General features: G+C 41.9%; 46 protein-coding genes, 1 tRNA gene and 1 pseudogene (1 of these 48 running past the window's edge). 19 read left to right on the top strand and 29 right to left on the bottom strand.

Annotated elements, in window-relative coordinates; translation table 11 throughout:
* The 5 genes from pnp to FTV37_RS10105 form a co-directional block, all read right to left on the bottom strand.
* Positions 1-554, bottom strand: partial view of a polyribonucleotide nucleotidyltransferase gene (gene pnp / locus FTV37_RS10125; protein ID WP_171262611.1) — the beginning only. Its footprint begins 1,534 nt before the window's first position; the window shows 554 of its 2,088 coding nt (coding positions 1-554); the start codon lies at positions 552-554; its stop codon lies off the left edge, out of view.
* Between the two features lie 273 nt (positions 555-827).
* Positions 828-1,097, bottom strand: coding sequence for a 30S ribosomal protein S15 (gene rpsO / locus FTV37_RS10120; RefSeq protein WP_005007057.1), 270 nt, complete (start codon positions 1,095-1,097; stop codon positions 828-830).
* Between the two features lie 868 nt (positions 1,098-1,965).
* Positions 1,966-3,753, bottom strand: a complete 1,788-nt coding sequence (gene recD / locus FTV37_RS10115) for an exodeoxyribonuclease V subunit alpha (protein WP_373683573.1) — start codon at positions 3,751-3,753, stop codon at positions 1,966-1,968.
* A gap of 134 nt (positions 3,754-3,887) precedes the next feature.
* The gene (locus tag FTV37_RS10110) at positions 3,888-7,658 is read right to left on the bottom strand and encodes a UvrD-helicase domain-containing protein (RefSeq protein WP_180063766.1); all 3,771 of its coding nucleotides are present in this window, start codon (positions 7,656-7,658) and stop codon (positions 3,888-3,890) included.
* A complete protein-coding gene (locus tag FTV37_RS10105; protein WP_180063765.1) occupies positions 7,655-11,440 on the bottom strand; it encodes an exodeoxyribonuclease V subunit gamma in 3,786 nt (1,261 codons plus the stop codon). Before FTV37_RS10105 ends, FTV37_RS10110 begins: the two co-directional genes overlap by 4 nt.
* A gap of 179 nt (positions 11,441-11,619) precedes the next feature.
* On the opposite strand from FTV37_RS10105, the gene FTV37_RS10100 reads away from it, so the two are divergent.
* Positions 11,620-12,141: a hypothetical protein gene (locus tag FTV37_RS10100; RefSeq protein ID WP_180024754.1), complete on the top strand. Its 522-nt coding sequence runs from the start codon at positions 11,620-11,622 to the stop codon at positions 12,139-12,141.
* A 138-nt stretch (positions 12,142-12,279) separates the two neighbouring features.
* On the opposite strand, the gene FTV37_RS10095 is transcribed toward FTV37_RS10100, so the two are convergent.
* Entirely contained in the window at positions 12,280-13,698 is a 1,419-nt protein-coding gene (locus tag FTV37_RS10095) for a phosphate--AMP phosphotransferase (protein WP_180007071.1), read from the bottom strand.
* Positions 13,699-13,903: 205 nt separating this feature from the next.
* On the opposite strand from FTV37_RS10095, the gene FTV37_RS10090 reads away from it, so the two are divergent.
* The 7 genes from FTV37_RS10090 to FTV37_RS10060 all read left to right on the top strand — a co-directional run bounded on the left by FTV37_RS10090 (position 13,904) and on the right by FTV37_RS10060 (position 20,187).
* Entirely contained in the window at positions 13,904-14,617 is a 714-nt protein-coding gene (locus FTV37_RS10090; protein ID WP_180026789.1) for a hypothetical protein, read from the top strand.
* Between the two features lie 225 nt (positions 14,618-14,842).
* Positions 14,843-15,787 carry a bifunctional demethylmenaquinone methyltransferase/2-methoxy-6-polyprenyl-1,4-benzoquinol methylase UbiE gene (gene ubiE / locus FTV37_RS10085; protein ID WP_078189802.1) on the top strand — a complete coding sequence of 315 codons (945 nt, stop codon included), beginning with the start codon at positions 14,843-14,845 and terminating at the stop codon, positions 15,785-15,787.
* Between the two features lie 16 nt (positions 15,788-15,803).
* Entirely contained in the window at positions 15,804-16,472 is a 669-nt protein-coding gene (locus FTV37_RS10080) for an SCP2 domain-containing protein (protein ID WP_180002881.1), read from the top strand.
* Positions 16,473-16,490: 18 nt separating this feature from the next.
* Positions 16,491-18,110 carry an AarF/ABC1/UbiB kinase family protein gene (locus FTV37_RS10075; protein WP_180007065.1) on the top strand — a complete coding sequence of 540 codons (1,620 nt, stop codon included), beginning with the start codon at positions 16,491-16,493 and terminating at the stop codon, positions 18,108-18,110.
* Positions 18,111-18,206: 96 nt separating this feature from the next.
* Positions 18,207-18,614: a hypothetical protein gene (locus tag FTV37_RS10070; RefSeq protein WP_180026788.1), complete on the top strand. Its 408-nt coding sequence runs from the start codon at positions 18,207-18,209 to the stop codon at positions 18,612-18,614.
* Positions 18,615-18,720: 106 nt separating this feature from the next.
* Complete coding sequence (locus FTV37_RS10065; RefSeq protein WP_180063764.1) at positions 18,721-19,800, top strand: patatin-like phospholipase family protein; 1,080 nt, start codon at positions 18,721-18,723, stop codon at positions 19,798-19,800.
* Between the two features lie 72 nt (positions 19,801-19,872).
* Complete coding sequence (locus tag FTV37_RS10060) at positions 19,873-20,187, top strand: hypothetical protein (RefSeq protein ID WP_078189807.1); 315 nt, start codon at positions 19,873-19,875, stop codon at positions 20,185-20,187.
* A gap of 70 nt (positions 20,188-20,257) precedes the next feature.
* On the opposite strand, the pseudogene FTV37_RS10055 reads toward FTV37_RS10060, so the two are convergent.
* The 4 genes and pseudogenes from FTV37_RS10055 to FTV37_RS10040 all read right to left on the bottom strand — a co-directional run bounded on the left by FTV37_RS10055 (position 20,258) and on the right by FTV37_RS10040 (position 26,415).
* Positions 20,258-22,437: pseudogene (locus FTV37_RS10055) on the bottom strand (SulP family inorganic anion transporter).
* Positions 22,438-22,671: 234 nt separating this feature from the next.
* Complete coding sequence (locus FTV37_RS10050; protein ID WP_180063762.1) at positions 22,672-23,118, bottom strand: hypothetical protein; 447 nt, start codon at positions 23,116-23,118, stop codon at positions 22,672-22,674.
* Entirely contained in the window at positions 23,057-23,983 is a 927-nt protein-coding gene (locus FTV37_RS10045; protein WP_257224286.1) for a hypothetical protein, read from the bottom strand. Before FTV37_RS10045 ends, FTV37_RS10050 begins: the two co-directional genes overlap by 62 nt.
* A 71-nt stretch (positions 23,984-24,054) precedes the next feature.
* Positions 24,055-26,415: a Tex family protein gene (locus FTV37_RS10040; protein WP_180063758.1), complete on the bottom strand. Its 2,361-nt coding sequence runs from the start codon at positions 26,413-26,415 to the stop codon at positions 24,055-24,057.
* Positions 26,416-26,750: 335 nt separating this feature from the next.
* Between FTV37_RS10040 and ompR the strand changes: the two genes are divergently transcribed.
* From ompR to FTV37_RS10015, 5 genes are all read left to right on the top strand, one after another.
* Complete coding sequence (gene ompR, locus FTV37_RS10035; RefSeq protein WP_078189809.1) at positions 26,751-27,515, top strand: two-component system response regulator OmpR; 765 nt, start codon at positions 26,751-26,753, stop codon at positions 27,513-27,515.
* Between the two features lie 246 nt (positions 27,516-27,761).
* Positions 27,762-29,222, top strand: a complete 1,461-nt coding sequence (locus FTV37_RS10030) for an ATP-binding protein (protein WP_111885830.1) — start codon at positions 27,762-27,764, stop codon at positions 29,220-29,222.
* A 206-nt stretch (positions 29,223-29,428) separates the two neighbouring features.
* Positions 29,429-30,946 (top strand): acetyl-CoA hydrolase/transferase family protein, encoded by a 1,518-nt coding sequence (locus tag FTV37_RS10025; RefSeq protein WP_168378000.1) that lies wholly within the window; start codon positions 29,429-29,431, stop codon positions 30,944-30,946.
* 126 nt (positions 30,947-31,072) lie between these two features.
* On the top strand, positions 31,073-31,492 hold the full coding sequence (locus FTV37_RS10020; RefSeq protein ID WP_168377983.1) for a GNAT family acetyltransferase: 420 nt from the start codon (positions 31,073-31,075) through the stop codon (positions 31,490-31,492).
* Between the two features lie 148 nt (positions 31,493-31,640).
* Entirely contained in the window at positions 31,641-32,327 is a 687-nt protein-coding gene (locus FTV37_RS10015) for a DsbA family protein (RefSeq protein ID WP_111885832.1), read from the top strand.
* Positions 32,328-32,404: 77 nt separating this feature from the next.
* On the opposite strand, the gene FTV37_RS10010 is transcribed toward FTV37_RS10015, so the two are convergent.
* Positions 32,405-32,605: a dodecin family protein gene (locus FTV37_RS10010; RefSeq protein ID WP_067761311.1), complete on the bottom strand. Its 201-nt coding sequence runs from the start codon at positions 32,603-32,605 to the stop codon at positions 32,405-32,407.
* 237 nt (positions 32,606-32,842) lie between these two features.
* Between FTV37_RS10010 and FTV37_RS10005 the strand changes: the two genes are divergently transcribed.
* From FTV37_RS10005 to FTV37_RS09985, 5 genes are all read left to right on the top strand, one after another.
* The gene (locus FTV37_RS10005; protein ID WP_218946142.1) at positions 32,843-33,091 is read left to right on the top strand and encodes a glycine zipper domain-containing protein; all 249 of its coding nucleotides are present in this window, start codon (positions 32,843-32,845) and stop codon (positions 33,089-33,091) included.
* 234 nt (positions 33,092-33,325) lie between these two features.
* A complete protein-coding gene (locus FTV37_RS10000) occupies positions 33,326-33,514 on the top strand; it encodes a hypothetical protein (RefSeq protein WP_111885834.1) in 189 nt (62 codons plus the stop codon).
* 351 nt (positions 33,515-33,865) lie between these two features.
* Positions 33,866-34,045 (top strand): hypothetical protein, encoded by a 180-nt coding sequence (locus FTV37_RS09995; RefSeq protein ID WP_078189814.1) that lies wholly within the window; start codon positions 33,866-33,868, stop codon positions 34,043-34,045.
* Positions 34,046-34,056: 11 nt separating this feature from the next.
* Positions 34,057-35,505 carry a hypothetical protein gene (locus FTV37_RS09990; protein WP_180063757.1) on the top strand — a complete coding sequence of 483 codons (1,449 nt, stop codon included), beginning with the start codon at positions 34,057-34,059 and terminating at the stop codon, positions 35,503-35,505.
* A gap of 149 nt (positions 35,506-35,654) precedes the next feature.
* Positions 35,655-36,764 (top strand): hypothetical protein, encoded by a 1,110-nt coding sequence (locus tag FTV37_RS09985; RefSeq protein ID WP_373683572.1) that lies wholly within the window; start codon positions 35,655-35,657, stop codon positions 36,762-36,764.
* 68 nt (positions 36,765-36,832) lie between these two features.
* Here the strand turns inward: FTV37_RS09985 and FTV37_RS09980 are convergent, their stop codons facing one another.
* From FTV37_RS09980 to FTV37_RS09955, 6 genes are all read right to left on the bottom strand, one after another.
* Positions 36,833-37,039: a hypothetical protein gene (locus FTV37_RS09980; protein WP_180063753.1), complete on the bottom strand. Its 207-nt coding sequence runs from the start codon at positions 37,037-37,039 to the stop codon at positions 36,833-36,835.
* A 154-nt stretch (positions 37,040-37,193) separates the two neighbouring features.
* Entirely contained in the window at positions 37,194-39,113 is a 1,920-nt protein-coding gene (gene htpG, locus FTV37_RS09975) for a molecular chaperone HtpG (RefSeq protein WP_180063751.1), read from the bottom strand.
* Between the two features lie 117 nt (positions 39,114-39,230).
* A complete protein-coding gene (locus FTV37_RS09970; protein WP_078189819.1) occupies positions 39,231-39,578 on the bottom strand; it encodes a lysozyme inhibitor LprI family protein in 348 nt (115 codons plus the stop codon).
* Positions 39,579-39,734: 156 nt separating this feature from the next.
* Complete coding sequence (locus FTV37_RS09965; RefSeq protein ID WP_111885838.1) at positions 39,735-40,346, bottom strand: OmpW family protein; 612 nt, start codon at positions 40,344-40,346, stop codon at positions 39,735-39,737.
* A 307-nt stretch (positions 40,347-40,653) separates the two neighbouring features.
* Entirely contained in the window at positions 40,654-42,021 is a 1,368-nt protein-coding gene (locus FTV37_RS09960) for a Na+/H+ antiporter family protein (protein ID WP_180007047.1), read from the bottom strand.
* Between the two features lie 96 nt (positions 42,022-42,117).
* Entirely contained in the window at positions 42,118-42,993 is an 876-nt protein-coding gene (locus FTV37_RS09955) for an alpha/beta fold hydrolase (protein WP_180063749.1), read from the bottom strand.
* A gap of 128 nt (positions 42,994-43,121) precedes the next feature.
* On the opposite strand from FTV37_RS09955, the gene FTV37_RS09950 reads away from it, so the two are divergent.
* On the top strand, positions 43,122-43,604 hold the full coding sequence (locus FTV37_RS09950; protein WP_180007043.1) for a DUF4442 domain-containing protein: 483 nt from the start codon (positions 43,122-43,124) through the stop codon (positions 43,602-43,604).
* A gap of 50 nt (positions 43,605-43,654) precedes the next feature.
* Here the strand turns inward: FTV37_RS09950 and FTV37_RS09945 are convergent, their stop codons facing one another.
* The 12 genes from FTV37_RS09945 to FTV37_RS09890 all read right to left on the bottom strand — a co-directional run.
* Positions 43,655-44,011, bottom strand: a complete 357-nt coding sequence (locus tag FTV37_RS09945; RefSeq protein WP_078192840.1) for a DNA transfer protein p32 — start codon at positions 44,009-44,011, stop codon at positions 43,655-43,657.
* A 130-nt stretch (positions 44,012-44,141) separates the two neighbouring features.
* The gene (locus tag FTV37_RS09940) at positions 44,142-44,684 is read right to left on the bottom strand and encodes a hypothetical protein (protein WP_180007039.1); all 543 of its coding nucleotides are present in this window, start codon (positions 44,682-44,684) and stop codon (positions 44,142-44,144) included.
* Between the two features lie 159 nt (positions 44,685-44,843).
* A complete protein-coding gene (gene rpoC / locus FTV37_RS09935) occupies positions 44,844-49,043 on the bottom strand; it encodes a DNA-directed RNA polymerase subunit beta' (RefSeq protein ID WP_180007037.1) in 4,200 nt (1,399 codons plus the stop codon).
* Positions 49,044-49,183: 140 nt separating this feature from the next.
* Positions 49,184-53,272 (bottom strand): DNA-directed RNA polymerase subunit beta, encoded by a 4,089-nt coding sequence (rpoB, locus tag FTV37_RS09930; RefSeq protein WP_180063747.1) that lies wholly within the window; start codon positions 53,270-53,272, stop codon positions 49,184-49,186.
* 303 nt (positions 53,273-53,575) lie between these two features.
* Positions 53,576-53,947: a 50S ribosomal protein L7/L12 gene (gene rplL / locus FTV37_RS09925; protein WP_078189828.1), complete on the bottom strand. Its 372-nt coding sequence runs from the start codon at positions 53,945-53,947 to the stop codon at positions 53,576-53,578.
* 48 nt (positions 53,948-53,995) lie between these two features.
* Positions 53,996-54,502: a 50S ribosomal protein L10 gene (gene rplJ / locus FTV37_RS09920; RefSeq protein WP_111885844.1), complete on the bottom strand. Its 507-nt coding sequence runs from the start codon at positions 54,500-54,502 to the stop codon at positions 53,996-53,998.
* 301 nt (positions 54,503-54,803) lie between these two features.
* Entirely contained in the window at positions 54,804-55,499 is a 696-nt protein-coding gene (gene rplA, locus FTV37_RS09915; RefSeq protein WP_078189830.1) for a 50S ribosomal protein L1, read from the bottom strand.
* Positions 55,500-55,502: 3 nt separating this feature from the next.
* Positions 55,503-55,931: a 50S ribosomal protein L11 gene (gene rplK, locus FTV37_RS09910; protein ID WP_004868049.1), complete on the bottom strand. Its 429-nt coding sequence runs from the start codon at positions 55,929-55,931 to the stop codon at positions 55,503-55,505.
* Between the two features lie 115 nt (positions 55,932-56,046).
* Positions 56,047-56,580 (bottom strand): transcription termination/antitermination protein NusG, encoded by a 534-nt coding sequence (gene nusG / locus FTV37_RS09905; protein WP_078189831.1) that lies wholly within the window; start codon positions 56,578-56,580, stop codon positions 56,047-56,049.
* Positions 56,581-56,587: 7 nt separating this feature from the next.
* Positions 56,588-57,028 carry a preprotein translocase subunit SecE gene (gene secE, locus FTV37_RS09900; protein WP_078189832.1) on the bottom strand — a complete coding sequence of 147 codons (441 nt, stop codon included), beginning with the start codon at positions 57,026-57,028 and terminating at the stop codon, positions 56,588-56,590.
* Positions 57,029-57,104: 76 nt separating this feature from the next.
* Positions 57,105-57,180, bottom strand: a tRNA-Trp gene (locus FTV37_RS09895).
* 55 nt (positions 57,181-57,235) lie between these two features.
* A partial coding sequence (locus tag FTV37_RS09890; RefSeq protein ID WP_257224283.1) for an EF-Tu/IF-2/RF-3 family GTPase occupies positions 57,236-57,671 on the bottom strand: 436 nt, incomplete at its 5' end.

Below are 57,671 nucleotides of genomic sequence, written 5' to 3'. Positions count from 1 at the left end.
ACTGCAGATTCTGTACCTGCAACCACAAGGTCAAGGTCAGATTCTTTAAGCTGTTCGTGGTTCGGGTTAAGGATGTATTCACCGTTGATTAAACCAACGCGCGCACCACCGATTGGACCACGGAAAGGCGTACCCGCAATTGCAAGTGCAGCAGATGTACCTAACATTGCAGCAATGTCAGCATCCATCGTTTTGTCAGAAGAAATCACAGTCGCAGTCACTTGGATTTCGTTGTAGTAACCTTCTGGGAACAACGGACGGATTGGACGGTCGATTAAGCGTGAAATAAGAGTTTCAGCTTCAGACGCGCGGCCTTCACGTTTACCGTAACCGCCCGGGATACGACCTGCAGCATATTGTTTTTCTTGGTAGTTAACAGTCAATGGGAAGAAGTCTTGACCTGCTTTAGCTGTTGGTTGAGCAACAACGGCAACAAGAACTTGTACACCACCCATAGTGATGATTACAGTGTTCGCTTGACGCGCAACACGACCTGTTTCTAGGACAACTTGATGCTGACCGTATTGGAATTCTTTACGAATAATATTAAACATCGACATGTTTTATTTTTTCCTGATTTTATTCTAGTGGAGACCCCTAAGGTTTGGCATTCACTCAACGCCCCAAACGCTGCAACATAAATGACAAAGCTTAGAAGCCGACCTCACTAGATATTAAAAACATTAATTAAAAATACTAATTTGAGACACAAAGAAGGAGCGAATCAACGCCCCTTCCCCATTATCCAACCAAGGTTGGATAGACTTTAGTTTTCAGTAATACAGCACTAAGCATGCAATAGTCCGAAAATAAAAGTTTAAATCGAATTAACGACGTAAACCTAAAGCAGCAATCAATGCGCTGTAACGAGTAGCGTCTTTACCTTTAAGGTAGTCAAGAAGCTTACGACGTTGGTTAACCATACGGATAAGACCGCGACGGCTATGGTGGTCGTGTTTGTGCTCTTTGAAGTGACCTTGTAAATCATTGATTTGAGCAGTTAAAAGAGCTACTTGAACTTCTGGTGAACCAGTGTCGTTTTCAGCGCGAGCGAATTTTGCAACGATCTCTGCACGATCTGCGTTTGTTAAAGCCATTCGATTTCTCCGAGATGCTTATAAAGTTAACTTTTGATACGAATCAACTGATAAATCAGCTGACTGCCGTGCATCACTACAGCAAGTGCATTATATTAAGGGAAAATCGTCCCAATTGCAAAAAGAGATGGCCGACTTCGTCAGGTTTTCATGACGATAATAGCGCCTTTTTTTTCACATCGATTCCATTATAAATTTTTTATATGTTTCGATACTTTATGCGACACAAAACCGCATATTTCTAACATGTTGAATGCGATGTCATTGAATGAATTTTAAACTGATTTTTTGATATATTTTGCCACTCGATGTTTAGCATGCAAAACTCAAAGTGGAATGATTAAAAAAAAGCCCGAGCTAGGCTCGGGCTTTTTTGCGCTGTAGTTTCTTCTTTTTTAGTTATTGTTTTATTATTTATTGTTTTATGTGGCGCTTTTCCGCGTCCTTATGTCAAACATTCCATGTTTTAACTTGCACTTCCTTATGTGGTAGATTTTGCCACAACGGCTATTAGATAAAAGTCGTATTTTTCGTATCTATATGTAAGCTTTTTCGTACATCAGTTAAGCTCTATTTCTTTTCTGTTACAGCGTATAGGCATTTCTTATTTTCCAGACATAAAAAAGCCCTGTAGTCTCTCCCAAAACTACAAGGCTTAGCGGCTGTAAGTTTCCTATTTCCTTACTTCACTGTAAGTTCGCTGTCTTTTGACGTTATTCTTATACTTTTGCGATTTTACTCAACCATCCGTGTTGAGTTCTTTTTCTGTGAAGTCATCTTCTCAAAAAGCTCTAAAAAGCTCTATGCGCAAATCTCCTGAATCGATGTAAGCCATTTCTTACAAAATACGGTACATTTTGCCTAGGCTTTACAAAGGTAGGTGATTGTTAATTTTTTCTAACAGACCACTAACTCGCGCTGTTCTTTTTATAAGCGCTTTTGCCAATGCATCTTTTGCAACAAGCAAACTCACCACTTTTTTGGCACGAGTGATGGCGGTATAAATCAGCTCTTTACTCATCATTTCGGTAGCATGATTTTCCAAAACTACCGCCGTATGGGTAAATTCAGAACCTTGAGACTTATGTATGGTCAAGACATAGGCGGTTTCTATACTTTTAGGTAACCGTGTTGCCACCACCCATTTATCCAAACTTGGAAAATAAACCTCAAACTGCGACTTTTCCGTCATCGGTCGTTTTAAGCAAATCCCGATATCACCATTTGATAGTCCAAGTTGATAATCGTTATAGGTCATCATGACTGGACGACCGACATACCAATCCCCTTGTTTCAACACACCCAAGGTATTTAAGACCCGAAGTTCAATCTGCTGGTTGAGTTCGTGTAAGCCTAATTTTCCATGTCGAATGGCCGATAGAATCCGATAATCATCAAAATAGCGAATCAATTGGGCTGACCAATTTGCATATTCAGCGGGTTGCTCTGGCCATTGTTTTAACCATGCCACATAGGGCTGAAAACCATACATCAGTTGATCATAATATTTTGCCCAATGTGCCGCACTGTTCGTAGCGTCGGGGAGATATTGCAACTGAATCACATCGCTCATATTCGGTGTCAGTTGAATCGGCTGAAGTTCGGATGCAGATACCACCTGATGTTCGAATTTCGCCAGAACTTCAGTGGTTGTTTGCTGTTGTTCTTGTTGTTGAATAAAACGAGCAAACTCACCAATGGCTGCACCTTGCACAAAACGACGGCTGGTCTGTAAATGGGTGCGGTTGGCTTGTAAGGCATCGACATCCTGAAGATTAGCCAAAACAGCACCAACATCGACCGAAGCCAACTGTTCTGCATCCCCCAATAGAATCAGCTTGCTGTGTTGAGGGATTGCCGCGAATAGCATCTGCGCCAAACTTAAATCCAACATGGAGGCTTCATCGACCACAATGACGTCATAGGGTAAGCGTTGGCGCTCATTAAACCGCGGGATAGCGCGCGTCCCTAAACCCAATAGACGATGCAAAGTTACGGGTTTCAAATGTTTGTGAATAATCGAATAATGCTGCAATGCAGGATCTTTAAACGCTGCTTGTAAGGCTTCTTCCATTCGCTGCGCCGCTTTTCCTGTCGGCGCTGCCATCGCAATTCTTAAATTTGGATTTTGCTCATTCAACACGGCAATAATCCGTGCCAAGGTATAGGTTTTACCTGTCCCAGGCCCACCGGTAATGATATTAAAATTGTGCTGACACACCATGTGCAGTGCTTGGATCTGATGGGGATCGGTCAGTAAATCCTTTTCAATATTAAGCATCTGCGTTTGATTGAGATTTTGCTCTGTTTGCTGTTTTAAACGTGCAACTTGCTTGGCTAAAGCATTTTCTAGTGCCCAATAGCGATAAAGATAAAGTCGCTGTGAATCAAAAATAAAAGGCGCAACAGGTGTTTTTTCAGCTTGCTCATGCTGAACCATCTGAGCCAAACATTGAATCTGCGCATCTTCGGCCAAAATACAACTATCGCCTTTTTCCACGGCTTGCATCAATTGTTGAATTAACTGATTTGCAGCAGGATGACTGGCCTGATTGGGTAAATAATGTTGGATTAAATAGTCAATCCAATCCGGCAAAACCTCATCTAAATCAGCTTTTTCTTGGGTATTTTGGGGAACTAAAACCTGCGTTTCCACAGTATTTTCTTGTCCCGCATGCAAAGGCTGTGCTGACAAGGCTTTTTGATCATTTTCCACACAGTTATCCTCAAACTTATCCACAATGCAACTTATTGTTTCAGCGTGAATATTTTTATCTTTTTCGTGCTTATTCACGTTTTAGCCACAACCTTTTCGCTCAATATTGCATCGAGGTTTTGAATGAATGTATCCGCCGGCTTCCAGTGATATACTCCACGATCGGACTGTCCATCCATACCGCGAAGATATAAATAACTCGCCCCACCCAAATGCTGCGTCATGTCATAGTCTTTCATCACGGCTTTCAAATAACGATGTAGGGCCACCAAATATAAAGCCGCCTGCAACCAGTAACTAGAATGACTCATACTTTCTCGAATATAGGCATGATTATAATGTGCGGTCTGATCGCCTAAGAAATTACTTTTATAATCGGCAATGTGATAACGCTGACCATCATAATATACCAAGTCAATCGACCCCGTCAGATAGCGTGCCGTAAACACATCATTCAAATCTTGTATCTGTAAATCTGGCTCATTTAGGCTTTCAAATAGCATGCGTATTTTACGTATCGCCAATGCACGATCTGCCATACTCAAATGAAAATCCATTTCCGAACGATATTCGCCATCGTTTAACTGATGCAAGCTAAAACCATCATGCAATGGTGTATGAATAATTTGACTGTACCATTCCCGCATTTCTTCAATCAGTTCAGCTTCATCTTGCTCAGGGTTTGCCGTTTGCCCGAACTGTTTCATTAAGTTTTGCAACATTTGCGGCGAATCAAACTCAACATCACTATGAAAACGTGATGCGATGGCTTTGGCCAACTTCTCTTCTGGGGTGCTAAATCGAACTTTTTCCATCAATTTATGCAAGAAACTTCCGGGCTTGGTTCCCTTTGGAAAATGCCGTTTAATCCAGCTTATTTTCTCTGCCGTTTCTGCTTCAACGATTTCAAGCTGTTCAACTTCATCGGCAGCACTGTCTTCCTGTTCGTTCATTGCCGCTGCCAGTTGGTCACGTTGTATATGTGTCTTATGTGCCGTACGCGTGAGCGCGGTAAAACTGGTGGTTTCCCGTGGATAAAAATGGCTGTTGGGAATTTCTTCCGCGTCTAATACAACAGTTTCAACCTGAGTCTGAGTCAAAATTGGTGGTGCTGCACGCAAAACATCAGCATCCACACTTTCTGCATGTTGGAACAGATCAGGTTCGCTTCCACGCCAAAAAGTCAGTCCTGAACGCGCTTCTGCCATTTGTTTCTTTTCTACTTCATGATGACGTAGCACGGCATAGACACGATAACTGGCACGGGTCAACGCCACGTACCACAAGCGATGATGCTCTGCTTCATTGCGCGCATCATTTTGTTGAATATCATCTTCGGGTAAGTCCGAAGACTTCACGGCAATCACACGTTCTAACCCAAGGCTTTTTTGCTGATTGTCTTTAAGGGAAAAATTCAAATTGCCTTTTTCACTTAAGCCTGCATTTGCTCCCAATAAAAATACACAACCAAACTCTAAGCCTTTGGATGCATGAATCGTCATCAGTTGCACCCCCAATTGCCCAGTCAATTTTCGCTCTTGGGTACTTTCATTATTGATGCCTAAATTGATTTGGCGAATAAACCATTGATAAAGCTTATATGCACCTGTGTAATGTTCACTTTGCTGACTTAATAATTCTGCGATATGGCGTAAATTCACCACTGTGCGTTCATTATCTCGACTTTGCCCAGCCACCAAACGCGTCCACACCTGAAAGACCGTCATGCAGCTATTCCACGCGCTGCGGAATCCTTGCTCATTCCAAATTTGTCGAATCTGTTCGAGTTTTTCGATGATGTCGCTGAGTCCATCCGCTTGCTGTTCGAGTGCGACCAGTTGTTTCAGATCAAAACCCAATAAACGGCTCAGCAGCGCACGTTTCACCTTGGCTTCTTGATAGGGATTCAAAATCGCGGTCAGCAAAGCGGCTACATCTTGTGCGACGGAACTTTTATAGACACTGTCCCGAGATGCTTTATAACAAGGAACGCCGAGCTGCAATAAACATTGTTGCACTTGCTCTAAGTCGAAATGGTTTTGCCCCAAGACCGCAATATCGTTTGCTGTCAGTGCTCGCTGGGTATTGTTGTCTTGAAAATATAAATGTCCTTGCTGCGCTTGGTTGAGTAATGACTGAATCTGCCAAGCCACTTGCTCAGCTTCATTCAGCGTTTCATCCAAAGCCAACCAACGCAGCGGTTGTGGATTGACTTGCTCATGATCAATCAGCGGCGGATGCTCACGCTCACCTGCTTGAATTGGGGTGTATTCAACTTGCTCACCAAAGTCCATTTGCCGATGAAACAAGGCATCCACCACTTCAACCAAGTTTTTGACTGAACGATGGTTTTTGTTCAAGGTATAACAACGCCCACCCTTGGCTTGAATATCATGACGCGCTTTACGATAGGTCAGCATGTCACCGCCACGGAACCCATAAATCGCCTGTTTCGGGTCGCCGACCATAATCATACAGCTCTGATGTAAGCGCTCCTTGACCCGCCAAATGCTAGACAGCATGTCATCTTGATCTTGGTTGGTATCTTGAAATTCATCGACTAAAATCAGCGGATATCGTGCTAAAACATGAGCAGCAAAACTGTCTTTCCCTGCGGCTGAGCTTTGCTGTAAGGCTTCCGATAAGGTCCGAATTTGTTGTGAAAAGGTGGTTTCCCCAGCGTGGGACAACACTTGAGGCAAACGCTTTTTGACTTCCTGCGCCAAATAAAAATTCAGGTATTGTTCTGCTTGATTGATATGTTCATAAGCGCTGAGCACCGCTCGGAGTTGTTGAACAAAAGCATGTTGATAAAACGCTTTTGAGACATCAGGCTGCTCTTCAACGACTTTGTCTTTAAAGACACGTGGCTTAAATTCAGTTTTATTCGGATCATAAAACAATGAGCGAATGGCTTTCATTGTCTGTTGTAACACATCGGACTGAGTCAAAACCCCTTGGCTACCCGCTGCTTCAAAGTGCTGTAAAAACTCGGGAATGCGTGTATTAAAGGTAACAAAGAATGCACCTTTATTAAAACGTCGAGCGTCCACCAAGTTTTTATAATGACTTCCTGCATCAAAACACGCTGCAAGCTCTACACGAGCGGCAGGCAGCATTTGCGCAAGCTGATGACACATCGCTTCAAAATGCGCCAAAGCATTTTCGGGTAATTCAGGGACGCGCAAATCCACCGATGGGAAATTTAGACTTTCCTTTACTACACTAAGATAGTATTCAGGACCTTTCAACTGATGATTCAACATCAAATATTCAATCAAATGCGCAGGCTGCTGCTGAATCCAATCTCTTAATAAATCATGAATGATCCGTTCAATATGCAGGTCTTCATCATCACTGATTTGCACCTGTTCAATACGACCACTTTCAAAGGCAAATTCACGTAATAACTTTTGACTAAAGCTGTCTAAAGTTCCGACAAAGAGTTCTTCATATTGTTGTAAGACCACGTTCAGACGATTGTACGCATATTCTAAGTGATGCCCATGATCTTTCAGCACTTGCTGATACAAAGGGTCGCTCAAACTTTGCTGAAGTTCGGCCAACTCATCTTGAGATGCCGCGAGCAGGCCATAAATAAAGTCACGGGTTTCTTCAATCCGCAGTCGTACCCGCGCTTTGAGTTCCGCTGTGGCTTTACGGGTGAAAGTGGTGGCAATGACCTGATTTGGCATATAGCGATCGAGAAAAATCCGCACCATTAGACTGGAAAGCGTATAGGTTTTCCCTGTACCCGCCGAGGCTTCAATCCAGTGCAGTCCGGTAAAGCTCATGTCTGCAATTGGGTTGGTGGACATTTTCATCGTTTGCTGTGGCATATTCATTTTTTCACCTCAGGCTTGATGACATTAAGTTTTTTTAGGCCGTCATCCGCCTCGGTATCCATCACATGATATAAACGTTCTGCATAATAACGACAGGACAATGCCAGAAGTTCATCTGCCGCTTGTTGCTGTAAAATAAAGCTCCAATCACGATGGTGGCTATTGGCTTCATTCGACTCCAACTCCACTCCACCAAAACTATGATTTTTCAGCCATTCCTCTTGAAGCTTTGCAAAATTATCAGGCATGAGTTGGCCTGTTTCATTTTCCACCCAAGTGCATTTTTCTTGGCGAATTAAGGCAGCAGGCAGCACCACAGGACGTTTTTGTGCATGTTTCCACATCGCCACCCATTCACTGAGCTGCAGCTTGGCTTGTGCAGAGCTTAATCCACAACAGACTATGCTTTTATCATTACAAATCACTTCACGACGATACGTCGCGCCCTCATCGCCTAAGTCTAAATAGCTCAACCACAATAGATATTCGAGCCAGGTTTGCGTCTGACGCTTAGGCTTTGCCCCAGACGCCATACAGCTTAACCAATGCATACTCTGAGAGTCTTCAGGCACGGTGATACTCAGTATCAAATGCGGTTCAAGCTGTAAGTTTTGTAAGGTGGTCGCGGTTACACGGCGTCCATCCAAACGCTCTAATAACTGTGCCTGCTCTTGCAAACTGAGCTTCCAAGTCGCTATTTGACTATGTCCCACAGGCAGTACATCTTGGAACAAGGCCATATCCGGTTCAGTTGGAGTCGTAGAGTTCTGATCCTCAGCTTGATGGACACGAGAGGCAGGTTGCACATAATGCTTTTGCAATAAGTCACGGACATGATATTGCTGTAAACGGTCGAGCAATAAAGGCTCTTGCTGTGGTAATTGGTCACCGGTATAGACACTGGCCACGCCAAGCGTTTTCAAATATGCACGAGCTGGAAACACCACATCTTTAATCCATTCCTGACCATCTAATACCCGTACTTCTTGTTCATCATGCACAGGATAATCACGGTTAATCCACGATTGGCGTTGACCAGACTGATCTAAAATATGTTCCGCCACAGCAAACCATTGATCTTTATATCGTAAGTTTTTCGACTGCTGAAAACCCATCGGGTCAAAAGGCTGCAAAGGATAAATATGGTATAGCGGCTCGAGCTGCTGTGGAATGCGTAAGCCATCCAAATCCAGCATGGCATCATGGGGTTGGTTCAATTGCTGCGGCTGAATCATCCGTGCGAGGAACTGGCTAAATTCATATATCACAGAGGATGGCTCCCGACTTTCACCATCATTGACATCAAAGCCATTATAGAAAATCCACAAGGACTGTCGGGCAAATAACAAGGCATCTAGAAATGCACCTTTATCATCTTCCAAACGAGAGCGATCACCCAAAACCGGTTTAAACACATCCATCAAATCAAAAGGCACTTGCTGATCACGACGCGGAAATTTGCCGCTATCCATGTTCATTAACACCACCAATGAAAATGGGACTTGGCGGATTTTCCCCATGTCCGCAAAGGTCACGGATCCTGTCGGTTCGATCTGATCGGCAGAGCTATCGATGCCTTGTTGTATTTCTTTGAGCAGCAAAGATAATGGCAAATTAAAGCTATTGGGGAGCGACTCAACTTTATCACTTTGAGCATTGTGCAGACGTTGCGTCATCGCACGCATTACACTGCGAATGGTTTCAAATGCACGACCACTGGCTTCCACAAAAGGCTTTAAATCTGCATCTAATTGTTGCAACCACACTTTGACAGTCTGTGTGCTGAGATTCGGATTGAGCCAATCTCGACGCGCACTGATATCTCGGTAGATCTGAATTAAAGTTTGCACCAACTCAAAATCACTACTCAACACCCCTGCAAAACTTAACGTGTCCTCAAATACGGCATGTTGTGGAATCGCAATCCCTAAAGCCAAACGGTCTAATGCAAATTTAAAGGTATAACGATAATCTCGGTCTTGCTCGGACAAATAAGCCAACATGTGCTGTTCGTCTAAACCACGACGGAAACCGGCTTGAATCAGCAGTTCCATCATACGTTCCATTTGCACATGGTCGAGCTGATACAGTTCTTGCACCGCATTCAAATTCAGCCAATCATGAAAATCTTCTGCGGTAAAACGACCTTGACTAATTTCAATGCGTCCAACAAAGGCTTGCCATGCATTTTGAATATCTTGACTGACCACCCCTGCAATTTTGACTGGGATATAAGGTAAATCCACAGCACTGCGACCCATGCCTCGAGTCGTCGAAAAGACCGTCCGAATATGCGGTTCCAGTTCTTTTAAGTTTGGCACCAAGACCAAGATATCACTCGGATGGCGTGGCTCTTGTTCCGTGCCATCGGCCAACCAATGCACCAACTGTTCACGTAAAACCTCTAACTGACGCAGGCTAGAATGACAGACATGAAATTGAATCGATTCATCTGCCCCCGCGAGTGCATATTGATGCTGCTCGGGTTCTTCTAAGGTCATGATGTCATATTGAATTTGAGCGAGCAGTGTTGTCGGCTCGGTGTCTGGAAAAATATCTTCCCAGCCTTCGCCACCAGACATATTCACCAATAATGCAAAGTTATCCCGCGCACGTTTACCTAAACGCGTCAGTAATGAATGCTGAGATTCACGAAATTCCGCATTGGTCGTACTCAGATAGGCCTGAATTTGTGCCGTGCTGACATTGGGATTTCGCTCAATATAACGCTGTTGTAATTTCAAGTTATAACGATCTTTCCATACGGGATCGACCATGTCTGCCCAATACTCACGCGATGGGTTGAAATACAACAGATGCACTTCGGTATACGCTGCCAAGCGATATAAAAATTTCAGTTGTGCAGGGGGTAATTCTAAGGTCGTAAAGACGAAAATCTGTTCAGGCAAACCGTTATAGGTTTGGTGACGCTCATCATCATCGCGCTCATCATCCTCAGCATCCAAATCAAATTGCTGCTGCCGATTTTGCTCAGCATGCGCCAAGGCAAACCAAAATTTATTGTCTATTTCCTGACGGTCATTAAAGTCTTTTTGGAATACTTGATGCCACAGCCAACGCTGCCAATGCTCCAGTTGTCGAGCCTGAGTCGGTAGATATTCATCAGCTTGTTCAGGTTTCAGACCTGTAAGTTGCATAATATTTAACGGCTGGTTATAACTCCACGCTTTTAGCCAGTCAGTATCGCAATGTGGACAAACCCAGTGCTCAACACCTTCATCTGGGGTATGAATACAACTGCCACGAAAGGCCATGTAGTTGGTAAAAAGCCGAGTGACTTGAGCAGCGATCCAATACAACATTTCTTGCCGCTTTTGCTCACGTTTTTTTCGATCTGAAAGCTGTGCTGTACTGTCAAAAATACGCTGGACTAAGGGCTGCACATCTGTCGGCATCTGTGCAGCATCAAACTGATCAGCCGCAATAAAACCGGCTAGAGCATTATAAATACGCCACTGCATAATCAATGGCGGCATGTTGATACCTTTAATTCGCTCACGGTCTTGTTTGTTCGGCAAGGCCCAATCGTAGGCTTTCCACTGCAACCCTAAAATTTTACGATGATGCTTAATATTGGCACTAATACTGATTTTTTCAGCAACTTGTTTTTCTAACCATGCTGCAATGGCTTGATCGGGCACCACGATATGCCGTTCTTGCAAGACAGATAATGCATTAGTCGACTGATTTGATTTCAATTTTTTGATTAGACAATCCACCAAAACTTCGATTCTTTGACTCTGAATTACATGTATTGCCATGGATTACCTATACAGCCTGCGTGACCAACTACTACAAAACAACAATGATTATTTACTATACATCTTGGGCTGTCTATGCGACTTTGACAAGAGAATAGATTGCAAAAAATGCTTTTAAACAAGTATCTTAATGATACTTTATGAGAAAAAAACCAATCCAGTATCAAGGGTATCTGCTTATGAAAATTGATAACATTCCTGATTCCATCGACCCTAACTTAAATCTGGACATTATTCGCGCTGAATGCTTAGAACTTGTGAAAAAACGTGCTTATTTTTCAGCAGGTGCAGCCATTATTCCTGTGCCATTTTTGGATGTGGTGATTGACGTCGGAATTTTGTCACAGCTCATTCCAGAAATTAATGCGCGTTTTGGTTTAGCGCCAGATCAAATTAGTGTGTATGACCCGAAAACCAAACAGATTCATTGGACAGAACTGCGTAAACGTGGTGTCGAATTTTCTGGCTTAGTAGTTGCACGAACCGCAATGAAAAAATCGCTGAATAACATTGCAGCAAAATATATTACCAAACAAGTGACCAAATTTATTCCGCTAGGTGGACAATTGGTGGCAGCCAGTTTGGGTTATATCGTGATGAAAAAAGTTGCTGAAACCCATGTGGAAGAAAGCTACCAATTGGCAAAGCGTATTCAACAAAAATTTCCGAACCAACCTGTCCCAACGCCAAACAATGGTTAATGGAGCGATATCTAGCGCATCAACAAGATTTAAAAATCACAGTGATCTAAACCATAGACCTGAAGATTAAGTAAATCTGAAAATGAGCTAGTTTTGAAAATGAAAAAAGCCACGAATATCGTGGCTTTTTTCATGCATTTAATCTGCTTTCAATTGCGCCAAGATCGTCTCTAGCACTTGTAAGCGCGCACTGTGCTTGTCATTGGTGGCGATCACATGCCACGGCGCATATTCTGTATCCGTGCGTTGCAACATATCTGCGGCAGCTTTGAGATAATCATCCCAACGGTCACGATTCCGCCAGTCATCTGGAGTAATTTTAAAACGCTTATGCGCGGTTTCTTCTCGGGCTTTAAACCGTGCAGCTTGCTCATCCTTTCCAATGGCTAACCAGAACTTGATGACAACCGTTTGACTGTCATATAAGTCCTTTTCAAAACGGTTGATTTCATCATAGGCTCTCTGCCATTCAACCGTATTGGCAAAGCCTTCAATTCTCTCAACCAAAACGCGACCATACCAACTGCGGTCAAAAATCGTGATCTTTTCTTCAGGGAGAATTTTATTCCAAAAGCGCCATAAATATGGACGGCGTAGCTCATATTTTTCGGGTGCTGCAATGGTATGAATTTCATATTCGCGTGGGTCCAACTTTTTGACGATGCGTTTAATTGCCCCGCCCTTTCCTGCGGCATCCATTCCTTCAAAGACGATCACCACATTGCGTGAATCAAAACGTAAAGCTTCAGCCACCTTGCGGCTTAATTTTTTTAATTCTTTTTTATAATCAGCCTCATCAGCCACGACAGTGCTGGGTTCCAATAACGCCTGTGGTGTTTTGGCTTGTTTCCAGCGCCCCACCGCTTTGGTTTCATGTGCTGGACAATGTTTTAAAGTGCGTAAAATATGCTGTGCAAATTGTTGATCACGGACTTGCTCATCTTCACAGTCGATGATGACCCAGTCATGACTAAAACGCTGACGTAAACGTTGTAGGTTGTCATATTGTTTTTTATTGCGCCAATCTAAACCATGCAATTTATGCCAACGCGCTTCACTCGGGTCCATTTCATCCAAGCGCTTTTGTAAGGATTTCCAAGATAAATCGAACCAGACCTTAATCACATCGACATGATTATTTTTTAGGTCTTGTTCATAGGCTCGCATGTTCTCGACATATTCATCAAATAAGGTTTCATCCAAAGGCTTCGACACATGCATGGCGGTACTGAGCAAATCACTGTACCAGTTTCCAAACATCACCATGATTTGCCCTTCGGCAGGAATAAACCGTGCATAAGACTGCCAAAACGTTTGTTTTTGATTAAACATGATCGGGGCATCCGCTTTCACCCTTAAGTAGCGTGGATCGACCCATTCGCGGAGCTGTTTGACAGCCTCTCCCTTACCCGCAAGCTCGATTCCACTCACTAAAATCAACATGCTTTTGGCATTGGGCTGACGGCTGGTATTTTTCAGTTGATACTGCGCTTCAATCAGCTCAACCGAGAGTTGTTCTTCATCCATCAATTGAAATTCTGTTTCTTTTAAGCTCATGGCGGACCCTTGGTTTTATTCTGTTTTGAGTATAACCATGCCGTTCATCACACAACAATGCTTTCATGTATGTGCTGAAATGCAAAATATGACCGTTTCTGCAACAAACTGACTCAGATTGACCTGTAATTTCGTCACTTTGTCATAGCCCTAAGCTCCAACACCCACTAAGATTCAAACATCTAAAAAATAATTGAGACACTCAATGTCCAAACTTGCGGTATTAGATGATTTACTTGAACTGTATTACCAGTTGAATTACCACAAAAAGCCAGAAATTTTACAGCGTTTACAAGATGTCCAACAGTGGCAAAAACAGCGCATGCAACGTACGCATGCTGTGCAATTTGCTGAAAAACACAATGTACTGATGTCTGAATATTTTATTAACCGTTTATATGGCGGTCCTGATTTTGATGCATTAGCTGCACAAATTGCACGTCTCACCCGCTATGCGCATAAAGCAGAAAAACTAATTCCAGACAATGCCATTAAGACCGGCACTTCGGGCGTACAACTTGCGATATTGGCCGTACAGCTTGACGAACAAGTGGCCATTCAATTACTGGAAGATTATCCAAATAATCCAACCCTGACCGATGAAATGATGCGCCAGACCTATCTCAAGCTCGATCAGGGCAAAGACCGCATGTTGCAACTGCAACTGTTAGACGATTTAGGTCGTAATTTAGATAAATATATGCGCTCGTTTATGGTCTATACCGCCTTTAAAATGTGTAAGGGCGCAGCAAACAAATACAACTTCGAAGTGATGTACGACTTTATGCAAGATGGCTTCTTGGCGATGAAACCGCTCAAGTCAGCAGAAAAATTTGTCCGCGAATTTACCGCTGTAGAACGCCAAATCGTTGACCGTGTACATGCCGGTGACCCGAACCCGTTTCAGCCTGCGGCTTAACAAAACTCACATCCCACAAAGCCCATGTTTGATATAAAACAAACTGGGCTTGCAAGACTGAATTCAGATTTTTTATAGGGGATTTGCAAAGCAATTACAGCAGACCCTTATTTTTTCTGTATATTATTCACAACAAATGCAAATGACTGCTGTATAACAACAGAGAATCTGTCATCATGCTTGCAAAGCAACATTAACCCTATTTATAAGTTAGGAGTGACTCTAATGTCTAACGAGAATCAAACGCCTGCCCCTACACCTGAGTCGGCACAAAATACAGACAAAGTGAGTCCATTCTTAACTGAGCCTTTACCACAAGGGACAGCGCAAGGTCAGCAACAATCTTTAGAACAACGTCTGACCGACACACCTGTGACAGGTTCAGTACCCAAATATAATCTGCCACGTGGCGCGAATACTGGTAACGTTGGGGCAACCACGCACTTTGGTTATCAAACCGTGAGCAGCGAAGATAAAGCACAAAAAGTAGCGGAAGTTTTCCACTCAGTGGCTGCAAAATACGACATCATGAATGACTTAATGTCATTTGGTATTCACCGTCTATGGAAACGTTTTGCCATTAACATGTCTGGTGTACGTCGCGGTCAGCACGTCCTAGATATTGCAGGCGGTACTGGTGACCTTGCCAAAGTATTTAGCCGTGAAGTTGGCCCGACAGGTCATGTGGTGCTTTCAGACATTAATGAATCGATGCTCAATGTCGGTCGTGACCGCCTCATTGATGCTGGTTGTACCAATGTCGATTTCGTTTTGGCCAATGCTGAAACTTTAGAACCTTTTGCAGACAACAGTTTTGACCTATTGACCATTTCATTTGGTCTACGCAACGTGACTGACAAAGATGCTGCACTAGCTGCCATGTACCGCGTACTTAAGCCAGGTGGTCGTTTACTGATTTTAGAATTCTCTAAACCGGTATTTGAACCTTTCTCAAAACTGTATGACTTGTACTCATTCACTGCATTACCGATCATGGGTAAAATCGTAGCGAATGACTCTGAAAGCTATAAATACCTTGCAGAATCAATTCGTATGCACCCAGACCAACGTACTCTTAAAGGTATGATGGAAAATGCGGGCTTCCAAAACTGTGATTACCACAACTTAACGGGTGGTATCGTGGCTGTACACCGTGGTTTCAAACTTTAATACTGCAGGCTGAACTATGTGGTCGATTCTCGCACTTGGTGCAGTTGAACGCTTAATTCATCATGTCATTGATTTGGATGCGATTACCCGCATCCAACTGAATGAATTGCAAGGCAAAATGCTTCGTGTGGTGATCGACTCACCACAGTTGTCGGTGGATGTGTTTTTTGACGATCAGAAAGTTCGCTTAGAACCGACGCCAACAGGACATACTGAAACCGCATCCATCTTTGAGCAACGCCCTTTCGAGCAGCAGTCAAACATAACTGAAGCAACGGCGACCTTACATGTCAAAACGGTCGTCGAGCTCCTCAAACTGCTGTTGGCTGAAGATGTCGGCAATATTCCATTGCAAGGTGATTATCACTTATTGCAGGATATCCAGCGCATTATGCAGCAAGCTGAGCCTGATTTAGCTTCGCATCTAAGCCCTTGGATTGGTCCAAGCCTTGCGCATGAAATTGGTAAGTTACAACTTGCACCCAAACATCTCAAACGTACTTTACAAAGCCATTTGTTCTTTGCTGAAGACGCGTTAAAAGAAGATTCAGGCTTGCTTGCCCCACGCTGGCAAATGGATGACCTGAATCAAGACACCCGAATTTTGAATCAAAATCTGGACCGTGCAGAAGCAAAAATTCAGCAGCTGCACAGCCAAATTGACTCATTACAAGACAACACTTAAGACTAGGTAATTGCATATATGATTCCGCACGTTTCACGTTTACTCGACCTTTGGCGCATTGCTGCGCACTATAGACTCGACACGTTGTTTCCTGCGGAAGAATTACCGGAAAAAGCCCGTCATATTATTTCCCTCATTCGTATACATCCTGCAGCACGTTTAAGCAAAGAACGTAAAAATCCACTGAAGCTAAAACAAGCTTTAGAAGATATGGGACCTTTGGCCATTAAACTCGGTCAATTACTGTCTACCCGTCGTGACTTGATTCCACCTGAAGTTTTACAGCAATTGGTGCTTTTACAAGACCGTGTAAAACCTTTTTCAAATGACGTTGCCAAAATGCGCATTCAGGAATCACTCAAAGCCGATGTTAATACCTTATTTGCACGCTTTGACGAGCAACCTTTAGCCGCAGCATCTATCGCACAAGTGCATACTGCTGCACTGCATGATGGTCGCGAAGTCGTAGTGAAAGTGGCTCGCCCGAATATTCGCAATCAAATTCTGCATGATTTTGAAATATTAGAGTGGCTTGGTCAGTTCCTTGAAAAACGCCTAGAAGCCGCTCGTGCCCTGCATCTATCTGAAATTATTCAAGACTACCGTCAAATTATTCTCAATGAATTGGATTTGACTTTAGAAGCGGATAACACGCGTCGTATGCGTCATTACTTCACCGGTTCAAGCATGATGTACGTGCCTGAAGTCTATATGGACAGCCGTGATGTCATGGTCGAAGAGCGTATTACGGGTGTACCAATTTCAGATATTGCGACCTTTGATCGCTTGGGCATGGATCGTAAAGATTTAGCCGAAAAAGGGCTCACCATTTTCTTTACCCAAGTGTTCCGCGACAACTTCTTCCATGCAGACATGCATCCGGGGAATGTCTTCGTCGAAACCATTAATCCAAGCAATCCACGCTTTATTGCCTTGGACTGCGCGATTATGGGTGAGCTTTCAAAGCACGACCAAATGACCGTAGCACGCATGCTGCTTGCGGTTATGAACAGCGACTTTATGCAACTGATTCAAATCGTGCATCAAGCGGGTTGGATTCCACCGGGTACAGATCAAGATGCCTTAGCACGTGAAATGCGTCGTACCGTTGGCCCAATGGTCTCTAAACCAATGCATGAATTGGACTTCGCCGGCATCCTGATTCAAGTGATGGATATTGCGCGTCGTTTCCATTTAGAGATTCCGCCACAACTGATGTTGCTGCTCAAGACCTTGGTCCATGTTGAAGGTTTAGGAACTGATCTCTATCCTGAATTGGATATTTGGAGTTTGGCAAAACCAATCCTCACCGATTGGATTAAAGCGCAAATGAATCCGCAGAAAAACTTAAAAGAACTCGGGCAAAAAATTCCAGACTTACTTTTAGGTGCGCAAGATTTACCAACGCTGATGATCGACAGCCTGAATGGTTTAAAAAATCAGTCGGCTTGGCATGCCAAACAACTGAATGAACTGCAAAGCATGCGCCTGCAAATGGAACATCAGCAAAAACGTAGTTGGGTTTTTGGCAGTATTATGGCCATCTTCCTCTCCATCGCGATAATTGCGCCATGGTATGTTTCCATCGTATTAATTGCACTTTCAAGCTTACTTGCCATTTGGCGTGTGTTTAAATGATCTTGATGTATCCATAGCTCCTTTAAGCCTTTTGACAATAAAAGGCTTAAAGCCATAAAAACAAAAAATTCAAAAATTTAAATAAGGCTGAACGCCATGTCATACAGTTATTTAGGGGTACTGTATGGTCGAAACCCTCTCCGAGCATGTGCAACGGCCTTGCTGTATAGTTTTTCGACCCTGCTCGATGTGTTGGTTCAATTAAATATGCACATGCCTTTTCTAAACTGGCAACCGACAGCCAACACCACCCTGTATCGGATGCAGCATAGCGCTACATTTTGGTGGATCATTCTCTTTAATGCACTTCCCTGTTTATTCCTACTTTGTTTGCCACAGCAAAAGCTGATGGCGGGGTTAAATTATTGGTTATTAGCTGGGGCCGTGATTTTTATCATTAACCTATTTGCTTGGGCGGTCTTTCCAATGGCGACATGGGCAATCGTCTGCCTCAGTTTGTTTCAATTGCATCGGCATAACGAACAACTATTACAGCATTCCTGAGAGACGCCTTGATATGACTGAGAAGTCATTTGTCGTAAGTTTCAGCCATTGGGTCTGTGCAAAAACACACTAGAATAATTCTACGACTGTATTTTAAGCGACTGCCATGACTCAAATTTTGCAAAAAAGACCGCCTGCGCTCAATATCCGTGCTGGCCATTTAGCCCGCCAACTGATTGAACAAGAGGGTTTAAACGCTGCTCAAGTGGATATCCTGCCCGGTGCTGCGGGTGGTCCGAAAGGCATTGGTATTCAAGGTTTAGATCAGGCGATTTTTGCTGACTTTTTGCCACGCGCGCAACAAAAGCGTACTTTAATTGGTTCATCGATTGGCAGTTGGCGCTTTGCCAGTATTGCTGCTGGGGGAGCCATTGAAGGGACGAAACGCCTCTCTGAGCTGTATACCAATCTGAGCTTTCATAAAAAGATGAGCCGTCAAGAAGTCAGCGATGTGTGTCGTGGCATGCTGATCGATTTGATTCAAGGTCAAGAAGCGGCACTGGTTAATCACCCGGATTATCACCTCACTGTGCTTTCAGTCAAAGCTCAGCATATTTTCCAAAGTGATAAAGCCCTGCCGCTGTTAGCCTCTGTCGCAGGGATCGTGGGCACGACAGCGCTCGCACGTAAACACAGTCGTTATTTCATGCAGCGTGTAATTAGTCAGCCTGTGTCAGGTCATCAATTTACCGTGGCGGATGATGGCTTTACCACGCATTACCATGCATTGACTCAAGACAGTGTCATGCCGTGGCTTATGGCTTCTGCATCTATTCCCGGTGTCATGGCCGCGATACGTGATATCCCTGATGCGCCACAAGGCAGTTACCGCGATGGCGGCCTGATTGACTATCATATTGACCTACCCTTCCAAAGTCAGGGCATCGTGCTGTATCCACATTTCACGGATAGCATCACCCCAGGTTGGTTTGATAAATTATTTAAACGCCAAGCCAATCCTGAAAATCAGGCGCGTACCCTGTTACTGTCGCCTTCACAAGAATACCTTGCAAGCTTGCCGCTTGGCCGACTGCCTGACCGTAAAGACTTTACCCTCAAAGGCTTAGACAACCAACAACGGATTAAAATGTGGAATCAATGTGTGGCTGAAAGTCAGCGTATGGGCGATGAGTTTTTGGAGTTGATTGAAAAGCAACATTTCCCAGCAGTCATGCAAGCACTCTAAGCGTTACAGTAATCTTTTGCGAGGGACGCTATAATCCTGTTTCAGAATTTTGAGCTTATTTAGTATAGATTTATGCGGATATTTTTAACTGTTTTGCAGTATGCCTGCATCGCTTTTGCACTTTTCCTCGTTTATCAAGTGTCAACCGCCTTGATCAGCGGCCAATACGATTTAATGGAAGTGGTGGCAGATGTCGGTACCATTTTAATTTGTATCGATTTGGCGGTGTTTTTATTTACCAGTAATGCAAAACAAGGCATTAGCATCGAAGACTATGCGAAACAATTGGAACAAAAGCCGTCAAAATTGGTATATGTCACCCGTAAATTGGGACATTTCGGTATTTTGCTGATCATTACCAGTTGGATTGTACCGATGATTCGCTAATGTATTTTAGTTCAATAAAAAGGATCATCATGTGTTCATGATGATCCTTTTTTATGTCATCGGATTTTATTTATCCGAAGAAATTAACCCGTCCAGTTTTTACATCATACACTGCACCAACAATCGCCACTTTACCTTCTTGCACCAACTGCTGTAGCACTTCACTATTTTGCAAAATATAGCGGATGTTGTAATGCACATTCATTTGCGTCACTTGCTCTAAAAATGCCGGACTCAGCGTTTGTGGTTGCATCAATTCTGCAACACGCGATACAGACTCATTGAGTGGCCCCAGCACATATTGAATATGTGGCATACGCGTCAGGCTCTGAATCGATTGACCAGCTAAATGCAACTGACAAGCACTGCTAACCGCACTACAGTCCGTATGACCAAGCACTACGATCACTTTGGCACCTTTGGCTTCGCAGGCAAATTCTAAAGAACCCAATACTTTTGCCCTGCGACATTCCCCGCTATGCGTAAACTAAATAAATCGCCAATTCCAACATCAAAGATCATTTCAGTCGGCGCACGAGAATCCATACAACCTAACACTGCCGCAATCGGATGCTGTCCTTCTTCTGCGGTCACCCGCAGTTGACGATAGATATCTCGTTGCAAACGCTCATTTTGTACAAACCGCTCATTGCCGGCTTTAAGCAAAGCGAGCACGGCCTCCGGAGTCAAACGTTGCTGTAAAGCTGCGGTACTGATATCTATATCTAATGCCGCCTCCTGCGCATCGGCATAGTGTGCCTTGAAACCAATCAACTGCACTTGCACTTTACGCTGTGCTGCCTTTTCCTGTTGGTACTCTTGAATAAGCTGGAAAATATCAGCATCCATATCACTCACATGTGTGGCATCAATCACCACTTGTTCGCCGCGATGGATATGTTCCAATGCAGATATTAATGCCGAACGGTTGAGAAAACTGACTTGTGAAGGCAATTCAATCCGTGTAATCACCCCATGTAAATGATGCTCTTTATACACCTTCAGTCCCTTATTAAAATTGGCATATAAAATAAAGGCCGCACTACTGGCTAAACCAATCAAGATTCCGAGCAATAAGTCTGTGAATAAAATCGCCAGTAAGGTAATGATAAAAGGAATAAATTGTTTCCAACCTTTTAAATACAACTGTTTAAACAATTTGGGATGTGTCAGTTTAAACCCTGTGAGGATTAAAATTGCGGCTAATGCTGAAAGCGGAATCATGTTCATCAAAGGCACTAAACACAGCACGGCAAACAAGAGTAATACGCCATGAAAGATCGCAGAACATTTACTTTTAGCTCCAGCACTGGCATTGACCGAACTACGAACAATTACTGACGTCAGCGGCATCCCGCCTATAGCGCCCGAAACAACATTACCGATACCTTGCGCCCATAGCTCTCGGTTGGGGGGTGACGAACGCTTATGCGGATCTAATTTATCTGCTGCTTCCAAATTCAATAAAGTTTCTAATGACGCCACAACCGCCAAAGTGATAGCCCCTGTGTAAATCAGAGGATTATTTAAAGCGGTCCAATCTGGAAAAATCATCACATTTTGTGGCTGATCCCAAAGATTTGGAAGTTGGATGAGGTTCGATGGATGAACTGCCAAAGGCGAACCACTAAGCACCAACACGGCATTGCACAGTGCAGCAAGAACGACAGCAACCAAGGCTGAAGGCAGAACCCACTTTTTGCATGGGCTCTGTTCCCAAAGCAACATCAGTACAAGGCTACCGATACCGATCAGAACGGCACCAATATCCCATTGCAAATCGAGCGGCTGTGACTGCCACAGCACAGACCATGAAAATTGGTTCAAGCCAAACAAATAAGGTATTTGACTCCCAATCAAGATCAGACCGATAGCTGCCAACAAACCCAATATGACATTGTTCGGAATAAAGTTGGCAAAGAAACCGAGCCGAAATATGCCAAATCCAATCTGTAAAATACCGGCAAAAACAATACACAATAAAAAGGCGGCATAGTTGCCGCCCAGTAATTCAAGCTGTACCAAAATGACTGCTGTTAAACCTGCTGCTGGCCCTGCAACACTGATATGTGAGCCACTCAATGCTCCGACTAAAATACCACCGACAATGCCGGAAATAATGCCAGAGAGAATCGGTGCGCCAGAAGCCAATGCAATGCCTAGACATAGTGGTAAAGCCACGAGAAATACCACTGTTCCAGATAAAAAGTCGTGAATATGAAATCGATGTCGTTCAATTTTAGATGTCATCATTTTACCGTTTATAATAAATATCAAATAATTAGATGTAAGTATGTAAAGCCTAAAGTTTGTGACCACTTTATGGCGTGACTTATATTGTCTGACAATCGAACGATTCTAAAGTGTGTTTTGATACGTGATTTGTGTGATTTTTACACTTTATTGCGAAGTTTAAGATTCAGCTCATTTATCTTTGATAGGCCTTAAAAGAAATAAAAAAACCTCCCATTTGGGAGGTTTTTTTTAAGGTTTCCTTAAAATTTTCATGCCAGTCCACAAGCTAGATAGGGCTTGTACTAAACTAGCTATAAAGAAAAATATTACAATTCTTATCAACCATTTTGTGACTTCAATTTCACTAATAGTTGCTATCAACAAAACCGAAGTAATACATACTAAAATCAAGTATAAAATAGCTAAAAACCAACTACTCAAATAGTATGGCCCAAAATCTTGAAGATAGTCTTTTACAGCAATCTTTTCTAATCCATAAACAATAGTAGAAATTGTTGCTACAATTCCAAACATTGCTATAGAATATGCAAGCAAAGCAATGCCTAAATCCTTCTTATTAATATAAAAAGAAAAAATAAAATAGTTTTTTAGGACACAGTAATATAATGCTTGGCTAGCCACTCCAATGATTAAGGGAATTGAATTCAATAAGAGGATGATTGACCAATTTTTCATAATTTAACCCCTTATAATCCCTTATTCTTTCTTGAATAACAGAATTGGTTCCTAAAGTAGCTTTCATATGCTCAGCAATAGATGTATCTGATTCAGCCTCACAACCTTCTGATAACATGCCATCTTTTGAATAATAAAAATTTGTTAATTGGTCCTCTAAATGAGCCTTAGCACGTAAAGTTACTTTTTCTAGTTCATTATCGGGTACTTGATTTATTGATTTAAGAACTGTTTTGTTAATTGCTTTACCTCTTTTAGGTTTTATAATTACTTCTAAACCAGCAATATCCTCAAAATCAATCGCTTTACCCTCCCCATTAAAAGCATTTAATACATTTTGAACAAAAGGCCCATATGCTACTTGAAATGAAGTTCTACCAATAAAATCAAGATTCGCAACCTGCGCTTTGGTTATTTGTGTTTTAACTGGAATTAATTTAAAAGACAAATCCCTGATCTTCATTCCCTTAAGTAACTGTTCAACATAAAAAGCATATGCTGTGGAGGTCGGTGATAAAACTCTAGATGCAAACGCAAATATTGAAAATTTATCATTCATATAAATATATGAAGCAAATCCCATACTTTCATTAGCTGCCAATTTGCTTGTTAAATCCGCAGCAGATAAACCACTTCTATTATCTTCAACTGCCTTTACAATTTCCTGATTCTTCGTTTGAACAAATAAATAGAAATTCTTATTCAATTTAATTAAGTATAGTTTTTCATCATTGTAAGTAATTCCAGTAACATAACTCTTTGCTTTTTTATTCGTACTATTTTCAATGATCTGAGAAATATTAAAGTCAAAAGATTGTAAGTTATTTACATCTTGAAAATTATACATGTAATAGTTTATTCGCATTTATCCCCAAAAAAATAAAAGAGCCTTAAGGCTCTTTTAATTTAGATTAAATTTTAAGCAAATTCAACAATTTACTTCGAACCTTTAATCCCTGCTTGTAATAACAACGCACCTAAACCACCAATTTTATTTTCTTGTGGTTTCGCTGCTTGAGATTTTTTATGACCTTGTGGGCGGTCGCCTTGCGGACGGGCATGCTGTGGACGTTTCGCATGTGGCTTACGCTCACCACGTTGTTCTTGCTGGGCATTGTCACGACGTGGTTGACGTTGTGGTTTCGCTGCAGCAGCACCTTCTGCACGCATAGACAAGTTGACACGGTTACGTTCAACATCGACATTCAAGACACGAACTTGAACAATTTGACCTGGTTTCACGACTTTGTGCGGATCTGCAACAAATTCATTTGCAAGTTCAGAAATATGCACTAAACCGTCTTGGTGTACACCCACATCCACGAATGCACCGAAGTTGGTTACATTCGTAACCACACCTTCAAGCTGTAAACCTTCAGTCAACTGCGCCACTTCTGTGATGTCTTCACGGAATTTAGCCGTGCGGAACTCTGGACGTGGGTCACGGCCTGGTTTTTCAAGTTCAGATAAAACGTCTTGAATTGTCGGTAAACCAAATTGGTCATTTACAAATGCTGCTGCATCGATCTGACGGATAATTTCAGTATTACCAATAATATCTTTTACAGTCGTCGCTTTTGCTTCCACAATTTTTGCCACCAAGTCATATGACTCTGGGTGAACTGCAGATGCATCCAATGGTTCAGAACCATCTTGAATACGTAAGAAACCTGCTGCTTGTTCAAAGGTACGTTCGCCTAAACGAGGTACTTTCTTCAAACTTTGACGGTTATCAAAACGACCATTTTCTTTGCGGAATTCAACGATTTGCTGTGCAATCGATTTATTTAGACCCGCGATATAACCCAAAATAGCAGATGATGCTGTGTTGACATCAACACCTACTGAGTTCACACAGTCTTCCACAACCGCTTCTAGCGTTTTTGCCAAACCGGTTTGGTTCACATCATGTTGGTATTGACCCACACCAATCGATTTAGGATCAATCTTCACAAGTTCAGCCAATGGATCTTGTAAACGACGTGCAATCGATACAGCACCGCGGATCGATACATCTAAATCTGGCAATTCATTTGACGCCAATTCAGATGCTGAGTAAACCGACGCGCCTGCTTCAGATACCGACACACGAATCAAGTTCAAGTCTGTATTTGCTGCCATCATTTCAGCTACAACAGCTTCAGTTTCACGGCTTGCAGTACCGTTACCAATGGCAATCAGTTCAACATTAAACTCACGGCATAGACGTGCAAGTTCAGCCACTGATCCAGCTTTGTCTTCTTTCGGAGCAAATGGGTAAATCGTGCTATGTGCAAGGACATCACCTGATGCATTCACAACAGCCAATTTCACACCCGTACGGATGCCTGGGTCTACACCCAATGTGCAACGTGCGCCTGCAGGAGCAGAAAGTAATAAATGACGTAGGTTTTCAGCAAAGACATCCATCGCTTCAGCTTCAGCAGCCAAACGTTTTTCAGTCAATAATGAATGTTCAATCGCAGGACGAACTTTACCGAGCCAGAACAATTTTGCAGTTTGTTTTAAGAAATCTGCACGCGCTTGTGGTTGTGCTGTTTCTAAATTGTATTCAGTATCAATACGAGCCAATGGTGCATCATCTTCACCATCGACTTTTAAGCCCAAGACATTTTCTTGACGGCCACGGAGCATCGCCAATAAACGGTGTGAAGGGACTTTATTTAAGCTTTCAGAGAAATCAAAGTAATCACGGAATTTTTTACCGACTTCTTTTTTCTCATCGCTTGCAACTAAACTTTTCAACACTGCAGTTTTCGCAAATGTCGCTTTTAGCTCAGTGGTTAATGCAATATTTTGTGCCCATTCATCAATTAAAATGTGTTGAATCGCATCAAGTTGACTTTCAACATCTGCATAATCTTCATGGCTAAAGCCTGCCAAAGCTTCCGTAGGATCGATCGCTTCATTAAAGATTTTTTCAGCGATTGGGCCTAAACCCGCTTCTTTGGCTTTAAATGATTTACTGGTACGTTTTGGACGGTACGGTGCGTAAATCTCTTCTAAAGCATTTTTCGTTTCTGCTGCATTCACGCGAGCAAGTAAGTCATCAGATAACTTGTTTTGTTCTTTTAGAGATTCGATTACCTTTTCACGGCGCTCAAATAAATCACGCAGGTAAGTCAGACGTGTATCGAGCTGACGTAATTGAGTATCGTCCAGACCTTGCGTCACTTCTTTACGGTAACGTGCGATAAATGGAACACTGGCACCTTCATCAATGAGCTTGATGGCAGCTTCAATTTGATTTGGACGTACGGCAATTTCTTTTGCCAACTGCTGAACTAAGTCAGTCATCGTATTAGATCCCTGCAAGGATAAGTTCTAAAAGCCATGATTATAAAGACCAAGACCATAAAATCCACAATTGTTTTTATAAATTTATTCGTGGTTTTTAATGCCAGTTCATCTCAAATACACATTTTTTTACGAAACTGACTATGAAACAGCAAATTAGCGAGACTTAGATAAGCAAACTGATTCGAACAACATGTATACATTTGGTATCTATGTCTTGATTTTAACTGCAATATTTGTTGCTTTAGAGCATAGTAAATTTATATAAATGAATCGTATACTCAAGTGAAATCGACTTTTTGTTTACGATGACAATAAAGAATAAGGAGCACGTCATGAGTTTAGTTGTACCTGCTGAAAAAACAGATGCCGTACAAGCCGAAACCGACCGAGTCGAACGCATTCTGGTTGTCGATGATGATGTGCGTCTACGCACCCTCTTACAACGCTTCCTAGAAGATAAAGGTTTTGTGGTCAAAACCGCACATGATGCGACTCAGATGGATCGTCTGTTGCAGCGGGAACTCTTTTCCCTGATTGTGCTCGACTTTATGTTACCTGTTGAAGATGGCTTGAGTATTTGTCGCCGTCTGCGCCAATCTAGCATCGATACCCCAATCATTATGCTGACCGCTCGTGGTAGTGATTCAGACCGTATTGCTGGACTTGAAGCCGGTGCAGATGACTATTTACCAAAACCATTCAACCCGAATGAGCTTTTGGCACGTATTCGTGCCGTATTACGTCGTCAAGTGCGTGAAGTTCCGGGCGCACCAAGCCAACAAATGGAAGTGGTGTCTTTTGGTCCGTGGTCACTCGACCTGTCTACTCGTACATTAACCCGTGAAGGTCAAGTCGTCACATTAACAACGGGTGAATTTGCCGTACTTAAAGCATTAGTTCAACATCCTCGTGAACCACTGACACGCGACAAGTTAATGAATCTTGCTCGTGGTCGTGAATGGGGTGCTATGGAGCGTTCAATTGACGTTCAGGTTTCTCGCCTGCGTCGTTTGGTTGAAGAAAACCCAGCACGTGCGCGCTATATTCAAACCGTTTGGGGCGTAGGTTATGTCTTTGTTCCAGATGGTGCTGAATAAGCCATAAAATAAGACCTGAGAATCGAGTCACCGTACCTCATGTCCGGAAATGCCATTCGCTGCTGTCCGAGCCACTTGAAATTGAATGAATAAAAGTAATGTGCGCGAGTTCAGCGAATGGCAAAAATTTTGGTTACTTTTTTAAAAAGTAACATAACGAACTCCTCCCAAAGAACGTTCCAGCAGTAAGATTCCATCGCAAAGAATAAAAACTGCCTTTCAAAAAATTTGCTTAAAGGATTCTGCGTGAAACTCGAACCCATCGACCCACAGGAATTTACCGACTACGTTACCTACTCCGAAAAAAAACGGACACCTTGGGAACGCTTCCTCGATAAAATCAAACCCCGCTCTGCAGCCATGCGTACCACCGTATTGGTCTTATTTGTGGTGTTTTTTAGCCTGTTTATGTCCTTATGGTTCTTTTGGCGCACACTCTATTTACCCGAAATTCAACAACATGCTCGTTACCTCGCGGTCGAGCTTGAAATCATTAACAATCCTGATTTACGGATTTTTCATAACAATGCCGAAGTGGATGTCGACGACTGGATGCGCAACCGTGTCGGGATCGAATATGTGACCGATCCGAAAGAATTCCCCAATGTCAAAGACAAAGTCATTGCAGAGTTCTTTACCAATCAAATTGAAAAGAAACTGGCCAAAGAAATGCGCATTGATAATGCGACCGTGTATTTCCAATTTAAACCTGACCCACGCATCTGGATTCAAACTCCAGAAATGAATGGCAACTGGGTTCGCGAGCCTTTAAAAACCTATGCCAACTATAGCGCAGAGCTGATTTTAGGCTGGTTATTGGGTATTCCGCTGATTGCTGGCATCATTATCTTAACCTTGGTTCGTCAGCTCAACCGTCCACTAAAACGTTTACAAGATGCGGCAAACAACTATAGTAAACACGGCACTGCACCTTATTTAGAAACCAACCATGGGCCACAAGAAATCCGTGAAGTAAACCAAGCCTTTAACCACATGGTCTACACGCTGGAACAAACTGAACGTGATCGCCGCATCATGTTGGCCGGTATTTCCCACGATTTGCGTACTCCGCTGACCCGTATTCGACTCAGCGCAGAAATGATGCCTGATGATGACTTCCTAAAAGAAGGTCTGATTTACGATGTTGAAGATATGGATGCAATTCTGAATCAGTTCATTTCGTATATGCGAGATGGCTCTGATGAGGTTCCGCAAGATACTGATTTAAATGCGCTATTGCAGGAATTAGTGATTCAATTTAAACCTTTAGATATTCGCTTTGAACCTCAAGACTTACCGATTATTCAAGCACGTAGCCTGTCCTTAAAACGATTAATAGGCAACTTAATCAATAACTCAAAACGCTATGGTGCCGAGCCGATTGAACTGTCTACCGAATATGAAGGTGACCATATTCAAATTCGCGTTGCCGATAATGGCGAAGGGATTCCTGAAGACCAAATTGAAGACCTGATGCAACCTTTTGTACGTGGTAATGATGCACGTACCATTCAAGGCAGTGGACTCGGTTTAGCCATTGTAAAACGTATTGTGGATATTCACGAAGGTCAACTTTCAATTCACAATCGAGCAGAAGGTGGACTCGAAGCGATCATTTCTTTACCACTGCAAAAACTCGAAAATGATGAAATATTAAACAACAGCCCATTGGAAAAAATTAAGCAAAGTTTAACTGAACGCTTTTAACAAGCGTTCAAAAAAGCAACGAACAGTTTTGTTTAAGCTTTAACCATTGATATTTTTAACTTTATTATTCAGTAGTTTAAAAAACATAATAAAATCTTATACCCACATTTTTTCAAAAAATTAGACCTTAGCCTAACAGGTATGCAAAATGGCTTTTTTGATCGGTACAATCCGTATCAGTTTTGAGAATTTCACGAGAGTATATGATGTCTTTAGATCGCATCCGTTTAGCTGCCCTTCACGACAAAGTTATCAGCGCAGAAAAAGCTGCTGAATTCATTCAGGATGGTATGACGGTAGGTATGAGTGGTTTCACACGCGCAGGTGAAGCGAAAGCTGTACCTTTAGCGTTGGTTCAACAGGCTCATGCTAATCCTCTTAAAATTACCCTAATTACTGGCGCGAGCTTGGGTAACGATTTGGACAAAAAATTGACTGAAGCAGGTGTTCTTGCTCGTCGTTTACCGTTCCAAGTAGACAATACATTACGTAAAGCCATCAACAAAGGCGAAGTGATGTTCATCGATCAGCATTTGTCTGAAACAGTTGAACAAATGCGTAACCTTCAGCTTAAAAAGCCTGATGTGGCAATTATTGAAGCTGTTGCGATCACTGAAGATGGTGGCATCATCCCTACAACTTCTGTAGGTAACTCTGCAAGCTTTGCAATTTTTGCTGAAAAAGTGATTGTTGAAATCAACACCAACTTAAGCCCAGCATTCGAAGGCTTACACGATATTTATATCCCAACATATCGTCCAACACGTCAAGCGATTCCATTGACTCATGTTGACGAACGTATTGGTACACATGCAATCAACATCGATCCTTCAAAAATCGTAGGTATCGTATTTAACAACGAATTGCATGACTCTCCATCTACAGTGACTGCACCTGATGATGAAACTCAAGGTATTGCAAACCACCTGATCGCTTTCTTTGAAAAAGAAGTAGAAGAAGGTCGTTTACCGAAAAACCTAGGTCCATTACAAGCAGGTATCGGTTCGATTGCAAACGCAGTATTGACTGGTCTTAAAGATTCTAACTTTGAAGACTTGATCATGTACTCTGAAGTACTTCAAGACTGTACATTTGAATTGATCGACGCAGGCAAAATGAAATTTGCTTCAGGTTCTTCTATTACACTTTCTGCTAAATATGGCGAAAAAGTATTTAATAACCTTGAACAATACAAAGACAAACTTGTATTACGTCCACAAGAAATTTCGAACCATCCAGAACTGGTACGTCGTTTAGGTATTATCGGTATCAACACTGCACTTGAGTTTGATATCTACGGTAACGTGAACTCAACTCACGTTTGCGGTACAAAAATGATGAACGGTATTGGTGGTTCAGGTGACTTCGCACGTAATGCACACTTGGCGATCTTCGTGACTAAATCAATTGCAAAAGGCGGCGACATTTCTTCTGTTGTTCCATTTGCTTCTCACATTGACCATGCTGAACACGACGTTGACATCTTAGTTACTGAACAAGGTCTTGCTGACTTACGTGGTCTTGCTCCACGTGAACGTGCTCGTGCAGTAATCGACAACTGTGCTCACCCTATGTACCGTGATGCGCTAAATGATTACTTCGACCGTGCATGTGCGAAAGGTGGTCAAACACCTCACCTTCTACGTGAAGCATTGTCTTGGCACATCAACTTCGAAGAGAACGGCCACATGTTAGCTGCTCAACCTGAAGTGAAAACTGCTTAATTGACAGTGAAATGAAAAACGCTCTTCGGAGCGTTTTTTTATGGCTTTTATTTTTCAATATGACTTATCAAGTCTGCAAAACTCGACTAATCTAAATTGGTCAAAATACATGCTAAAACAAAAATTATGTTTATTATCCGCCCCTATCTTGAATCTGATTTAGATGAAGTGATTGCACTTTGGGAACTGTGTGATCTGACCCGTCCATGGAATAACCCTGAAATTGATATATTTCGAAAATTGGCTCAACGTGACCAACTATTTTTATTGGCTGTCAAAGATGATCAATTAATCGCAACTGTCATGGGTGGCTATGATGGACACCGAGGCTGGGTCAATTATCTTGCCGTACATCCACATTTTCAGCGAAATGGCGTCGCTACCGCCCTCATTCAGCAATTAGAAAAACGCTTAATTGCTTTAGGTTGCCCCAAACTTCAATTACTGATTCGCCAAGACAACATTGACGTACAAAATTTTTATGAACAATTGGGCTATGAAGAGGTTGAGGTAATTTGTTTGGGTAAACGTTTAATCACAGATTAGATGTCCCGACAGATCATCGTTCAAGCGTTGTAATCGCATCAAAAAATTCCACATTACGCCATCTCGACAAAAATGGTTTGCATTGCTTGGCTTTAAATTTTAGGATTTGCCCCCATCATTTTCCCAGAACATAGAAAAGAGATTTCCCATGCGTGTAGATATCTGGTCAGACGTGGTTTGCCCATTTTGTTATATTGCGAAAAAACGCCTTGAAGCTGCTGCCGAAGAATCGGGTGTAGAGCTTGAAGTGTTTTGGCATAGCTATCAACTTGATGCAGATGCGCCCGCTCGCCTAGAAATTTCTAATACTGAACGTCTAGCTCAAAAATATGGCCGCAGTATTGAAGAAGTAGAGGAAATGCAGCGCAATATTGCCGAAATGGCAAAAGCTGAAGGTATTGAATTTAACTGGCAAAAAGCCAATTCAGGCAATACTTTCAACGCGCACCGCTTGATTCATCTTGCACAAAGCAAAGGTCTCGGCAGTGAAGCCAAAGAAGCTTTCTTCTATAGCTATATGACGCAAGGCTTGGCCATTGGTGAACGTGAAACCTTAGAAGACGTTGCATCTCGTATTGGTCTAAACCCTGTTGAAGTCGATGATTTATTAGACTCAGATGAATTTGCCGATTTCGTCAAATACGATGAAGAAGTAGCACGCGATCAACTTAAAGTTACGGGTGTACCGTTCTTTGTGTTTGAGCAACGCATTGCTTTAGCAGGCGCTCAACCGAAAGATGTATTTAAAAAAGTGATGGACAAAGCTGCGGAACTTCCTGAGCTTGCTCCTACACCTGTGTGTAATGATGAAAGCTGTGAAACGCCTGAAAAATAATTCAGCGTGTTCAAACAAAAATCCCCGAACTTCGGGGATTTTTTTTGATCAGTTTTTAACATCAATAAAATTAAAACTTATTCAACCAAGAAGCTGATTTTTAAGTTCACTCGATATTCCGCAATTTTATTGTCTTTCACCACGACTTTCTGTTCATTAATCCATGCACCCTGAACGTTTTTCACGGTTTCAGTGACTTTATTAATTCCCGTTTGAATTGCATCTTCAAAACTTTTTGTGCTACTTGCATTTACTTCAACGACTTTAGCAACAGACATTGTATTTATCCTCATTGTTATGATTTTGAAACTTCATCATATGATTAAGTCGCTTATTTTGGTTATTTTTTAAACATCAAAACAGCAAAATATTACATGTCTTACACAGGAGTGAATTCCACTTCGAGGGATTACAAACTGACCATCATTTATTACATGCTTTCTGTTTAAGCAGTGGTCGCTTCCGATTAGGCTAAAAGCTTCATTCTTCTAACGATCATGCTCGGGAGTAATGTCATGACTATTGAACCTCAAGCAACTTCTGCTGAAACCGAACTATCTACCAATACAACCCCTCAAACAACCACCAACGAGTCCCAAACAGGGAAGAATAGCTTTCTCTCACGTTTTTCTCCGACCGTCAAAGGTGCTGCGATCGGAGCTGTTGCAGGCAGTATATTGCCTGTTTTTGGTACGATTAGTGGTGCCATTATTGGTGGTATCGCAGGCAAAGTCTATGAAAAGAAATGTGCCAAACATTCATAGATTTTTCATCTATATCTGAGTGATACGCCGCTGTCACTCAGCCACTAAAAACTCTAGAGCAATAACTCTAATAGACTGTTTTATATAAATATTAAATCCTACCATTTATCTTGTGTTGCCGAATCGATCATTTTTAATTGATTATTTTTTGATATTATTTTCACATAAATTCAAGTGATTAATTTTCTCCCTGACTCAATTTTTGAGTTACTAATGATTGATAGGAATACACAAATGAACGCAATCAAATATGCTATGGCTGTTGCTGTGATGGCGCTTTCTGCAACTGTTTCTGCACAAATCGTTTACGTACCAGATTTTCCAGTAAAAAAAGCTGTAACTGCTGAAACTGCCAATGCAGAGAGCCAAGCTCCAGCTGCTGATACAACTGAAGTTATCACAAACACAGAAAAAAAAGCTTAATTTTTAGCTGATTTTTCCATAAAAAAACCGATGGCTCCCACCATCGGTTTTTTATTTTATGTGCCTTTACTTTGGGCTTTATTCTTTACTTAACATTAAAAATGAACATCTAAAAGCGCTCAATCGCTGATGATGACTTCAAAAAAATTGATCCAACTATGCCGCGATAAAATTTGCAAAGCGTATCTTTAAGCTGATGATTTGGTATTATTTTTAAACAAAATGCGCATTAATTGTCATATTCAACACTTAATTTGTAGAAGCTGACATTTATTTCCATGTTTTTTTTAATGAAATCTCTATAATCAAATGAACTAATCGACTTCTTTATTTTTAAATTTACATTGTCCTATGCAAGAACTTCAGGCACTGATACAAGGAAAAATTTCACCGCAGGTCATCGATATTGAACGCCTGATTGAATTGGCCAATACATATCGAAACCCGAATTCGGCTGAATATAAATTAGTAGAACTTGCAACCAATATTGTATTGGCTAAATATTTAGAAAAAGCACAAAAAGTCCTTTAGGAAGCGGACAAATGAATTTACAAGAGAAAGTACAATTAATAAAAGAAATCCATGTACTGACCCATCAACTTGAACATCGTGCTTTAAGTTTTTATGAAACGGCGCTTTCTAAACGTCGGATTCATGAAATTTTTGCCTTATGCGATGAACCAATTTTTCAAAAGCAAATATTAAGTTATCGCGCATTAACTAAGCCACAAATGGCTGCAACTGAATTTTCCAAACAAACGCCATATTCATGGTTATTTCGTGGCTATTTTAACCATGATGCTGCACTTGAAAATGCTTTATATCAATATCCAGAGATGGGTTGGGCCTTGCTGCATGACCATGAATTAGGTTGGCAAGTGTGGATGATTCCAGCCAAACAGCGCACGGCTTTACTCAGTGAATGGGGCAATTTTAGCGAATGCTATGATTGGTTAATTGAACAACAACAGCTATATAAATGTTTAATCAGTGATACCGATCTACGTCTACATGCCTTACGCCTAAAGGATGAAATCATCACAGCGCCAAGCTGTGTTGCAGCAAGTGTGGACGACCTACTGCCAATTGAAGCGATAAATAAAGACGGATCTGTTGATCTAGATCATTGCGATAAGCAAATCAATAAAGCGGATACGTTGCTTGATAACTCAAATACAAATAAACCGGAGCTTTCTGCACCTGATACCGTTCCTCTTGTTCTAATTGAGCAGCCAACACATGCGCCATCGGAGGAACATCTCAACTCGACAATGGCAGGCGTTGAATTTCCTGAACAGGTTCAAATCGCTCAATATACCGCTCGCGTTCAAACGCTGCAAAACATCGATGCGCAATTGGCCTTGTATGAATTGCAGTTTATAGATCAGCCTGAACTCACAACGCAACTTGATGTTCTATTACATACAACAGATGGTACAGATTGGAAAAACCAGCCACTGTATTTAGCAGAGCAAATCAATACCGAAGGTCGCTTCATCAAATATCTCTTGTTGTTTGGTGCGCAAACGCAGATGGAAGCCATTCGACTCTCTCAGCTGTTTTGCCAACAACATCAACATGAACTTGCCGCGATTAAAGTCATATCATGGGACAGTCTAGAGCAACTCTGTGCTGCACCTGATCAGCTCTATCAACAGTCTCAGCATGCTGAAATGATTTGGTCGCAAAACGACTATTATCCATTTATCCCGGTACAGTTAGTTCATACGCAAAAATTCATTCATTTTGATGAACCTGAACCGACGCTACATACCCCGCTGTTATTATTACAAGAACGTCAAAAAATACGTTTAATCCACGGTCAAAAACGCATGGCACTCTTGCGTACTGAACAAGCCCTTCCCTATTTGATCCTCCATCGACAGCAAGGTTTAAATTGGCAAAGCATCCAAAATGTGATCCAACAATTGGCTCAACCCATTGATGTGATTTCGCTTTATCAAGCACTTAAGCAAATGACCGAAGATTAATTGCATTTATTTTGTAGTTTGGCTTGCATTTATCCGACAAAAATAACAAAACTACAGATGCAGGATACTCAGATGATAATTAAATAGAGCCAAAACATATGCATAAAAAACAACAGTACTTTATTCGGACTTTGCTTTTTTCCGCATCAATGAGCTTGATGTATCAAGTTGCTTGGGCCAATGAAACTGATGCTGTCGTCAATGAAACTGAGGGTGAACATTCGCAGGATGTGCCTGAAACTGACCAAAATTCATCGTATATCACGCCAAAGACCTATGATTTTTTAGATCAAATTCCACGTTGGATTGATGCAACACCGACCTTCTTACCTGAACAATCAGATCACCCCATTGTTCCGACAACAGAACAAACGGAAAATAATAGCTGGACCGATCGACAACAGAAGAAAGTCCGAAATTGGGCAGATCGAACGGCCGTTCGTATGGATAATTGGTTTGGGCAAAGTGAGCCAGAAAAGCCTGCCAATGCAACCCTACGGGTGATTTTAGACAACAGTTGGAATAAGCACGATGAATACGAAATTAAGCCACGTATTCGCGGTAAAATTAAGCTTCCCACTTTAGAAAAAAAATTGAGTGTGGTCTTTGGTGATGACTCACTTGATAATGAATTAGAAAATAATGCTGCAATTACCAATGAAAACCCTGCGGGGCGTAGTGATAAAAATTATGACAATAAGCAAACCCGTGAAGATAACAGTTCACTGGCTTTACGTTGGTCAGAAATTTCAGATCGACTGCCCTTCGAAACTGACGTTGATCTAGGTTTACGTTCTGGTGATGACCTATATGTCCGCTTAAAAGCAGCTAAAAAATGGCAACTCGACAATGATTACAGTTTTTTAGCCGAACAAATTTATCGTTATGGTATCGATAGTGAAAATTATCTAAGAACCAATTTAGAATTAACCCATGCTCGTCTAGGCCAACCCTTTATCTCAAACCAATTCAACCTGACCTATGCAGATGCACAGGATGATGATCTGAAATGGGATAACTTCAGTTACCGCCAACACCAATTTTTTAAAGGTAACCGATTCAACTACGGCCTATATACAGGTGGTTTTTACAATAACGATCAACTGCGTTTAAACAGTTGGGGACCCTATGTATCATGGCGACAGCCCTTTCTACGTGAATGGTTTTATATCCAAGGTGATCTCAACTACCTCAACAACCATCGTGACGATAAAAGCCACTTTGTGGCCGCTTTAGTGCGCCTTGAAGCCCTGTTTTAAAACCTCTTTAAACACAGCATATAAAAAAGCCCATCTCAACAGGATGGGCTTTTTTAAATAACTCAGGTTCAGTTTTTCTTAATCACACTCACACGATCATTTCGCATCACACGGCGACTATCTACAAAAGGATTGATATCGTATTGTGCGATCTGCTTTGAAACCTGCACACGGTCATTACGCACCATTTTTTGCTTAGCGCTATCTGCCTGAGCAGATTGCATGAGACCCATAGAGAGCAGCGAGCCCATTGCAGCGATCACTAAAATTTTCATCTTAAGATTCCCAACACTTAATGATCGTTATTATAGATTAATTATTTATTTTTAATTTATTTTAAAGATTAAAACATGGACGTTTTTATTCATGTGCTCTATCGAAAAACCAAATAAAAAAACCTCCCGAAGGAGGTTCATTTCATATCTACCGTTACTTCAGCAATAAGCTGTTAATCCGTTTGATGTATTGGGCAGGATCTTCGGGTAAACCGCCTTCAGCAATCAACGCCTGATCAAAAATAACATTTGCTAAGTCATCAAACTGCACCGAACTTTCTAATTTTTGTACCAACGGATGGGATGGATTGATTTCCAAGACTGGTTTTGACTCTGGAACCGCTTGTCCTGCTTGTTTCAGCATACGAACCAATTGCGGTGACAACTCACCCTCAGCAACCACCAAACACGCAGGAGAGTCCACTAAACGTGTTGTTACACGCACTTCAGAGGTCTTATCTTTTAACGCATCCGACAGTTTTTCAACAACAGGTTTAAACTGCTCAGCAGCTTCCTCAAGTGCTTTTTTCTCTTCAGCATCTTGTAGATCACCCAAATCAACTGCACCTTTCGATACATTCTGTAATGGTGTTCCATCAAACTCAAAAACAAATTCCATCGCCCACTCATCCACTCGTTCAGTCATGAGCAGCACTTCGATACCTTTTTTCTTGAACAATTCAAGTTGTGGTGAGTTTTTCGCTGCATTCAAACTATCAGCCGTAACATAATAAATGGCTTTTTGGCCTTCTTTCATATTGGCTTTATAGTCCGCCAATGACGTCACGACTTCATCGTTGCTGGCAGTAGCAAAACGTAATAATTTTAAAATACGCTCTCGGTTTGCCATATCTTCGCCTAAGCCTTCTTTTAAGACTGAACCAAACTCAGCGTAGAATTTTGCAAACTTCTCTTGATCAGCAACATCTTCAGATTTCGCCAAACCATCTAGCACCGTTAAAATACGGCGGGCGTTACCTTCACGAATCGTTTTAACGTCGCGACTTTCTTGTAATAATTCACGGCTTACATTAAGTGGTAAGTCTGCGCTATCAACCACACCTTGAACAAAACGTAAATAATTTGGAATCAAATTATCCGCATCATCCATGATAAATACACGTTTCACATAGAGCTTAATTCCTGCTTTAGCTTCACGTGTGAAAATATTGCTTGGTGCGCGAGATGGAATATAAAGTAACTGTGTATATTCCGTACTTCCCTCTACACGGTTGTGTGTCCATGCAAGCGGGGCTTCAAAATCATGGCTCAGGTTTTTATAAAACTCAGTATATTGTTCTTCACTGATCTCATTTTTATTACGCGTCCATAATGCACTTGCTGAGTTAATTGCTTCCCACTCATCCGTCAGTACATATTGACCAGGTTTTGCTTCTTCGCCTTCGGCAGCTTCCTCTTGTTGCCAAACTTCTTTCTGCATCTCAATTGGCAAACTAATATGATCAGAGTATTTATTAATAATCTGCTTAACTTTGTAACGATCTAAATAATCTAAAGCATCCTCGCGTAAATGCAAAATGATGTCGGTTCCACGTGAAGCCTTATCAATTGGCTCTACATCAAACTCACCTGTACCATTACTAACCCAACGTACCCCTTCAGCGGCATTTACCCCAGCACGACGTGATTCCACTGTAATTTTTTCAGCAACAATAAAACCTGAATAGAAGCCCACCCCAAATTGACCAATCAATTGTGCATCTGACTTTTGATCACCCGTAAGCTTCGACATAAAATCTTTAGTGCCAGACTTAGCAATCGTACCCAAATGATCAATCGCTTCTTGTTGTGTCATACCAATACCATTATCCGAAATGGTAATTGTCTTCTGCTCTTTATTTAAATGAATACGCACATGTAAATCTGGATCATTTTCATAATATTCAGGATGGTTAATGCCTTCAAAACGTAATTTATCGCAGGCATCAGATGCGTTTGATACCAACTCACGAAGGAAAATTTCAGGATTTGAATATAAAGAATGTGTTACTAAATGCAGTAACTGAGCCACTTCCGCTTGGAAGCTGTGTTTTTGAGATTGTTGTTCGCTCATCAGTCTCTCCGTTCATACTGAGTAAAATTATCAATTGCCTATATGAATGGAGGGACTTCACTATTTTTCAATAGTGTGAATGGAAAATTTTTATTCTGTCGCACTAAATTTTAAGGTTTAAAAAGGTCCTTGTTTATAAACGCGGTCCATGTAGAGATCCAGTTTTTGCTGCCGCATTTTATATACATCACTTAAACAACTGACATTGTCACGGCACTGATCGCGTAGTTGTAGCCATTTAATTTGTTGATCTTGAATTGCACCACGTGTCCCCATGGGAACCAAATGACGAATAATCGTATAGGTCGTGGCCATTTTGACATCGGCATCATTAATACTCCGGTTATCACAAACTGCATGTTCGGTAATGGTTTTCGCCTTTTTACAATCAAAACTTGCGGCATAACTTGTCGAAATAAAATAAGCACTGCCCAAGACCAGCATACCCTGAATAATTTTTTTCATCGTCTTTTCTCTTCTTCCAACTTGCTGATTTATTTCGACTCTAACAGTTCCACCTAAATTTTCTATTGCCTATTTGTTCAATTCGATCAACTGATGAATGGAGTATGCTGCATAAAAAACCCTGCCATTAGGCAGGGTTTTAAGATCAGCTACAGCTTAGAATTTGTAGCTATAACCAATTGTATACACCATAGGATCGATATCTAAATCAAAAGTTTCGACAACTGTTTGAACTTCAGGCTGGATTTGAGCATAACGTGCATCAAAGAATACGCCCCAGTTTTTAGCATCAGCTGGTTGGTAGTTAAAACCAACTTGGCCAGCAAAACCATAAGACTCTTTCACTTTAACCTTTGTGCCTTCTAGCACACCTGAACCATCTTCATCCCAAGCAACAAATGCTGTACCACCCACACCAATGTAAGGTGTAAAGCCAGTTGAATTTTTAAAGTTATATTTCGCAGTAATTGTTGGTGGAAGATGTTTCAATTTAACACCAGCAACTTTTGAACCCGCAGCTGTTACATCCACATCATGACTAATTGGTGTAGCTAATAGTAATTCAGCTGAAATGTTGTCATTAAAGAAATATTCTACAGACGGTGTAAATGCAAACTCATGATCTGCTTTTACATTTAAAGCACCATTAGCAATATCAGTATCTGCAGTTGGAGCAATTACAGAAGCACCAACTTTAACCTGCCATTGACCAGCCATCGCTGAAGCAGACATACCCAATAATGCAATAAGAGCAGCTTGTTTTAACATTTTAAAGCAACCTTCTAGAATGAATAATTAATATTAAACATTAGTATTAAAATTATGCAACATTATTATTTTATAAATTTTTACATTATTATATAAGTCATTATTAATTATATATATTTATTTTAATCATAGTGCAATGCTTGGTTTTATATTTTCACCGTTATAATTAATTTATTATTCATAATATACCAACCTTTTTAATCAGAATTAATAAAATGAATTATTTTAATCCAACCAAAATCCTCAGGATTAAATAACAAAAAAGGCGATTATATAATCGCCTTTTTTATTTATCTTTGAAAATTTTTTAGAGTACCATTGCGGCAATCCAACCAAAGATCATTAATGGAATATTGTAGTGAATGAAGGTCGGGACCACACTGTCTTTCATGTGGTCATGCTGACCATCCATATTAAGGCCTGATGTTGGGCCTAAAGTTGAGTCTGATGCCGGAGAACCTGCATCTCCTAAAGCTGCTGCTGTACCAATAATGGCAATCGTTGCCGCTGGGCTAAAACCAAATTGAATACAAAGTGGTACATAAATAATGGCCAAAATTGGGATTGTTGAGAATGAAGAACCAATACCTAAGGTAATTAATAGCCCTATCAATAGCATCCAAAATGCAGCTAAACCTCGGCTGTTTCCAATCCATTCAACCGAAGCTTGTACCAGTATTGGTACTTGATTCGTAGCCTCAATCACAGATGCAAAGCCCTGCGCAGAAATCATAATGAAACCAACCAGTGCCATCATGCGCATACCACTGATAATGACATCATCGGCTTCTTTCCACTTAAAAATACCTGCACAGCTTAAGATCGCAACACCAACCAGACCCGCCAAAATCATCGACTCAGATATGACTTGAACAGAAAGCGTAGCAACCACTGCAACCGCAGCCATAATCAAAGTAAATTTAGCGACTTGTGGTTTACCATTTTCATCTGCTTTTACATCAGATGAGATGGTGTGCTGTGATTCCTTAACCTGAACGTCAGCATACTCTCGTGGTTTACGGTAGCTATAAAAAACAGCAATTAATAAGCCAACAAACATCCCAAATACTGGAATTGCCATAGCAGTTGGAATTTGATCATAGCTGATGTTGAAACCGTATGGCTTACCAAAGGTATTGATGTTTTGACCTAAAATATCATTAAGGAAAATAGCACCAAAACCAAAAGGTACCAGCATATAAGTCGCCACAAGACCAAAAGTCAGAACACAAGCAATCAAACGACGGTCAAGTTTTAAATGATTAAATACGCTGAGTAATGGTGGAATTAATACTGGAATAAACGCAATGTGCACTGGAATCACGTTTTGTGAACATACGGCGGCTAAAGCGATAGTAGCGAAAATTACGTATTTCACGCGATTCTGGGCTTTCACATTACTGTTACCTTTGAGTTTAGTAATGAGTTGATAAGCCAGTAAATCTGGCAAACCTGAACGCGCAAGTGCCAAAGCAAATGCCCCCAACACGCCATAAGCAAGTGCGATTTGAGCACCGTTGCCTAAGCCACTATTAAACGCTTCGATGGTGCCATGAATACCAAGACCAGCTAACAAGCCACCTGTTACTGCACCAATGATCAGCGCAAATACAACAGGCACGCGTGCCAGCGACAGTCCAAACATGACTGTAATTGCGGCAAGAATAGCAAACATAAGAAAAAAGGGAGTCTGACAAAAAACCGTATTTTATCAGAATTTGCTCGCTATTTAGCCCCCTATCGATGAAACTGCCACTGTTGAACGATTTACTTAAAGCTGCTGTGATTGCGCAAATTGAGCGATGTAACTTGCAATTTTTTCGGGTTGGCTCAGCACGGCCCAATGATTTGCATTGACTTCAACCACGGATAAATTTTCCACCCATTTTGGCAATTCTTTAATATATTCTGGACTGACAAAAGTATCATATTTTAATACGATGGCTTGCACAGGACAGACCGCATGACGTTGTCTTGGCTGCGTTAAACGAGGAGTAAAATTAGCACGGTAAAGCGCGATACCATATTTACCGTCATGTTGAATATTATGATTTAACGGCAATTGTTGAGTTCGTTCTAAATCATTAACAATTTTCCCCCATCGCTCTGCATTCAAAAAATGCCAAGCGGCAGGTGCAAGAAATGGTAATTGGAATACTCCGATATACCATGACTTGCTCAACAATTTGAGTAATTTTTTTTGCTGATGTTTAAAGTTATCTCTTAATAAAAATGCAGCATGGTCTAAGCATGGCCCAGATATGGTTGAATAAGACAAAATTCGCGATCTAAACTTTGCTTCTGTGACCGACTCCCAAGATTGAATTGAACCCCAGTCATGCGCAGCTAAGTGAAAACTACGCTCGCCTAATACCGCTTGCGTCACACTATCCAAATCAAGTGAAAGTTGTTCTAAACGGTAATCTCGTACTTTACGGGGCACAGAGGACTGCCCTGCACCTCGCACGTCATAGGTCACAATATAAAATTCAGAACCAAGATGCTCAATAACCGGTTCCCATACTTCCTGATTATCAGGATAACCATGAACCAAAACCAATGCCGGCTTAGTTTCATCACCCCATGTCTTCACATAAAGCCGTTGTTGATCTGTGGTATTCACCCATTGCGTATTTAGTGGTTGCATTCTTCTTGTCCTTTTATCGATTCCATCGAATTGACGTTTTATTTGTGAACATGGGCAATGTGATCAATGCCACAGTTTTGAAACTCATTTAGTATGCAAAGTTCAGCATAAAAAAAAATTGACCCAGTATGAGCTTAATCCAGAAAATAATGACAATGCCTATTGTCTCTAAATTCTTACTCAATCATTATGCCCCTTATAAAGGTGCTGGCATTTCGATTGATAAAATTGATCTCGCCAATTATCACATTCGCGTCAAAATGCCATTAACTCGTAAAAATCAAAATATCGTCGGTGTACATTTTGGCGGGAGTCTTTATTCAATGGTTGACCCATTTTATATGTTGATTTTGATGCATCACCTGGGCTCACGTTATATCGTGTGGGACAAAGCCGCAAATATCCAATTTTTATCCCCCGGACGTGGAACGGTATACGCTGACATCCAGCTCGACCCAAATGAAATCAACCATATTAAAAACTTAGCAGATAACCACGCGCCTGTTCTACGGAACTATAGCTTAAATATTTTTGATGAAGCAGGCTTACGTATCGCTGAAGTTCAAAAAACTCTATACATTCGTCGCAAGCAACCCCGTCCACGCAAATAAAAAAGGCGCTTATCTTTAAGCGCCTTTTCATTCAAATTTATCGGATTAGATTAGCGATTTTGCTCAATTGCAGCACCTGCACCACCACCGATTGCACCGCCAATAGCAGCACCGGTATTACCACCAAAGATACTTTTACCGACTGCAGAACCAATCGCACCACCTACACCACTATATGTGGCATTTCGGTTTGAACCGTTTTGAGTTTTACTACCGACAGCTGCACCAGCGCCACCACCAACGGCTGCACCTACACCACCACCGACATTATTACCCACACCACCACCAATGGCACCACCTAAAGCTGCAGCACCAATACGCTGTTCATTGGGCGACATGCTTTCACAACCAGCAAGCATTAGGGTCGACATCATCGCGACTGCGCATACGCTCATTACTTTTTTCATTGTGATGTTCCTTGTCTTCTTCAATACCTATGATTCTAAAACCATTGTATGAAACAATTAAATATAGCTTGTTACGGCTTGGAGCATAAATGCTGCATTTTGTAAAAAACGACGCCTAATCGCTCACAAATCACTCAGGATTTTCATCCAAAATCATCAAATCTTTTGTGGTTTCACCATTTTCAGTCAGCACAGCATGAGAGAGTTTGGCTTTGCTTTCTGGATCTGTTGCCTGATCTAGTTTTAGCGTGCGTTTAATCGGGTCTTGCCCTTTCTTAAACTCTACACCTTCTGCATCAATATTGGTGTTTTGACGAATAATCTGACCGTCCTGCTTCACCGTAGTCTTGGTTTCAATTTTAGAGGTCGGGACGATGACACCACCACGCTGTAGTACAGGAATCGATAATTTCTTTTCAGAAAAATCACCTTGGTGATCAGAAAGTTCAATTTCACGTGCCACGATATCCTGACCTTTATTGGTCATTTCTAACACTGTTGCAGTCACTTGGCGTACAGGTTCTTGACCTGCAACACGGCGAATCACTTCTGTTTTTAGTACTGGAACTACAGCTTTATCTTCTACCACAATCGAATTGGGCATAGGTGCAGCAATCGCTGTCAATGAGCTGAATAATGCAGAAACTGCGAATAATTGCTGTGCGAATTTCATCAAAAGACCCCGTTATGTTTAAGTTTAAAAATCAAGAGATTTGTTATGTTCTATTTTTACTATAGGAAATAAATCAACATTAGGAAAGCTTTAATTTTCAATTCATCCGCATAAAAAAAGCCACCCAAAGGTGGCTTTTTTGAATAATTTAAGGGCTAATTAAAGACCGTTAAATTCATCGCTAAATGCTTGGCTTAATGCTTGATCTACATCAGAGAAATCATTGTGAAGCTCAAGCTCTGCAGCTTCAGACTCCTGACGACGACGTTCTAAGTGGTAAGCCAAACCTGTACCCGCTGGGATCAGACGACCTACAACTACGTTTTCTTTCAGACCACGTAATTCATCTTCTTTACCTGTTACAGCAGCTTCAGTTAACACACGAGTTGTTTCCTGGAACGATGCAGCAGAAATGAACGAGTCAGTAGAAAGCGACGCTTTGGTAATACCCATCAATTGACGTTCAAACTTCGCTGGAAACTTGTTCTGAGCTGCCACAGCTTGGTTTTCTTGAACAACGCGGATGTATTCCACTTGCTCGCCTTTGATGAAGCTTGTATCACCACCGTCAGTGATTTCAACTTTACGCAACATTTGACGTACGATCACTTCAATATGCTTGTCGTTGATTTTTACACCTTGCAGACGGTATACGTCCTGAACTTCGTTCACGATGTAGTTTGTCAGTGCAACTTCGCCTTTCAAACGTAAGATGTCGTGTGGGTTTTGCGGACCATCAGAAATGGTTTCACCACGGTTCACATGCTCGCCTTCGAACACGTTAATCGTACGCCATTTCGGAATTAGCTCTTCGTAAATCTCAGAGCCATCATCCGGAGTAATCACAAGACGGTTCTTACCTTTGGTCTCTTTACCGAAGCTTACGATACCTGAAATTTCAGCAAGGATCGCGTGTTCTTTCGGTTTACGTGCTTCGAACAAGTCAGCTACGCGTGGAAGACCACCGGTAATATCACGAGTACGTGAAGATTCTTGTGGTACACGACCAATTACGTCACCGACACCAATTGTTTCGCCATCACGAACAGTCAGAATCGTATTTTGTGGCAAGAAGTAGAACTGTTCGCCACCATCAGTTGTATCCAATACAACCGCTGGACGCATATCTTTACCTGACGCAGGACGTGAAGTCACTGGTAAGATTTCGATTGTAGTCATACCTGTTGCATCATCAGTTTTCGATGTCACAGTTACGCCATCAGCGATTTGGCTGAAACGCACTTTACCTGCAACTTCGGTAACAAGTGGATGTGTATGCGGATCCCAAGTCGCTACGATACCGCCAGCTTCCACAGCTTCGCCATCTTTAATGATGATTGAAGCACCGTATGGAATTTTGTAACGTTCGCGTTCACGACCGATGTCATCTGCGATACCGATTTCACCTGAACGTGAAGTTGATACCAAGTGACCTTTAGCGTGTTGTACTGTTTTCACATTGTGGAAACGTACTGTACCTTTGTTACGAACTTGTACGCTGTTAGCAGCAGAAGTTCGGCTCGCAGCACCACCTACGTGGAACGTACGCATTGTTAACTGTGTACCTGGCTCACCAATTGATTGAGCAGCCATTACACCCACAGATTCACCTGGATTCACCAAGTGACCGCGAGCAAGGTCACGACCGTAACATTTCGCACATACACCGAAAGTAGATTCACAGTTTACAACTGAACGTACTTTCACTTCATCGACACCTTGCTCTTCTAAGTAGTTTGCAAGTTTTTCGTCGATTAAAGTATTACGTGGAAGAATCACATCATCCGAACCTGGTTTCTTCGCATCTTCAGCAAGTACGCGACCCAATACTCGAGTACCTAAGTTCTCGATGACATCGCCACCTTGAATGAACGGAGTCATTACAAGACCGTCGAAAGTACCACAATCTGGCTCAGTAATTACCAAGTCTTGTGCAACGTCAACCAAACGACGAGTCAAGTAACCTGAGTTCGCAGTTTTCAATGCAGTATCGGCCAAACCTTTACGTGCACCGTGTGTTGAAATGAAGTACTGAAGTACAGTCAAACCTTCACGGAAGTTTGCTTTAATTGGTGTTTCAATGATCGAACCATCTGGTTTCGCCATCAAACCACGCATACCCGCTAACTGACGAATCTGAGCTGCCGAACCACGGGCACCTGAGTCAGACATCATATAGATCGAGTTGAATGATTTTTGTTTCTCGTCTTCACCCTGTTTGTTTTTAACAGTAGTGAAAGATAAGTTGTCCATCATCGCTTTCGCTACTTGGTCGTTTGTACGCGCCCAAATATCGACAACTTTGTTATAACGTTCGCCGGCAGTTACGAAACCTTGTTCAAATTGTTGTTCAATTTCGCGAACTTCAACTTCAGCTTTTTCGATAATTGCTTGTTTTTGTGGCGGAATCAACATGTCTTCCATACCAACAGACACACCTGAGTGAGTCGCTTGACGGAAGCCCAAGTACATTAATTGGTCAGCAAAGATAACAGTATCTTTTAGACCCAATTTACGGTAGCAAGAGTTGATCAATTTAGAGATGTTCTTTTTAGTCATCTCAACGTTGATTTGTTGGAAATCCATACCTTCAGGTACAACTTCCCAAAGTAAACAACGACCTGGAGTTGTGTCTACAACAATGGTTTGTTGTTCACGGTTACCATTTTCGTCAATGACAGTTTGGTGTACACGTGCTTTTACGCGAGCGTGTAAATCAACTTGACCTGTTGCAAGTGCACGGTTTACTTCGTCAGTATCCGCAAACACCATGCCTTCACCTTTGGCATTGATCGCATCACGAGTGATGTAGTACAAGCCTAAGACAACGTCCTGAGAAGGTACGATGATTGGCTCACCGTTCGCAGGAGAAAGAATGTTGTTTGTTGACATCATTAACGCACGAGCTTCTAACTGAGCTTCAAGTGTTAATGGTACGTGTACCGCCATTTGGTCACCGTCGAAGTCGGCGTTAAATGCCGCACAAACTAACGGATGAAGACGGATTGCTTTACCTTCAATCAGGGTTGGTTCAAATGCTTGAAGACCCAAACGGTGAAGTGTAGGCGCACGGTTCAACATCACTGGATGTTGACGAATTACGTGAGCAAGTACATCCCAAACTTCTGGAGTTTCACGCTCAACCATTTTTTTCGCAGCTTTAATGGTTGTCGCTTGGCCAGACGCTTGTAGTTTCGCGAAAATGAATGGTTTGAATAATTCAAGCGCCATTTTTTTCGGAAGACCACATTGGTGCAGACGTAAAGTCGGACCTACAGTAATTACCGAACGACCAGAGTAATCGACACGTTTACCCAATAAGTTTTGACGGAAACGACCTTGTTTACCTTTGATCATGTCTGCCAAAGATTTAAGAGGACGTTTGTTCGAACCGGTAATTGCGCGACCACGACGACCGTTATCAAGCAATGCATCTACAGACTCTTGTAACATACGTTTTTCGTTACGTACGATAATGTCTGGTGCTGCAAGGTCTAGAAGACGTTTTAAACGGTTGTTACGGTTGATTACACGACGGTAAAGATCGTTCAAGTCAGAAGTCGCAAAACGACCACCTTCTAGAGGAACCAACGGACGAAGATCAGGTGGAAGTACTGGAAGTACATTCATCACCATCCATTCTGGCTTGTTGTTCGACTCTTTGAACGCTTCCATCAATTTCAGACGTTTAGAGGCTTTTTTAAGCTTCGTTTCTGAAGTTGTATTTGGAATTTCTTCACGAAGACGTGAAATTTCAGCTTCAAGATCGATGTCTTTCAACAAATCTTGAACTGCTTCTGCACCCATTTTCGCAGTGAATTCATCACCATGTTCTTCTAAAGCCGTGAAGTATTCTTCATCGTTTAGAAGTTGGTATTTCTCAAGTGGAGTCATACCTGGGTCAGTTACAACGTATGATTCGAAATACAATACACGTTCGATATCACGTAAAGTCATGTCTAAAAGCAGACCAATACGGCTAGGAAGTGATTTTAAGAACCAAATATGCGCAACTGGAGAAGCAAGGTCAATATGACCCATACGCTCACGACGTACTTTTGCAGTTGTTACTTCAACGCCACATTTTTCACAAATGACGCCTTTGTATTTCATACGCTTGTATTTACCACACAAGCATTCGTAATCTTTTACTGGACCAAAGATTTTGGCACAGAATAAACCATCACGTTCAGGTTTGAACGTACGGTAGTTAATGGTTTCAGGCTTTTTAACTTCACCATGAGACCACGACTTAATCATTTCTGGTGACGCAAGACCAATACGGATGCGATCAAACTCTACAGGAGCATGACCGTCTGAATCCGTCTTTTTGCGCATGATATCGAGCAAGTCTTTCAATTTTTTTCTCCGTGTGTTGTGGAGATTTTCACTTCACAACTGGGTCACAAATATTGTTTTTTAACTGAGAAATCCCCCTTGCTCCTCTTGATTAAAGAGGTGAGAAGCACTGCTTCGCAAGGGAGATTCAATGGAGCTAATTAGTCACCATTTTTCAGTTCAATGTTGATACCTAAAGAACGGATCTCTTTGGTCAATACGTTGAACGATTCAGGCATACCTGGGTCCATGTAATGGTTACCATCTACAATGTTCTTATAGATACGGGTACGACCTTCAACGTCATCCGACTTCACAGTAAGCATTTCTTGAAGTGTGTATGCTGCACCGTAAGCTTCGAGTGCCCATACTTCCATCTCACCGAAACGCTGACCACCGAATTGTGCTTTACCACCAAGCGGCTGTTGAGTTACTAGAGAGTAAGAACCAGTAGAACGCGCATGCATCTTGTCGTCAACCAAGTGGTTCAGTTTCAACATGTACATGTAACCTACAGTTACTGGACGGTCAAAACGTTCACCTGTACGACCATCATACAATACTGTTTGACCAGTACGTGAAATGCCACCAAGTTCTAACAATTCTTTAATTTGTGATTCTTCAGCACCATCAAATACTGGTGTTGCTAAAGGAACACCTTTACGCAAGTTACCTGAAAGCACCAAGATTTCTTCATCAGTCAAGCTATCAAGATCTTCTTGTTCGCCACCAACTTTGTTGTAAATCTTGTCTAAGAAATCACGAAGCTCAAGTACAGTACGTTGCTCTTTCATCATCTTGTCGATTTGATCGCCAAGACCTTTAGCTGCCATACCTAAGTGAGTTTCAAGAATCTGACCCACGTTCATACGTGATGGTACACCCAGTGGGTTAAGTACAACATCAACTGGAACACCGTTTGCATCGTGTGGCATGTCTTCTACAGGCAAGATGTTTGATACAACACCTTTGTTACCGTGACGACCCGCCATTTTATCACCCGGTTGGATGCGACGTTTTACAGCCAAGTAAACTTTAACAACTTTCAATACGCCAGTTGTTAGTTCATCACCTGTAGAAAGTTTGCGTTTTTTCTCTGCAAATTTCTCGTCAATTTCAAGGCTCTTCTCTTTCAAGAACACTTGAATTTGAGTTAAACGTTCAGCAATCGCTTCGTCGACTGGTTGGATTTCAATAAGATCAACCAACTCAAGACCAGACAATAACTCTTCAGTTAATTTGTCACCGCGTTTAGTTGTACCGCCACCGTTAGATTCTTGACCTTTCAATAGACGAACAATACGTTCACGAGCCGCTTCTTCGAAGATTTTGTATTCTTCTTTCAAGTCTTTACGGTAAGCATCAAGTTGTGCTTTCTCAATTGCTTGAGCACGTTCGTCTTTTTCAAGACCGTCACGTGTAAATACTTGAACGTCAATTACAGTACCTTTCACAGATGAAGATACGCGTAATGAAGAGTCTTTTACGTCAGCCGCTTTTTCACCAAAGATTGCACGAAGCAATTTTTCTTCCGGAGTTAACTGCGTTTCACCTTTAGGCGTTACTTTACCTACAAGAATGTCACCAGCAGTTACTTCAGCACCGATATAAACGATACCTGATTCATCCAATTTAGAAAGTGCAGCTTCACCCACGTTCGGGATATCCGCTGTAATTTCTTCAGCACCCAATTTGGTATCACGTGCAACACATGAAAGCTCTTGGATGTGGATAGACGTTAAACGATCTTCTTGAAGTACACGCTCTGATAGTAAGATCGAGTCTTCGTAGTTGTAACCGTTCCAAGTCATGAACGCTACACGCATGTTTTGACCCAATGCCAATTCACCACCATCTGTTGATGGACCATCAGCAAGAACGTCACCACGTGCAACTTTGTCACCTAAACGTACAACAACGTTTTGGTTGATACATGTATTTTGGTTCGAACGGGTGTATTTGATCAGGTTGTAGATATCTACACCTGCTTCGCCTGCCACCATCTCTTCTTCGTTTACACGAATAACGACACGAGAAGCGTCGACGAATTCAATACGACCACCACGTTTCGCAAGTACACACACACCCGAGTCATGTGCTACGTTTGCTTCCATACCTGTACCAACAAGCGGTTTGTCAGCACGTAAAGTAGGAACAGCCTGACGCTGCATGTTTGAACCCATCAATGCACGGTTGGCATCATCGTGTTCAAGGAACGGAATAAGTGATGCCGCTACAGATACCACCTGCTGAGCAGATACATCCATATGCGTTACTTTTTCTGGTGGAATACGTACAAATTCACCTTGGTGACGTACAGATACGAATTCTTCAGTTAAGTTACCGTCTTTATCGATACCAGAATCGGCCTGTGCAATCACAGTACCTACTTCTTCAATCGCAGAAAGGTATTCAACGTCATCCGTTACACGACCATCAACAACTTTACGGTATGGAGTTTCCAAGAAACCGAAGTTATTACATTTCGCATAAACAGAAAGTGAGTTGATCAAACCAATGTTTGGACCTTCAGGAGTCTCAATTGGACATACACGACCGTAGTGAGTTTGATGTACGTCACGTACTTCGAAGCCCGCACGTTCACGAGTCAAACCACCTGGGCCCAATGCTGATACACGACGTTTGTGTGTAATTTCAGACAATGGGTTGTTTTGGTCCATGAACTGAGACAACTGGCTTGAACCAAAGAATTCTTTGATTGCCGCAGCAACTGGTTTCGCATTGATTAAATCTTGCGGAGACAAGTTATCAGTTTCAGCTTGAGATAAACGTTCTTTAACAGCACGTTCAACACGAACTAGACCAACACGGAATTGGTTTTCTGTCATTTCACCAACAGAACGAACACGACGGTTACCCAAGTGATCGATATCGTCGACTTCACCTTTACCGTTGCGGATTTCAACTAATGTTTTCAATACATCAGTGATGTCTTCGTTCGAAAGAATGCCTTCAACTTCACGAGACTTCTGATCCGTACCCACTTCGTAAGGACGACCCAAACGACGGTTGAACTTCATACGACCTACTGGTGATAAGTCATAACGTTCAGAAGAGAAGAACAAATTGTTGAATAAGTTTTCAGCAGCTTCTTTTGTTGGTGGCTCACCCGGACGCATCACTTTGTAGATTTCTACAAGTGCTTCTTCACGACCAGTTGTAGTATCTGCACGTAAAGAGTCCGCAATGAATGGGCCACGGTCGATGTCATTGGTATAAAGTACGTTGAATTGTTTAACGCCGCCTTCAGCCAATTTCACCATAATTTCATGGCTAAGTACTGTATTTGCAGCAATTACTTCGCCATCACGTAACGTTACATCTTCAGCAACAATACGTTCATATAGGTATTCATCAGGAACAGAAAGTTTTTCAAGACCTGCTGCTTCCATTTGACGAACATGGCGCGCGTTAATGCGTTTACCTTGTTCAACAATTGTTTTACCGTCTGTACCCACGATATCAAACTGTGCCATTTCGCCACGTAGACGTTCTGGAACCAAGTCAATTTGATAGCTACCCATATCAAGATATACAGGTACTTTTTCGTAGAACATGTCTAGGATTTGTTCGTTGTTATAACCCAAGGCACGAAGCACAACAGTCGCAAGTAATTTACGACGACGGTCAATACGAACATATACAAGATCTTTTGCATCGAATTCAAAGTCTAACCATGAACCACGGTAAGGAATGATACGAGCAGAGTAAAGAACTTTACCGCTAGAGTGAGTTTTGCCTTTATCGTGGTCAAAGAATACACCTGGTGAACGGTGTAATTGAGATACGATTACACGCTCAGTACCATTGATCACAAAGGTACCGTTGTCTGTCATAAGTGGCATTTCACCCATGTAGACTTCTTGCTCACGCACATCTTTGATTGTTTTAGTTTCGCGATCTTTAATGATCAGACGAATTTTTACACGCATTGGCGCCGCATAAGTTGAGCCACGAAGAATACATTCGCGCACATCAAATTCAGGCTTACCAAGACTATACTCAACAAATTCTAAAGCAGCATTGCCAGAATAACTTTCAATAGGAAAAACTGAACGAAATGCGGCTTGGAGACCGATATCTTCGCGGTTTTTTGGAGTTTTGCCGTCTTGAAGGAAAGTTCGGTACGAGTCGACTTGAATCGCGAGCAAGTACGGAACATCCATTACCTTGGGCAATTTACCAAAATTCTTACGGATCCGTTTCTTTTCGGTATATGAGTATGCCATCTGGAGTCCTCGGAAAGTAAACTAAGTCCGCCTGCAGAACGAACTTAGAAGGAATTACGCAGGCCGATATGGCCACCACTTTCACAAATGCTGCAATTTTTAGTGGTATTAAAACGCTTAACAATATTTTTTACTGAAAAATATTGGTAAGCGTTTGGTTTTATAAATTATTTTTAATTTGTATGATTTTTATATCATGCAAACAAAAATCGAGCCGATTATTGTAACGCAAAAAGGCTGATGACCCAAGGGCCACCAGCCATTTTTTGGAGCCGATTATAAAAAAATCGACTCCCCTTAAGATTACTTAAGTGTAACTGTAGCACCAGCTTCTTCAAGTTTTTTCTTAAGTTCTTCGCCTTCTTCTTTAGAAACGCCTTCTTTAAGAACTGAAGGAGCGCTTTCAACAAGATCTTTAGCTTCTTTAAGACCAAGGCCAGTAGCTTCACGAACTGCTTTAATTACAGCAACTTTGTTAGCACCGAAAGAAGTCAACTCAACGTTGAATTCTGATTGTTCTTCAGCAGCAGCACCAGCAGCGCCAGGAGCAGCAGCAACTGCTACAGCAGCAGCAGATACGTTGAATTTTTCTTCGAAAGCAGAAATAAGTTCAACAAGTTCAAGAACAGTTTTTTCAGCAACTGCGTTTAAGATTTCTTCGTTTGTTAAAGCCATGAGAGTAACTCCAAATGGGTATTGAATGGTGTGTAAATTGATTTAAGCTTAAGCAGCTTCTGACTCGTTTTTCTCTTTGAGCGCAGTAATAAGGCGACCCAATTTCGAAATAGGAGCTTGAAGAACGTTTGCAAGCATAGTAAGCGCTTTCTCTTGGTTTGGAAGGTTCGCGATAACGCTAACTTCAGCACCTTGATAAACTTTACCGTCAAATGCAGCAGCTTTAAGTTCAAATGCTTTATTAGTTTTAGCAAATTCTTCGAACAAACGAGCAGCTGCGCCCATGTCGTCTTCAGAAGTTGAGAAAGCTAAGATTGTTGGGCCAACAAGGTTGTCGCTCAAGATATTGAATTGAGTATCTTGAAGAGCACGTTTAGCCAAAGTGTTACGAACTACACGAGTAGCAACACCTAGTTTACGAGCTTCAACACGTAGAGCAGTTAATTGCTCAACAGTTAAACCTTGATAGTCAGCAACAACAGCAGCATACGCAGTAGAAGCAACTTCAGTTACTTCAGCTACGATCTGTTTTTTGCCTTCGATAAGAAGAGCCATTGTAAAACCTCCTAACGGTGATTTATGCACCTATACAGATGCACTCCCAATTCGTTAGCTCATCACTGAACCAACACGCGGAGGAGGAACAAATCACACCACCGCGTCTACTCAGGCTGGGCTATTAAGAAGAAAGCATAAAACTCCCTTCGCCTGAGGTCTTTGACGCTGATAAATCTAAATTTATCAATTCAAAGTTTGCCTGAATCACGCAATATACGACGGAACGTTTCTTGCGTAATATTTAAAGCGGTGCTTCAAATATTACTCAGGGCTTTAAAATTCTGTAATAAGTCGAAACTTATTTAGAAACGTTTGCCACATCAACAACAAGACCAGGACCCATAGTAGAGCTTAGAGTGATCTTTTGGATGTAAACACCTTTAGAAGTAGCAGGTTTTGCTTTCTTAAGGTCTGCTACAAGAGCTTCAACGTTTGAACGAACAGCTTCAGCAGTGAAACCTACTTGACCGATCGCAGCGTGGATGATACCTGCTTTGTCTACACGGTAACGTGCTTGACCAGCTTTCGCATTTTTAACAGCAGAAGCTACGTCAGGAGTTACAGTACCCACTTTAGGGTTTGGCATTAAGCCACGTGGACCAAGAATCGTACCTAACTTACCAACAACGCGCATTGCATCCGGAGCTGCAATTACTACGTCAAAGTCAAGGTTACCCGCTTGGATGCTTTCAGCAAGATCATCAAAACCAACAACGTCCGCGCCTTCAGCTTTAGCAGCTTCAGCAGCAGCGCCTTGAGCAAACACAGCTACACGTACAGTTTTACCAGTACCTGCAGGAAGTGTAGTCGCGCCACGAACAACTTGGTCAGATTTACGAGGATCAACACCTAGGTTTACAGCAACATCCAAAGATTCTTTGAATTTTACTGCTGGAAGGCCGTTAAGAACTGCAACTGCTTCTTCCAAAGTGTAAACTTTGTTAGCTTCAACAGCAGCAACAATGGCTTTTTGACGTTTAGTTAATTTAGCCATGTCTTATAGCTCCACTTCCAAGCCCATAGAACGCGCAGAACCAGCAATGGTACGTACACGTGCGTCTAAATCAGCACCAGTAAGATCTGGTTCTTTAGTAGTCGCAATTTCTTCTAATTGAGCGCGAGTCAACTTACCAACTTTAGTTTTGTTAGGTACAGCTGAACCCTTTTGGATGCCCGCAGCTTTCTTAAGAAGAATCGCAGCAGGAGGAGTTTTCATGATGAATGTGAACGACTTGTCGTTGTACACAGTGATCACTACTGGAATTGGAAGACCAGCTTCAACTTTTTGTGTCGCAGCATTGAATTCTTTACAGAATGCCATGATGTTAACACCACGTTGACCTAGTGCAGGACCAATCGGTGGAGATGGATTTGCTTTACCAGCTGGAACTTGCAGCTTGATATAGCCGTCAATCTTCTTAGCCATTTCAATTACCTCTGGGTACTAACGCCGCTAGGCTCCCCATACATATAAGTAACGATACCGTTACAACAACAATGCCCGACTCATAACAAATCGGGCGTTTATCAACCAAGTTAAATTAAACCGATTTTTCGACTTGGCGAAATTCCAGCTCAACCTGAGTTGGTCGATTAAATACATTAATCGTCAACGTTAAACGTGACTTATCGTATAGAACTTCTTCCACCACGCCTTTAAAATCGGTGAATGGACCGTCAATTACGAGTAATTCTTCACCTGGTTCAAACATCGTCTTAGGACGAGGTGCTTCGCCAGTATTGCGTACACGTGCAAGAATCGCATCAGCTTCTTTTTGCGTAATTGGTGCAGGCTTTTCTGCAGTACCACCGATGAAACCTAATACTTTTGGACATTCTTTAACAATGTGCCAAGTTTCATCATTCATTTCCATCTCGACTAACACATAGCCGGGAAAGAATTTACGCTCAGATTTACGTTTCTTACCATCCTTCATTTCCACTACTTCTTCAGTAGGGACAAGGACTTCACCAAAGCTATCGGCTACAGCGCTACGCTGGATTCGATCATTAAGTGAGCGTAACACTTGTTTTTCATAACCAGAATAGGCATGAATAATGTACCAACGTTTCATAGCTCTCTTACCCGATAATAAACTTCATTAACCAGCTCAAAGCATAGTCAAAGCACCATAATAAAATAGATGCCACTAAGACTACCGCAAGTACCTGCCAAGATGTGGTCATGGTCTCTTGCTTGGTTGGCCAAGTCACTCGACGTAACTCAATTCGAGCATCTTTCAACAATCGAACAAAGCCTTTGCCTTGATGGGTGGCGTATAATAAACCTAAAGCCACGATGATACAAGCCAAAATTACCCCAACACGGACCCAAACATCATTCGCTGGTGCCCAGTATGCTGGCAAATGTTGATTCACCATCATAGAACTACCGAGTAAAATCAACGCGATAACCCACAGAACATAGTCTAAAGGGGAACCAGAATTAACAACTTCAGCAGGATTATTTCTTTGAGGAATTGGCGCGTCGCTTAATGCGTCACGCGATTTATCATTCGACATTTTTGTACTCGTCGTAGGATTCGCGACTTATTATATGACCAGTTGAGCCAGCATCAAGCTTCTTTTTAAAAAAATTTGGCAGGCCAGGAGGGACTCGAACCCCCAACATTCGGTTTTGGAGACCGACGCTCTACCAATTGAACTACTGACCTGCAGAGCAAATCGAGAGTCGAAACTCTCGATCTGTACAAAGATAACTGTATTATATTATGCAGTTACTTTAGAAACAACACCCGCACCAACTGTACGGCCACCTTCACGGATCGCGAAGCGTAAGCCAGCGTCCATTGCGATTGGGTGGATTAATTCTACTGACATTTCCACGTTGTCACCAGGCATAACCATTTCAACGCCTTCTTTAAGCGCGATCGCACCAGTTACGTCAGTTGTACGGAAGTAGAACTGTGGACGGTAACCGTTAAGGAATGGAGTATGACGACCACCTTCGTCTTTAGAAAGTACGTATACTTCTGCGTCGAATTTAGTATGCGGTTTGATTGTACCTGGTTTAGCCAATACTTGACCACGTTGAACGTCTTCACGTTTAGTACCACGTAGAAGAACACCACAGTTCTCGCCCGCACGACCTTCGTCAAGAAGTTTACGGAACATTTCTACGCCAGTTACAGTTGTTTTAACTGTA

The sequence above is a fragment of the Acinetobacter sp. YH16042 genome (assembly GCF_013417245.1).
Taxonomy (GTDB): Bacteria; Pseudomonadota; Gammaproteobacteria; order Pseudomonadales; family Moraxellaceae; genus Acinetobacter; species Acinetobacter amyesii.
The sequence above is the reverse complement of the archived record's forward strand: the minus strand, read 5'-3'. Positions and strand labels throughout refer to the sequence as shown.

What these genes read in the sequence shown, in the direction of transcription:
- rpsO (WP_005007057.1), bottom strand. Translation starts at nt 1,097, where the DNA reads ATGGCTTTAACAAACGCAGATCGTGCAGAGATCGTTGCAAAATTCGCT.
- FTV37_RS10110 (WP_180063766.1), bottom strand. Translation starts at nt 7,658, where the DNA reads ATGAATATGCCACAGCAAACGATGAAAATGTCCACCAACCCAATTGCA.
- FTV37_RS10105 (WP_180063765.1), bottom strand. Translation starts at nt 11,440, where the DNA reads ATGGCAATACATGTAATTCAGAGTCAAAGAATCGAAGTTTTGGTGGAT.
- FTV37_RS10100 (WP_180024754.1), top strand. Translation starts at nt 11,620, where the DNA reads ATGAAAATTGATAACATTCCTGATTCCATCGACCCTAACTTAAATCTG.
- FTV37_RS10095 (WP_180007071.1), bottom strand. Translation starts at nt 13,698, where the DNA reads ATGAGCTTAAAAGAAACAGAATTTCAATTGATGGATGAAGAACAACTC.
- FTV37_RS10090 (WP_180026789.1), top strand. Translation starts at nt 13,904, where the DNA reads ATGTCCAAACTTGCGGTATTAGATGATTTACTTGAACTGTATTACCAG.
- ubiE (WP_078189802.1), top strand. Translation starts at nt 14,843, where the DNA reads ATGTCTAACGAGAATCAAACGCCTGCCCCTACACCTGAGTCGGCACAA.
- FTV37_RS10080 (WP_180002881.1), top strand. Translation starts at nt 15,804, where the DNA reads ATGTGGTCGATTCTCGCACTTGGTGCAGTTGAACGCTTAATTCATCAT.
- FTV37_RS10075 (WP_180007065.1), top strand. Translation starts at nt 16,491, where the DNA reads ATGATTCCGCACGTTTCACGTTTACTCGACCTTTGGCGCATTGCTGCG.
- FTV37_RS10070 (WP_180026788.1), top strand. Translation starts at nt 18,207, where the DNA reads ATGTCATACAGTTATTTAGGGGTACTGTATGGTCGAAACCCTCTCCGA.
- FTV37_RS10065 (WP_180063764.1), top strand. Translation starts at nt 18,721, where the DNA reads ATGACTCAAATTTTGCAAAAAAGACCGCCTGCGCTCAATATCCGTGCT.
- FTV37_RS10060 (WP_078189807.1), top strand. Translation starts at nt 19,873, where the DNA reads ATGCGGATATTTTTAACTGTTTTGCAGTATGCCTGCATCGCTTTTGCA.
- FTV37_RS10050 (WP_180063762.1), bottom strand. Translation starts at nt 23,118, where the DNA reads ATGAAAAATTGGTCAATCATCCTCTTATTGAATTCAATTCCCTTAATC.
- FTV37_RS10045 (WP_257224286.1), bottom strand. Translation starts at nt 23,983, where the DNA reads ATGCGAATAAACTATTACATGTATAATTTTCAAGATGTAAATAACTTA.
- FTV37_RS10040 (WP_180063758.1), bottom strand. Translation starts at nt 26,415, where the DNA reads ATGACTGACTTAGTTCAGCAGTTGGCAAAAGAAATTGCCGTACGTCCA.
- ompR (WP_078189809.1), top strand. Translation starts at nt 26,751, where the DNA reads ATGAGTTTAGTTGTACCTGCTGAAAAAACAGATGCCGTACAAGCCGAA.
- FTV37_RS10025 (WP_168378000.1), top strand. Translation starts at nt 29,429, where the DNA reads ATGTCTTTAGATCGCATCCGTTTAGCTGCCCTTCACGACAAAGTTATC.
- FTV37_RS10020 (WP_168377983.1), top strand. Translation starts at nt 31,073, where the DNA reads ATGTTTATTATCCGCCCCTATCTTGAATCTGATTTAGATGAAGTGATT.
- FTV37_RS10015 (WP_111885832.1), top strand. Translation starts at nt 31,641, where the DNA reads ATGCGTGTAGATATCTGGTCAGACGTGGTTTGCCCATTTTGTTATATT.
- FTV37_RS10010 (WP_067761311.1), bottom strand. Translation starts at nt 32,605, where the DNA reads ATGTCTGTTGCTAAAGTCGTTGAAGTAAATGCAAGTAGCACAAAAAGT.
- FTV37_RS10005 (WP_218946142.1), top strand. Translation starts at nt 32,843, where the DNA reads ATGACTATTGAACCTCAAGCAACTTCTGCTGAAACCGAACTATCTACC.
- FTV37_RS10000 (WP_111885834.1), top strand. Translation starts at nt 33,326, where the DNA reads ATGAACGCAATCAAATATGCTATGGCTGTTGCTGTGATGGCGCTTTCT.
- FTV37_RS09995 (WP_078189814.1), top strand. Translation starts at nt 33,866, where the DNA reads ATGCAAGAACTTCAGGCACTGATACAAGGAAAAATTTCACCGCAGGTC.
- FTV37_RS09990 (WP_180063757.1), top strand. Translation starts at nt 34,057, where the DNA reads ATGAATTTACAAGAGAAAGTACAATTAATAAAAGAAATCCATGTACTG.
- FTV37_RS09985 (WP_373683572.1), top strand. Translation starts at nt 35,655, where the DNA reads ATGAGCTTGATGTATCAAGTTGCTTGGGCCAATGAAACTGATGCTGTC.
- FTV37_RS09980 (WP_180063753.1), bottom strand. Translation starts at nt 37,039, where the DNA reads ATGAAAATTTTAGTGATCGCTGCAATGGGCTCGCTGCTCTCTATGGGT.
- htpG (WP_180063751.1), bottom strand. Translation starts at nt 39,113, where the DNA reads ATGAGCGAACAACAATCTCAAAAACACAGCTTCCAAGCGGAAGTGGCT.
- FTV37_RS09970 (WP_078189819.1), bottom strand. Translation starts at nt 39,578, where the DNA reads ATGAAAAAAATTATTCAGGGTATGCTGGTCTTGGGCAGTGCTTATTTT.
- FTV37_RS09965 (WP_111885838.1), bottom strand. Translation starts at nt 40,346, where the DNA reads ATGTTAAAACAAGCTGCTCTTATTGCATTATTGGGTATGTCTGCTTCA.
- FTV37_RS09960 (WP_180007047.1), bottom strand. Translation starts at nt 42,021, where the DNA reads ATGTTTGCTATTCTTGCCGCAATTACAGTCATGTTTGGACTGTCGCTG.
- FTV37_RS09955 (WP_180063749.1), bottom strand. Translation starts at nt 42,993, where the DNA reads ATGCAACCACTAAATACGCAATGGGTGAATACCACAGATCAACAACGG.
- FTV37_RS09950 (WP_180007043.1), top strand. Translation starts at nt 43,122, where the DNA reads ATGAGCTTAATCCAGAAAATAATGACAATGCCTATTGTCTCTAAATTC.
- FTV37_RS09945 (WP_078192840.1), bottom strand. Translation starts at nt 44,011, where the DNA reads ATGAAAAAAGTAATGAGCGTATGCGCAGTCGCGATGATGTCGACCCTA.
- FTV37_RS09940 (WP_180007039.1), bottom strand. Translation starts at nt 44,684, where the DNA reads ATGAAATTCGCACAGCAATTATTCGCAGTTTCTGCATTATTCAGCTCA.
- rpoB (WP_180063747.1), bottom strand. Translation starts at nt 53,272, where the DNA reads ATGGCATACTCATATACCGAAAAGAAACGGATCCGTAAGAATTTTGGT.
- rplL (WP_078189828.1), bottom strand. Translation starts at nt 53,947, where the DNA reads ATGGCTTTAACAAACGAAGAAATCTTAAACGCAGTTGCTGAAAAAACT.
- rplJ (WP_111885844.1), bottom strand. Translation starts at nt 54,502, where the DNA reads ATGGCTCTTCTTATCGAAGGCAAAAAACAGATCGTAGCTGAAGTAACT.
- rplA (WP_078189830.1), bottom strand. Translation starts at nt 55,499, where the DNA reads ATGGCTAAATTAACTAAACGTCAAAAAGCCATTGTTGCTGCTGTTGAA.
- rplK (WP_004868049.1), bottom strand. Translation starts at nt 55,931, where the DNA reads ATGGCTAAGAAGATTGACGGCTATATCAAGCTGCAAGTTCCAGCTGGT.
- nusG (WP_078189831.1), bottom strand. Translation starts at nt 56,580, where the DNA reads ATGAAACGTTGGTACATTATTCATGCCTATTCTGGTTATGAAAAACAA.
- secE (WP_078189832.1), bottom strand. Translation starts at nt 57,028, where the DNA reads ATGTCGAATGATAAATCGCGTGACGCATTAAGCGACGCGCCAATTCCT.